The sequence below is a fragment of the Paractinoplanes bogorensis genome (assembly GCF_018829635.1).
Classification (GTDB): Bacteria; Actinomycetota; Actinomycetes; order Mycobacteriales; family Micromonosporaceae; genus Actinoplanes; species Actinoplanes bogorensis.
Map to the genome: position 1 here is coordinate 227,714 of NZ_JAHKKG010000015.1, position 53,059 is coordinate 280,772.

The 53,059-nt window shown below is 70.9% G+C and carries 46 protein-coding genes, 2 tRNA genes and 1 pseudogene (1 of these 49 only partly in view); 26 read left to right on the plus strand and 23 right to left on the minus strand.

Annotated features, from left to right (window positions below; all coding sequences use genetic code 11):
- Window positions 1-1,763, plus strand: the 3' portion of a protein-coding gene (locus KOI35_RS39700; protein WP_215794528.1) for a PAS domain-containing hybrid sensor histidine kinase/response regulator. The gene continues 73 nt to the left of window position 1, outside the view; the window shows 1,763 of its 1,836 coding nt (coding positions 74-1,836); its start codon lies beyond the left edge, outside the window; its stop codon occupies window positions 1,761-1,763.
- Between the two features lie 92 nt (window positions 1,764-1,855).
- Window positions 1,856-2,449 carry a CPBP family glutamic-type intramembrane protease gene (locus KOI35_RS39705; RefSeq protein WP_215794530.1) on the plus strand — a complete coding sequence of 198 codons (594 nt, stop codon included), beginning with the start codon at window positions 1,856-1,858 and terminating at the stop codon, window positions 2,447-2,449.
- Window positions 2,450-2,497: 48 nt separating this feature from the next.
- Here KOI35_RS39705 and KOI35_RS39710 read toward each other — a convergent pair whose 3' ends face one another.
- Together KOI35_RS39710 and KOI35_RS39715 are read right to left on the minus strand one after the other, a co-directional pair.
- The gene (locus tag KOI35_RS39710; RefSeq protein WP_246614512.1) at window positions 2,498-3,949 is read right to left on the minus strand and encodes an RICIN domain-containing protein; all 1,452 of its coding nucleotides are present in this window, start codon (window positions 3,947-3,949) and stop codon (window positions 2,498-2,500) included.
- A gap of 9 nt (window positions 3,950-3,958) precedes the next feature.
- Window positions 3,959-5,404 (minus strand): pectinesterase family protein, encoded by a 1,446-nt coding sequence (locus tag KOI35_RS39715; protein ID WP_246614513.1) that lies wholly within the window; start codon window positions 5,402-5,404, stop codon window positions 3,959-3,961.
- Window positions 5,405-5,902: 498 nt separating this feature from the next.
- Here KOI35_RS39715 and KOI35_RS39720 point away from each other — a divergent pair, with 498 nt between their 5' ends.
- On the plus strand, window positions 5,903-7,909 hold the full coding sequence (locus KOI35_RS39720) for a sigma-70 family RNA polymerase sigma factor (RefSeq protein WP_246614514.1): 2,007 nt from the start codon (window positions 5,903-5,905) through the stop codon (window positions 7,907-7,909).
- Between the two features lie 156 nt (window positions 7,910-8,065).
- Here the strand turns inward: KOI35_RS39720 and KOI35_RS39725 are convergent.
- From KOI35_RS39725 to KOI35_RS39740, 4 genes are all read right to left on the minus strand, one after another.
- Window positions 8,066-8,141, minus strand: a tRNA-His gene (locus tag KOI35_RS39725).
- Between the two features lie 97 nt (window positions 8,142-8,238).
- Window positions 8,239-8,829, minus strand: a complete 591-nt coding sequence (orn, locus tag KOI35_RS39730; protein WP_215794534.1) for an oligoribonuclease — start codon at window positions 8,827-8,829, stop codon at window positions 8,239-8,241.
- A 329-nt stretch (window positions 8,830-9,158) separates the two neighbouring features.
- Window positions 9,159-13,751: a hypothetical protein gene (locus KOI35_RS39735; RefSeq protein ID WP_215794537.1), complete on the minus strand. Its 4,593-nt coding sequence runs from the start codon at window positions 13,749-13,751 to the stop codon at window positions 9,159-9,161.
- 145 nt (window positions 13,752-13,896) lie between these two features.
- Entirely contained in the window at window positions 13,897-15,567 is a 1,671-nt protein-coding gene (locus KOI35_RS39740; RefSeq protein WP_215794539.1) for a copper resistance CopC/CopD family protein, read from the minus strand.
- A 54-nt stretch (window positions 15,568-15,621) separates the two neighbouring features.
- On the opposite strand from KOI35_RS39740, the gene KOI35_RS39745 reads away from it, so the two are divergent.
- From KOI35_RS39745 to KOI35_RS39780, 8 genes are all read left to right on the plus strand, one after another.
- On the plus strand, window positions 15,622-16,158 hold the full coding sequence (locus KOI35_RS39745; RefSeq protein ID WP_215794541.1) for a sigma-70 family RNA polymerase sigma factor: 537 nt from the start codon (window positions 15,622-15,624) through the stop codon (window positions 16,156-16,158).
- A gap of 77 nt (window positions 16,159-16,235) precedes the next feature.
- Window positions 16,236-16,730 carry a MauE/DoxX family redox-associated membrane protein gene (locus KOI35_RS39750; RefSeq protein ID WP_215794667.1) on the plus strand — a complete coding sequence of 165 codons (495 nt, stop codon included), beginning with the start codon at window positions 16,236-16,238 and terminating at the stop codon, window positions 16,728-16,730.
- Window positions 16,727-17,479 (plus strand): thioredoxin domain-containing protein, encoded by a 753-nt coding sequence (locus KOI35_RS39755; protein WP_215794543.1) that lies wholly within the window; start codon window positions 16,727-16,729, stop codon window positions 17,477-17,479. Before KOI35_RS39750 ends, KOI35_RS39755 begins: the two co-directional genes overlap by 4 nt.
- The gene (locus KOI35_RS39760) at window positions 17,476-18,456 is read left to right on the plus strand and encodes a hypothetical protein (RefSeq protein ID WP_308121356.1); all 981 of its coding nucleotides are present in this window, start codon (window positions 17,476-17,478) and stop codon (window positions 18,454-18,456) included. The genes KOI35_RS39755 and KOI35_RS39760 overlap by 4 nt, the downstream gene beginning before the upstream one ends.
- Before the next feature lie 44 nt (window positions 18,457-18,500).
- Window positions 18,501-18,977, plus strand: coding sequence for a thioredoxin-dependent thiol peroxidase (bcp, locus tag KOI35_RS39765; RefSeq protein WP_215794545.1), 477 nt, complete (start codon window positions 18,501-18,503; stop codon window positions 18,975-18,977).
- A 159-nt stretch (window positions 18,978-19,136) separates the two neighbouring features.
- Window positions 19,137-19,223: transfer RNA gene (locus KOI35_RS39770), tRNA-Leu, on the plus strand.
- Between the two features lie 29 nt (window positions 19,224-19,252).
- Window positions 19,253-19,774 carry a GNAT family N-acetyltransferase gene (locus tag KOI35_RS39775; protein ID WP_215794548.1) on the plus strand — a complete coding sequence of 174 codons (522 nt, stop codon included), beginning with the start codon at window positions 19,253-19,255 and terminating at the stop codon, window positions 19,772-19,774.
- 98 nt (window positions 19,775-19,872) lie between these two features.
- A complete protein-coding gene (locus KOI35_RS39780; RefSeq protein WP_215794550.1) occupies window positions 19,873-21,354 on the plus strand; it encodes an MFS transporter in 1,482 nt (493 codons plus the stop codon).
- Window positions 21,355-21,414: 60 nt separating this feature from the next.
- On the opposite strand, the gene KOI35_RS39785 is transcribed toward KOI35_RS39780, so the two are convergent.
- The 4 genes from KOI35_RS39785 to KOI35_RS39800 form a co-directional block, all read right to left on the minus strand.
- Complete coding sequence (locus tag KOI35_RS39785) at window positions 21,415-22,575, minus strand: thioester domain-containing protein (RefSeq protein WP_215794552.1); 1,161 nt, start codon at window positions 22,573-22,575, stop codon at window positions 21,415-21,417.
- 258 nt (window positions 22,576-22,833) lie between these two features.
- Window positions 22,834-23,550 (minus strand): sulfotransferase, encoded by a 717-nt coding sequence (locus KOI35_RS39790; protein WP_215794554.1) that lies wholly within the window; start codon window positions 23,548-23,550, stop codon window positions 22,834-22,836.
- Window positions 23,551-23,692: 142 nt separating this feature from the next.
- Window positions 23,693-24,877 (minus strand): hypothetical protein, encoded by a 1,185-nt coding sequence (locus KOI35_RS39795; RefSeq protein WP_215794557.1) that lies wholly within the window; start codon window positions 24,875-24,877, stop codon window positions 23,693-23,695.
- A 78-nt stretch (window positions 24,878-24,955) separates the two neighbouring features.
- Complete coding sequence (locus tag KOI35_RS39800) at window positions 24,956-26,956, minus strand: copper-translocating P-type ATPase (protein WP_215794559.1); 2,001 nt, start codon at window positions 26,954-26,956, stop codon at window positions 24,956-24,958.
- Window positions 26,957-27,045: 89 nt separating this feature from the next.
- On the opposite strand from KOI35_RS39800, the gene KOI35_RS39805 reads away from it, so the two are divergent.
- Window positions 27,046-27,858 carry an MOSC domain-containing protein gene (locus KOI35_RS39805; RefSeq protein ID WP_308121357.1) on the plus strand — a complete coding sequence of 271 codons (813 nt, stop codon included), beginning with the start codon at window positions 27,046-27,048 and terminating at the stop codon, window positions 27,856-27,858.
- Window positions 27,859-27,940: 82 nt separating this feature from the next.
- Complete coding sequence (locus tag KOI35_RS39810; protein ID WP_215794562.1) at window positions 27,941-28,888, plus strand: expansin EXLX1 family cellulose-binding protein; 948 nt, start codon at window positions 27,941-27,943, stop codon at window positions 28,886-28,888.
- Between the two features lie 63 nt (window positions 28,889-28,951).
- Here KOI35_RS39810 and KOI35_RS39815 read toward each other — a convergent pair whose 3' ends face one another.
- A complete protein-coding gene (locus KOI35_RS39815) occupies window positions 28,952-29,338 on the minus strand; it encodes a hypothetical protein (protein WP_215794564.1) in 387 nt (128 codons plus the stop codon).
- Complete coding sequence (locus KOI35_RS39820; protein WP_308121358.1) at window positions 29,338-29,910, minus strand: TetR/AcrR family transcriptional regulator; 573 nt, start codon at window positions 29,908-29,910, stop codon at window positions 29,338-29,340. The genes KOI35_RS39815 and KOI35_RS39820 overlap by 1 nt, the downstream gene beginning before the upstream one ends.
- A gap of 94 nt (window positions 29,911-30,004) precedes the next feature.
- Between KOI35_RS39820 and KOI35_RS39825 the strand changes: the two genes are divergently transcribed.
- From KOI35_RS39825 to KOI35_RS48020, 7 genes are all read left to right on the plus strand, one after another.
- Window positions 30,005-30,841 carry a MurR/RpiR family transcriptional regulator gene (locus tag KOI35_RS39825; RefSeq protein ID WP_215794569.1) on the plus strand — a complete coding sequence of 279 codons (837 nt, stop codon included), beginning with the start codon at window positions 30,005-30,007 and terminating at the stop codon, window positions 30,839-30,841.
- 22 nt (window positions 30,842-30,863) lie between these two features.
- A complete protein-coding gene (gene hutU / locus KOI35_RS39830; protein WP_215794571.1) occupies window positions 30,864-32,501 on the plus strand; it encodes a urocanate hydratase in 1,638 nt (545 codons plus the stop codon).
- The gene (locus KOI35_RS39835; RefSeq protein WP_215794574.1) at window positions 32,502-33,671 is read left to right on the plus strand and encodes an allantoate amidohydrolase; all 1,170 of its coding nucleotides are present in this window, start codon (window positions 32,502-32,504) and stop codon (window positions 33,669-33,671) included.
- Entirely contained in the window at window positions 33,668-35,146 is a 1,479-nt protein-coding gene (locus KOI35_RS39840; RefSeq protein WP_215794576.1) for a formimidoylglutamate deiminase, read from the plus strand. The genes KOI35_RS39835 and KOI35_RS39840 overlap by 4 nt, the downstream gene beginning before the upstream one ends.
- Window positions 35,143-36,300: an imidazolonepropionase gene (gene hutI, locus KOI35_RS39845; RefSeq protein ID WP_215794579.1), complete on the plus strand. Its 1,158-nt coding sequence runs from the start codon at window positions 35,143-35,145 to the stop codon at window positions 36,298-36,300. The genes KOI35_RS39840 and hutI overlap by 4 nt, the downstream gene beginning before the upstream one ends.
- Window positions 36,297-37,835 (plus strand): histidine ammonia-lyase, encoded by a 1,539-nt coding sequence (hutH, locus tag KOI35_RS39850; RefSeq protein ID WP_215794581.1) that lies wholly within the window; start codon window positions 36,297-36,299, stop codon window positions 37,833-37,835. Before hutI ends, hutH begins: the two co-directional genes overlap by 4 nt.
- Window positions 37,836-38,173: 338 nt before the next feature.
- Window positions 38,174-39,643, plus strand: a complete 1,470-nt coding sequence (locus KOI35_RS48020; RefSeq protein ID WP_308121359.1) for an NAD(P)-binding protein — start codon at window positions 38,174-38,176, stop codon at window positions 39,641-39,643.
- 12 nt (window positions 39,644-39,655) lie between these two features.
- Here the strand turns inward: KOI35_RS48020 and KOI35_RS49175 are convergent, their stop codons facing one another.
- Both KOI35_RS49175 and KOI35_RS39865 read right to left on the minus strand, forming a co-directional pair.
- Window positions 39,656-40,327, minus strand: coding sequence for a pentapeptide repeat-containing protein (locus KOI35_RS49175; RefSeq protein WP_215794583.1), 672 nt, complete (start codon window positions 40,325-40,327; stop codon window positions 39,656-39,658).
- Complete coding sequence (locus KOI35_RS39865; protein WP_215794585.1) at window positions 40,303-40,494, minus strand: hypothetical protein; 192 nt, start codon at window positions 40,492-40,494, stop codon at window positions 40,303-40,305. Before KOI35_RS39865 ends, KOI35_RS49175 begins: the two co-directional genes overlap by 25 nt.
- A 145-nt stretch (window positions 40,495-40,639) precedes the next feature.
- Here KOI35_RS39865 and KOI35_RS39870 point away from each other — a divergent pair, with 145 nt between their 5' ends.
- Window positions 40,640-41,596, plus strand: a complete 957-nt coding sequence (locus KOI35_RS39870) for an SDR family oxidoreductase (RefSeq protein ID WP_215794587.1) — start codon at window positions 40,640-40,642, stop codon at window positions 41,594-41,596.
- An 11-nt stretch (window positions 41,597-41,607) separates the two neighbouring features.
- Window positions 41,608-42,414 carry a TetR/AcrR family transcriptional regulator gene (locus tag KOI35_RS39875; RefSeq protein WP_308121360.1) on the plus strand — a complete coding sequence of 269 codons (807 nt, stop codon included), beginning with the start codon at window positions 41,608-41,610 and terminating at the stop codon, window positions 42,412-42,414.
- Between the two features lie 81 nt (window positions 42,415-42,495).
- On the opposite strand, the gene rdgB is transcribed toward KOI35_RS39875, so the two are convergent.
- The 4 genes from rdgB to KOI35_RS39895 all read right to left on the minus strand — a co-directional run bounded on the left by rdgB (window position 42,496) and on the right by KOI35_RS39895 (window position 45,915).
- Complete coding sequence (gene rdgB, locus KOI35_RS39880; protein ID WP_215794589.1) at window positions 42,496-43,110, minus strand: RdgB/HAM1 family non-canonical purine NTP pyrophosphatase; 615 nt, start codon at window positions 43,108-43,110, stop codon at window positions 42,496-42,498.
- The gene (rph, locus tag KOI35_RS39885) at window positions 43,107-43,835 is read right to left on the minus strand and encodes a ribonuclease PH (RefSeq protein ID WP_215794591.1); all 729 of its coding nucleotides are present in this window, start codon (window positions 43,833-43,835) and stop codon (window positions 43,107-43,109) included. Before rph ends, rdgB begins: the two co-directional genes overlap by 4 nt.
- A 78-nt stretch (window positions 43,836-43,913) precedes the next feature.
- Window positions 43,914-45,098 (minus strand): glycosyltransferase, encoded by a 1,185-nt coding sequence (locus KOI35_RS39890; RefSeq protein ID WP_215794593.1) that lies wholly within the window; start codon window positions 45,096-45,098, stop codon window positions 43,914-43,916.
- Between the two features lie 70 nt (window positions 45,099-45,168).
- A complete protein-coding gene (locus KOI35_RS39895; RefSeq protein ID WP_215794595.1) occupies window positions 45,169-45,915 on the minus strand; it encodes an MBL fold metallo-hydrolase in 747 nt (248 codons plus the stop codon).
- 261 nt (window positions 45,916-46,176) lie between these two features.
- On the opposite strand from KOI35_RS39895, the gene KOI35_RS39900 reads away from it, so the two are divergent.
- Window positions 46,177-46,587 (plus strand): hypothetical protein, encoded by a 411-nt coding sequence (locus KOI35_RS39900; protein WP_215794598.1) that lies wholly within the window; start codon window positions 46,177-46,179, stop codon window positions 46,585-46,587.
- A 7-nt stretch (window positions 46,588-46,594) separates the two neighbouring features.
- Here KOI35_RS39900 and KOI35_RS39905 read toward each other — a convergent pair whose 3' ends face one another.
- The 5 genes and pseudogenes from KOI35_RS39905 to clpS form a co-directional block, all read right to left on the minus strand.
- Complete coding sequence (locus KOI35_RS39905) at window positions 46,595-47,560, minus strand: PLP-dependent cysteine synthase family protein (RefSeq protein WP_215794600.1); 966 nt, start codon at window positions 47,558-47,560, stop codon at window positions 46,595-46,597.
- Between the two features lie 4 nt (window positions 47,561-47,564).
- Window positions 47,565-47,879, minus strand: coding sequence for a MoaD family protein (locus KOI35_RS39910; RefSeq protein WP_215794602.1), 315 nt, complete (start codon window positions 47,877-47,879; stop codon window positions 47,565-47,567).
- Between the two features lie 64 nt (window positions 47,880-47,943).
- Window positions 47,944-48,434, minus strand: a pseudogene (locus KOI35_RS39915) (M67 family metallopeptidase).
- 47 nt (window positions 48,435-48,481) lie between these two features.
- A complete protein-coding gene (locus tag KOI35_RS39920) occupies window positions 48,482-48,982 on the minus strand; it encodes a DUF2017 domain-containing protein (protein WP_215794606.1) in 501 nt (166 codons plus the stop codon).
- A 19-nt stretch (window positions 48,983-49,001) separates the two neighbouring features.
- Window positions 49,002-49,292, minus strand: a complete 291-nt coding sequence (clpS, locus tag KOI35_RS39925; RefSeq protein WP_203378873.1) for an ATP-dependent Clp protease adapter ClpS — start codon at window positions 49,290-49,292, stop codon at window positions 49,002-49,004.
- A 106-nt stretch (window positions 49,293-49,398) separates the two neighbouring features.
- Here clpS and KOI35_RS39930 point away from each other — a divergent pair, with 106 nt between their 5' ends.
- The 3 genes from KOI35_RS39930 to KOI35_RS39940 all read left to right on the plus strand — a co-directional run bounded on the left by KOI35_RS39930 (window position 49,399) and on the right by KOI35_RS39940 (window position 52,635).
- Window positions 49,399-50,685, plus strand: a complete 1,287-nt coding sequence (locus tag KOI35_RS39930) for a nicotinate phosphoribosyltransferase (protein WP_215794609.1) — start codon at window positions 49,399-49,401, stop codon at window positions 50,683-50,685.
- Window positions 50,686-50,693: 8 nt separating this feature from the next.
- Complete coding sequence (locus tag KOI35_RS39935) at window positions 50,694-51,272, plus strand: isochorismatase family protein (protein ID WP_215794612.1); 579 nt, start codon at window positions 50,694-50,696, stop codon at window positions 51,270-51,272.
- A 73-nt stretch (window positions 51,273-51,345) separates the two neighbouring features.
- Complete coding sequence (locus KOI35_RS39940; RefSeq protein WP_215794614.1) at window positions 51,346-52,635, plus strand: MFS transporter; 1,290 nt, start codon at window positions 51,346-51,348, stop codon at window positions 52,633-52,635.
- The last annotated feature ends 424 nt before the right edge of the window (window positions 52,636-53,059 follow it).

Sequence of the window (53,059 nt, forward strand, 5' to 3'; positions counted from 1 at the left end):
GTCTGCGGGCCCGGGTGACCCGCGAGGACACCGCCGAAGGCATCGCCCGCGCCCTGACCACCGAACGCGTCGACGTGGTGATCTGCGATTACAACCTTCCCGCCGTACGGGCGGAAGATGTGCTCACCCAGGTCCGGGCGCACGACGCCGACATCCCCTTCCTGCTCGTCTCGGGTCAGGTCGGCGAGGAGGTCGCGGCCGACCTGATGCGCGCCGGGGCCCGCGACTTCGTGCTCAAGGACCGGCTGGCCCGGCTCGCCCCGGCCGTGCAGCGCGAACTCGACGAGGCGGCCGAACGCCGCCGGCACCGCGGCTCCGAACTGGCACTGCGGCTGCTGGCCGAGCACGCCCACGACGTCATCTTCCGCTACCGGCTGCACCCCGAGCCGGGCATGGAATACGTCAGCTCGGCCGTCGAGGCGATCACCGGCCACACGCCCGAGGAGTTCTACGCCGACCCGGCCCTGATCTTCCGGCTGGTCGAACCGGACGACCGCCCCCTGCTCGAACGCTCGTGGCAGTCCCAACAGCCCGGCATGCTGACGATCCGCTGGCGGCGGCGCGCGGGCGGACCGGCCTGGGTCGAGCAGCGGGCCAACGCGGTCAACGGTCCGGACGGGCGGCCGGTCGCCATCGAGGGGATCCTGCGGGACATCACCGAACGCGTACGGATGGAGGAACAGCTGCGGCAGGCCGAGCGCCTCGATTCCCTGGGCCGTCTGGCCGGCGGGATCGCGCACGACTTCAACAACATCCTGGCCGTCATCTCCGGATACGCCACGATGCTGACCGACGAGCTCGGCGCCGACCACGAGCTGCACACCGACGCCCAGGCCATCGCCCAGGCGGCGGCCCGGGGCAGCGGGCTGACCCGGCAGCTGCTCATCTTCAGCGGCCTCGAACCGTCGCGCCCCGAGACACTCGACCTGAACGCGTTCGCGACCGACATGCAGCGCCAGCTGACCCGCACCGTCGGCGACGACATCGAGCTGACCACGACGCTGTCGCTGGACCTGCCGCCGATCCGGATGGACCGCAGCAAACTCGAGCAGCTCGTGATGAACGCGGCCGCCAACGCGGTGGCGGCGATGCCCGACGGCGGCCGCCTGACCCTGACGACCGAGGTGTCCCGCGAGACCGGCCAGGTGTGCCTGTCCATCACGGACACCGGCTGCGGGATGGACCCGGCGGTGGCGGCGCGCGCGTTCGAGCCGTTCTTCACGACCAAGGGCCGGGGCCGCGGTACGGGGCTGGGCCTGGCCACCGCGTACGGGGTGATGACCGACGCCGGTGGCCACATCACGCTGGAGTCCGCGGTCGGCGCGGGCACGACGCTGCGGATCGAAATGCCCCCGGCCGAGGGGCCCGCGGCGGCCACCCTGGTGCGACGGCCCACGGCCGGCGGCAAGGTGCTGGTCGTCGAGGACGAGGACGGCGTCCGCGACATCGTCTGCCGGATCCTGCGGCGCGCGGGCTACGAGGTGCGCGCGGCGGCCGACCCGGCCGAGGCGCTGCGCCTGGTCCGCGAGGAGAACCTGGCGATGGACGTGCTGGTCACCGACATCATCATGCCCGGCATGTCGGGCACCCAGCTGGCCGCCGAACTGCGCCGGGGCCGTCCCGACCTGCCGGTGCTGTTCATGTCGGGCTACACGAGCGGTTCGGCCCCGGGCGGCCAGGAACTGCCGGCCGACGCGCCGTTGCTGCACAAGCCCTTCCAGACCGACCACCTACTGAACGCCCTGCACCGCGTCATGCCCTGACCGGCCCGGCCGGCCGGGCGTCACGCCATTCCTGAGTCTGCTGCTCACCCGACGGCCGGTTGATGGTCACCTGGGCCACTTAGCGTCGGCGGGTGCGGATCGCCGAGTACGTGCTTCTCTTCTTCGGGCTGGTCGGGCTCTACATCGCGGTGCACGTGCCCGGCGGGCCGATTCCGGTGCTGCTCGTGGCGGCGGTCGCCATCGTCATCTATCTGCGGCGGCATGCCGTGCCGTTGCTCGGCCCGGTCAGCGGGCTGCGCGGTGTCTTCGGGCTGTGGGCCCTGGTCTCGATTCTGACCGTGGTGGCGGTCGCTCTCTTCGACCGGGCGAACCTGTTCATCCTGCCCCGCGAGAACCCGGGTCTCTGGCTGCTGATCTGTGTGTTCTATCCGCTGGCGTCGGTCTATCCGCAGGAACTGCTCTATCGCGGCTTTCTTCAGCACCGGTACGCCTCGGTCTTCGGCACCGGTCGGGGCATCGCGGCGGCCGGGGCGGTCGCTTTCGGGTTCGCGCATCTGCTCTTCGGCAACGTGATCGCCGTCGTCGCCACCGTTGTCGGTGGCTGGCTGTTCGCTCGGCGTTACCAGAAGACCGGATCGCTGCTCGTCGTCTCGATCGAGCACGCGCTCTACGGCATCACCATCTTCACCGTCGGATTGGGGCAGTACTTCTATCACGGGGCCTGACGTTTATTGACCGGCCGGGGCTCCCCTACCCCGGCCGGCGACTCGGTTCTACTGGCCGATGTTGGCCTGCGGACCCGCGTACGTCTTGAGCAGGCTCGGGACGTCGGCGGCCGGATCCAGCGTGTAGGGGTAGAAGCTGCTCGGCGTGAAAGCGGAACCGTTCGTCTGCTGCTTGCCCGAACTGTTCACGACGATGCTGCCGCTCTGCTTGAGCTGGGCGGCCGACGTGTCGTTGTAGTACGGGTTCTTCACGTTGTCGAAGTAGCTGTTCTCGAGCACCAGCTTGGTGCTGCCGCGCGACAGATTCCCGTACGACGTGATGTTCTGCAGATAGTTGTTGTAGAGGTGGGCGTAGGCGACGTTGTCGACGCTCGGATTGCGCTGGTTGGTGTCGTGCAGCCAGTTGTGGTGGATCGTCATCCGCGCGGTCACGTTGTCGGTCCAGCCGATGCCGAACGACTTGTTGTTGTTCGACAGCACGTTCCACGACACGGTCAGATAGGTGGTGTCCTTGCGGCTGTCGATCGAACCGTCGTTCATCCGCGTGATCGTGTTGTGGTCGATCCAGATGTGGTCGGCCGTGTCCATCTGGATGCCGTCGAAGTCGTAGACCTTGTCGTCCGGGTCGTCGTCCGGCATCGCGGTGTCGCGGATGGTCAGGTTGCGGATGATGACGTTGCGGACGCCCTCACCCAGGAAGAAGCCGCCGCCGACGATGTGGCCGCTGGTGCCGACGCCGACGATGGTCTTGTTCGACTTGACCTTGAGCTCGGTGCCCTTGGGCGTGATGGTGACGGCGCCGGACACCCGGATGATGTACGGCTCGGTCGCGGTCACGTATTTGTTGAGGTCGGCCTGGTTGCTGACCGTTACGGTCGTGCCGCCCGCGCCGCCGGTCGTGCCGCCGCCCGTGGCCGCGAAGCCGTCGGGGGTGGACGGCCACGTCCGTTGATTTGTGGCGGCCGCGTTGAAGGCCCACTGTTTGTTGCTGTTGGCCGTACACGTCTCCTGGATGATCGCGGCGCCGGACGCGGTGGACGCGTCCTTGTCGCTGATGCACAGGCCGTTGCCGACGTTGATGATCTGGTAGGTGCCGCTGCCGCTCGGGCTCACGCGCCACTGCTGGTTGGTCTGGGTGCTCGCGCAACCCCACTGCTGCAACTGGACGCCGCTCGCGGTTGATGCGCCGGGGACGTCGATGCACTTGCTGCTGCTGACGTTCTGGAGCAGGTAGTTGGACCCGGCCGCGACCAGCTTGAACTGCTGCCAGTTGGCGCCGTCGGTGCAGCCCCACTGCTGGAGCAGGGCGCCGTTGGCGCTGCTGGCTCCGGGGACGTCGATGCACTTGCCGCTCTTGGTGACGGCCAGGTAGTAGGTGCCGCCGGCCGTAGGCGTGGTCGCGGCGGCTGACGGGAGCATGGAGACTCCGATCAGCGCGGTTGGCACCGCGATCACGGCCACGACGGCGTACGGGAAACGGGTCTTGATCTTGGTTTTCATCAGTCTCCCTCAGCCGACCGGGTTCCAGCCGTCGGTGCCGGCCAGGTATTTCTGCGGGGTGTAGTTGGCGGCCTGCGAATCGCTCAGTTGCGGCCGGTTGCTGTTGGTGCCCGCGCCCGCGCCGGTGTTCTTGTATTCGCTGAAGCGCGCGTTCTGCCAGACGTTGCCGGACATGTCGATCCACGGCTGCGCGGTCTTGAGCGTGGCGCTCAGGTTCGACTCGCGATAGAGCACCTGCGCGTTCGGCCGCCACGGACGGCCGAGTTGCGTGACGTTGTTCGCCGCGCCGGTGATCGTGCATTGATAGAACAGCAGGCCGTACGTCTTGGCGGCGTCGGTGCTGGCGGCGGCGATCGGTCCACCACTGCTGCGCTTCTCATAGATCGTGGTGCCGTGGAACACGGTGGTCGCGCCGCCGAAGATGAAGTCGACCGTGCCCTCGACGTACGAGTTCCTGACGTACGAGCGGTTGTTGTTGACCAGGAACGTGTCCTGGTTGCCGAGGAAGCGCACGTTGGTGAACACCGAGCGGTCCGCGTTCAGGTTGACCGCCACGGCCTGGCTGCCCTCGCCGTAGTCGTTGGAGAACGTCAGGTTCGTGGCCGCGAAGTCGTGCCCGTCGAGGAACGCGGTGGCGCTGCCCGACGTGCCGTAGCCGCCGGCGCTGCTGTGGTTGTTGACGATCACGGTCTGGCTCGCGCTCGCACCGAGCCCCTGAAGCGTCACGTACGGCTTGTTGGACGGCACGGTGACGATCTCGCGGTAGGTGCCGGCCTTGATCGTGATGACGCGCCGGGTGGTGTTGTTCGCCGGGACGGCATCGATCGCGGCCTGGACGGTCGTGTACTGGCCGGTGCCGTCCTTGGCGACGGTCGCGTTCGCCGGTGCAGCCGTCGTCGGCGCCGGGCCTCCCGCTGCCGGATTGAACGCCCACTGCTTGTTGCTGTTCGCGGTGCACGTTTCCTGGATGATCGCGGCGCCGGACGCGGTGGACGCATCCTTGTCGCTGATGCACAGGCCGCTGCCGACGTTGATGATCTGGAACGTGTTCGTGCCACTCGCGGCCAGGCGCCACTGCTGATTGGTCTGGGCGCTCGCGCAACCCCACTGCTGCAGCTGGACGCCGCTGGTGGTGGATCCGCCCGGGACGTCGATGCACTTGCTGCTGCTGATGTTCTGGAGCAGGTAGTTGGAGCCGGCGGCGACCAGCTTGAACTGCTGCCAGTTGGCGCCGTCGGTGCAGCCCCACTGCTGGAGCAGCGCACCGTTCGCGGTGGAGGCGCCGGGGACGTCGATGCACTTGCCGCTCTTGGTGACGGCCAGATAGTAGGTGCCGCCGGTCGCGGGCAGGGTCGCCGCGTCGGACGGCCGCACGCCGACGGCGATCGCGGCGGTGGCGGCCGCGATCGCCAGGGTGGTGACGAGGAGGCGCCTTCTCAGGGGTGTTCGGGACAACCCCTTGTCCTCTCGCTAGTCTGTCCCGGGATTTGGGAGCGCTCCCGGAAAGTGACGCTGTGCTGTCGCCACCGCGGGGAATCGGCGGCACCCTGGTAGATGCGCGGTTGGCGCCGCGACAACAGGAATCGCCAAGATTTCTTCGGCGGGCGGCCTCTTTACAGGTAGGAGGCCTGGTGACAGCATCGGCGCACTCGTTCCGGCCGGGAATTCAATAGACATGCGTGGATTCCATGGGTCGGCCCGCGCCTCGCGTGGGAACGAATGAGGGAGCATGCGGTGACACGGAGTCAGATCGGCCGGGCGTCGGCGACTCCCGCCGGCCCGCCCGGCGCGGACAGTCCTCGGCCCGCCCGCCCGACGCGACCAGCCGCGCCCGCCGGCCCGCCCGGCGCGGACAGTCCACGGCCCGCCCGCCCGACGCGACCAGCCGCCGGCGCGGCAGATGTTTCCCGCGCCGCAGACCCCCGCACCGTGGACGTCGCACAATTTGTGCGATTGGCGCAGCGCGGGGACGTCGCGGCGCGCGATTCGCTCATCAGCGCGCATCTGCCGCTCATCTACAACGTGATCGGGCGGGCGCTCGACGGGCATCCCGATGTGGACGATCTCGTGCAGGAGACGATGCTGCGGGCGATCCGCGGGCTGGGTGGACTGCGCGAGGCTGATCGATTCCGGTCATGGTTGGTCGCTATCGCGTACCGGCAGATCCAATTGCATCTGCGTGCCCGCCGGACGACACCGGTGCGGACGATGCCCGCGGCGCTCGACGTGCCCGATCCGGGCGGCGACTTCGCCGAGCGGGCGACGGCCGAACTGGTGGTCACCGACCAGCGGCGGGAACTGGTCGAGGCGACCCGATGGCTGGACGACCAGGACCGGCGGCTGCTCGGGTTGTGGTGGCAGGAGGCGGCGGGCGACCTCACGCGTACGGAACTGGCGGCCGCGCTCGACGTCCGGCCCAAGCACGCGGCGGTGCGCGTCCAGCGGATGAAGGCGCAACTCGACGCGGCCCGCGGGATCGTGCGGGCGTTGCGGACACGACCGCGCTGCCCCGACCTGGTCGAGCAGGTCAAGCGGTGGGACGGTGTCGCCGACCCGCTGTGGCGGAAACGGTTGATCCGACACGTACGGGAATGTCCGCAGTGCTCACTCGGCCGGCACGGCCTGGTCGCGCCCGAGGAACTGCTGCTGGGCATCGCGGCGTTGCCGGTGCCGGCCGCCCTGGTGACCGGCGTTCTCTCGTCGTCGGTCAAGGTCACGTCGTCGCTGCTGCCGCACAAGTTGCTCGCGGCGGCGGCCGTGGCGTCGGTCGCAGTCGGGGGCGGCATCGTCTACGCCGTCCATCAGACCCCGGCCCCGGCCCCGAACGTCGCCGTCGCTCCCCCGGCGGTCGTCCGGCCGTCGGCTCCCGGCGCAGTCGTGGGGAGCCGGGCCGCGGCCGCACCGTCGAGCGCCGCCGCTCGCCCGGTGGTCGGGACGGGTGTGCAACGGGCGGACGTGTTCGTGGCACCCACCGGGTCGGACCGGAGTGGGGACGGGTCGGTCGGGAAGCCGTACGGAAGCTTGGAAAAGGCTGTCACCGTGATCCGGCCCGGCCAGACCATCGCGATGCGCGGCGGGACCTATCCGCTCGGCTCCGAAGTCGAGATAACCGTCAGTGGCACCGCCTCGCGCCGCATCACGCTGAGCAACTATCGCGACGAACGTCCGGTGATCGACGCCGCCGGGCTGCCCCCGACCGACTGGGCCGTCGACCAGACCGCGTCGTACTGGACCGTGCAGGGCCTGGAGATCCGGAACGCGCCGGCCCACGCGTACGTGTGCTCGGGCTGCCGGTCGAACGTCTTCCAACGGCTGGTCCTGCGCGGCAACAAGCGGGCCGGGATGATGCTGCGCGATCCCGGCACCATCGGCAACCGGGTGCTGGGCAACGACTTCACCGGCTCGGACGGGATCGGGCTGGGCCTGCAGTTCGGCTCGGGCGCGGGCAACCAGGTGCGGGGCAACCGGTTCGCCGGTAACGGGGAGTCCGGGCTGGACCTGAAGTTCGACAGCCCGGTCACGGTCGAAGGTAACTGGTCGTACGACAACGGCGGCAACGGCTTCGTGCTGACCGGCGAGCCGGCGTCGCACCGGCTGCGGAACAACGCCGCCTGGGACAACGGCAACCACGGCTTCACCGACGACGCCGGCCCGACCCGCGGGTTGAGCCTGGTCGGCAACACGGCGTTCCGGAACCGGGGCTCCGGTTTCGCGCTGCCCGGCGGCCCGGCCACGCTGCGCGCCAACGTCGCCGTGGACAACACGGGCGAGCCGGCCGGGCTGGCGCCGGGCTCGGCCGCAACCGGCAACAGCTGGCAGCAGCCGGGTTGGTCCGCTGATCGTTTCCGGTCGGTGGCGCCGTCGTCGGCCGAGGCCGCGCGCACCGCCGCCGGGCAACTGCCGCCCACCGGCTTCCTGGTCACGGCGGACGACATGGGCGCCACCATGACCGCCGACTGATCGCCCGCGCCCGGCCGGATCACTTGCTCCCATCAGCACGGCGTCCGGCTCGCGGTGTCCGGCTCGCGGCGTCCGGCGTCCGGCGTCCGGCGTCCGGCTTCATGGTGGAAACAGCGAAGGCCCGGTCTGCGCGACCGAGCCTTCGTTACTTGCTGATGGGGTGATCGACGGGACTTGAACCCGCGACCCCCTGGACCACAACCAGGTGCTCTACCAACTGAGCTACGACCACCATCGCGCACGGGGACAGCCCCGTGGTGCTCGACAAGCATAGCGGCACGACGCGGCCACTCGTCGAGCGGGTTCCCGGCACGGCCGGGTGACGCCGCCTACAGCTCGGCGGCGATGGCCTTGGCCTGCTCGACGTCGGGGCCGGGGAGCGGGACGAAGATCGCGCGACGGTAGTACTCGAGCTCGCGGATGCTCTCCTGGATGTCGGCCAGCGCGCGGTGGGCCAGACCCTTGGCGGGCTGACCGAAATACACACGCGGGTACCAGCGGCGGCACAGTTCCTTGATCGAGGAGACGTCGATCATGCGGTAGTGCAGGAAGTTGTCGAGCGCCGGCATGTCCCGGGCCAGGAAGCCGCGGTCGGTGGCGATCGAATTGCCGCACAGCGGGGCCGTGCGCGGGTTGGCGACATATTGCTGCACGTACGCGAGCACGGCCGCCTCGGCCTCGGCCATGGTGATCGCCGACCGGCGCACCTCTTCGGTGAGACCCGACTTGGCGTGCATGTCACGCACCACCGGCGGCATCGCGTCGAGCGCCGCGTCGTCGGCGTGGATGACCAGGTCAATGCCGTCACCCAGCACGTTCAGATCGCCATCGGTGACCAGCGCGGCGACCTCGATGAGCTTGTCCTTGCCCAGGTCGAGGCCCGTCATCTCACAGTCGATCCACACCAAATGATCAGCCACCCGGACAGCGTACGCCGCGACGGCATGGACTGCTGTCACCTCCTCGCGAGCCACCCTTCCGGGCAGGACACACGCAGGCTGGCCGTTTGTCCGCTTTCGGGCGATGACCTCCCACTCGGGGTGACGAGGGGCTAAACTGGTCTTAACGGACGAAGCCCCCCTTCGGTTACTCCGTTCCCCCGGTAAAGGGCCCTCCACGTCGGCAGCGTGGAGGGCCCTTTCGGCGTCCCACACCACTCCGGTACGGCTCCCGCGCTTCGAGGGGACGCAGACGTGAAGAAGGCCGCCCGATCGGGCGGCCTTCTTCGTTATCCGGTGTGGTCGAGGACTCAGTGCTCGGTGGACTCCTCCGACTGGCCGCTCGTGGTGCTGCGGCGACGGCGGCGAGGTGCGTCGCCGCTCAGCAGTTCGGCCGCCTCCTGCTGGTAGGCCGCCAGCCACCCGGCCGGCGTCCCGCTCGCGGCCGGGATCGCCCCCGTGCTGGTGCGCAGCGGGACATCCTCCGACCGGCTCGGCCGGGGAGTGGTGGTTGCCGGCTTGGCGGCGCGGGTGGTGCGGGCCGCGGGCGTCGACTTGGCCGGGGCCGCCTTGGGCTTGGCCGGCGCCGACTTGGCCGGGGCGGGTGTCTTGGCCGCGGCCGCCGACTTCGCCGGGGTGGTCCGGGTCGCGGCCGGCTTCACCGCGCTCTTCGCGGCCGTCGACCGAGTGGCCCGGGCCGGCTTGTCGGATTCGGTCTCGGCCGCGTCGGGCTTGGGCTTGGTGCTTCGCGTACGAGTGGCACGGGTCTTCGGCTTGGGCTTCTCGTCCACGGCCGACGACTCGTCATCCAGCACGTCGGCGGCCGGTTCCGACCCGACGGCGGCGGCTGCGGCGGCCCGCGCGGCCACCGTCTCGGCGGCCTTGCGCCAGGCGGCGGGAGCACCCCGGCCAGCACCGGCTCCCGGCAGCCGGCCCGAGAACGACGAGGACGACCCGCCGCCGTCGACCCGGCCCTGCGCCTGGGCCATCAGGTCACGGTCACGGGTGCCGCCCCGCTTCGGGGAGTCGGTAGGGGCTTCCGCCTGCTCATCGCCGGCAGCAGCGTGGCCGTCCGTCTCAACGGAACCGTGCTCCCCCGCCACCGAAGTCGAACCGTCGTGCCCGTTGAGCGCCGCGGACACTTCGTGGCCGTCGGCCATCGCGGAAACATCCTGGCCATCGGCATCGTGGCCGTTCGCCACCGGGACGTCTTGGCGGTTGGCGCCCGCCGGAGCGTTCCGGCCGTCCGCGATCGTCGAGACGGTCTGACCGTTCGCCATTGTCGAGGCGTCGTGGCCGTTCGCCATTGTCGAGGCGTCGTGGCCGTTCGTCATCGCCGAAGCGTCGTGGCCGTTCGTCATCGCCGAAGCGTCTCGGTCGTTCGCCACGGACGGGGCGGCGTGACCGTTGGTCGCCGCGGGAACGTCGTGACCGCCGGCCACAGCGGCAACGAACTGGTCGTTCGTCGCCGCGGGAACGTGGCCGCCGGCCACAGCGGCAACGGGCTGACCGTTGGTCGCCGCGGAGACGGTCTGACCGTCGGCCACCGCCGAAGCATCGTGCCCGTTGGCCATCGTGGCGGCGACCCGGGCGTCGGTCGCTGCAGGACCGGCTTGAGCCGTGCTGTCGGCCGCTGCGGTGGCTCCGATAGGTGCGGACGAGTCGACGATCGGGGAGGCCGACTGCGCGTTGACGCCGTTGGCGATACGCGACGGCTGACCGGCGGTCCCGTTCGGTGCCTGCTGACCGGCTCCACCGGGCGCCTGGTGGGTGGCGGCTGCGGTCTGCGGACGGCCGTTGGCCCGGGCCTCGGCCGGGACCGGCGACGCGGCCGGGTCGGGCCGGGTCGGCTTCGGGCGCTGCGTGGGTGAAGAGCCGGCGCCCCGGGCCATCGCGTGCATGGCAGCCGGCGCCTCCGACGCGGCCCGCGACTTGGCGGCCTCACCGGCCGGGGTCAAGCCGGAGACCCGGGACGGCGAGCCGGCCGAGGCGTTGGCGGGAACCGGGCCGGTCTCCTCCTGGGCCGGGAGATCCGTTCCGGGCGGGGTCGGCCGACCGCCGTTGTCCGGGCGGGACGGGGACGGAACGATCGGGCGCGGCGGCGCGGGCGGACCGGGAACCACCGGACGCGGCGGGGCCGGAGCCGTGGTCGCCGACGCGGACTTACTGGCCGACGGGATCCCCGACGCGCCGTCGCCGTCGCCGTCGCCGTCGCCAGAAGCAGAGCCGCCGTGAGCAGAGCCGCCGTGCACGTCGGCGTGAGCTGGGCCGCCGTAAGAAGCGCCGCCGTGCACGTCGGCGTGAGCTGAGCCGCCGTGAGCAGGGCCGTCAGAAGCAGGGCCGTTAGAAGCAGAGTCGCTGGGAGCAGAGTCGCTGGGAGCAGAGTCGCTGGGAGCAGAGCTCGTCGGCGCGGCATCGGACGCCACAGCTTCGCCCTCGACATCAGCGGCGGGCGACCCACCAGATGCGACGCGGCCGGAGGGCGAGGCGACCGGCGACCCATCGGACACAGCGCGGCCGGAGGACGATGCAACCGGCGACCCATCAGACACAACGCGGCCGGAGGACGAGACGACCGGCGACCCACCGGACACAACGCGGCCGGAGGACGAGACGACCGGCGACCCGTCGACCGAACCCGGAACCTCGTCGGCCGGCTCACCGGACGCCGGGCCTGGGGCCGACACGCCCGACGCCGTGGCAGGCACCGCGTCGGCCGACGCCGCACCCGAACCCGCCGCGCCCTTGGCCGACTTCGCCCCCGTCGGTGCCGTGGCCGAACCCGGCCCGGCCAGCGACTCGGCGGAACCCGGCCCGGCCGGCGACTCGGCGGAACCCGGCCCGGCCGGCGACTCGGCGGAACCCGGTCCGGCCGGCGCCGACGCGGCGGGCGCATGGCCGGACGTCTCGTCGGCGGCGACGAAGCCGTCCGGCGTCCTGGCCGGGGCGACCGGCGTCTTGGCCGGGATCCCGAGGGAATCGGCGCCCGAGGCGGGAGCCGACACCGGCCGGCCGTTGGCAGCGCCGGCGCCGGCTCCCGATGCCGGGCGGACCCCACTGGCGGATGGGGTGGCCGGCGCAGCGATGGTCTTGGGCGGCACCGGCGGGAACGGACCAGGCCGGGCGGCGGGCTTGCTGTCGGCCAGACTGGCCGGACGACCCGAAGCCACCGACCCCGAAACACCAGACCCCGAAACACCAGACCCCGAGGCAACAGCCCCCGAACCTCCGGCCCCCGAAGCACCAGCCCCGGAAGCCGCAGGCGGCCGTGAAACAGAGGGAGCAGCGCCGGAGCGCGGTCCAGGCGACGCCGGCCGGCCACCGCGCGCAGCCGGCGACGGCCGCCCGGCCCGGCCGCTCGGAGACGGACGAGCCCCGGACTGCGGGGCCGGGCGGGCCCCGGACTGCGGAGCCGGGCGGTCACCACCCGGCGACGGGCGGCCGCCCATGCGTGGCTGGCCGGCGGCGGTCCAGTCCGTGGCCCGGGGCCCGGTGACCACCGAGACCTTCTGGTTGGCCATCCGCGGGTCGCGGTCCTCGTCGAGCATCTCGCCCCGTGCGGCCCGCGCATCCGCCGCACCCGCCGCATAGGCCGCGGCCACCGCATCCACCGACACGTCTTCGGCCACGGAGGCGGAGGCAGCAGCGGAGGCGGAGGCGGCAGCGGAGGCAGCGGCGGAAGCGATAGAAGCGGCAGAAGCATCCGAGCCGGCCGGAGCAGGAACGGCAGCCGGAGCCATCTCCTCGGCCGCCCGACGGCGAGCGGCCTCGGCCATCCGCGCCGCGGCCTGCTGCTCGGTCTCCCGGGCCCGCACCGGCGCCGTCTCGGCCACCCAGGCCTCGACCGCCGACGACTGGAACATCGGCATGTCGTCAGCCGGCTGCATCCGCTTCTTGTCAGCCCGGCGCCCCGCATCCGGCGCCGGCGAAGACGCCACAGAAGGCGCAGGCGAAGAACCCGCGGCCGGACCGGACGGCAACGCCGTGGCCCCGATGAACTCGAGCGGCTCGCCCGGCGCCGGGGTGGCGGCCGGCCGGGCCGGAATAGCGGTAGCGGCCGCATACTCGGCCGGGTCCGGTGGAAGCCCGCGCCCCGCCTCCAACGCCGGCCGAGCCTCAGCGATCCGCCGATGCGCCCCGACCGGCCGAGCGGCCGCGGCCGCGGGAACGGGAGCGGACAGCACCGGCATCGGCGCCCCGATCGCCCGCATCAGCTCCGGCACCTGGCTCGGCTCGACCACGTAGACGATCTCGCGACGGCGTCCGGGCCAGGCCAGCACGACCATGCCGACCATCACCAGCAGGGTGCCCATCGTCAGCAGGCCCCACGCGCTGGAGTTCAGCCACCCGGGGCGCAACCCGGCTTGGGCGCGCACCTGCAGGCCGGAGGTGGCGGCCGGGTTCATCACGACGAGGCTGTAGGGCCCACCGCGTACGTCGGAAGGGGTCCAGGAGACCTGCCCGGCCCCCGATCGGGTCCAGAACGCGGCCCGCCCCGGCGCGACACCCGGCGCGCCGCTGCCCGGCACGACCGTGGTCGCGACCGGCAGCGCGCCGGTGCCGATGTCCACCGTGCGGACCGTGCTGTGCGGCACCCCGGCCAGATAGGCGCGGACGGCGTTGGTCGGCGCGAGCCCCACGAAGGCGGGCCCGTCCTGGGTGCTCGCGTCGATCTGCAGCTGGGAGTCGCCGATGCGGGTGAACGGCGCGTCCGCGCGCAGCAGCTGGTCGACGTCTTCGACCACGAACGCGTAGCCGGGCGTGGACAGCTGCTGGAGCTGGCCGCTGAACGCGCCACCCTGGTCACGATGCTGCATGGCGGCCCACAGCCCGGCGCCGGCCAACAGCGACGGCAGGCCGATGGTCAGCGCCAGCATTCCGAGAATGGTCCGGAACACCCGCATCAGCTTCTCCCCCTCAAGCTTTTAACTGCGGGTGACCATACAGATTGAAATACCGCCAAAGTGGTCAAACAACCGCCAAATCGCTGATAGTTATGACAAAGGCCCGGCTTCCCGTACGGGAGCAGCCGGGCCCAGCCAATTGCGTCTAGCGGATCGTCGCCGTCGTCGAGAGGGTCGACTGGTCGATGTCGCTGGTCCGGGCGGTGACCTTGAACGTCCACTCGCCCGCCGACGGGAGTGCGATGTCGCCCACGGCGTGGAAATCGGTGATCCGCAGCAACGGGATCTCGATCGGTTCGATTCCCTTCGACGGCAGCGCCGCCGTCGCACTCCACTCGACCACGGTCAGCGGCTTGTTGTCGGGCGTGTAGGCGTACAGGTGAATCGAATTGTTGCCGACCGTGGCCGGGAACACGTCGATCTGCAGCGCCATCTTGTCGTTGGTCAGCGTCTTGGTGATCGTGGTCGAGGCGGCCGCCGTGCTCGCCGCCTCGGCCGTGCGCGGCGGCGAGATCTGCACCAGCGCCGAGGTCACGCCGATGACGACGGCGGTGATGGCCAGCTCGACCCACACCACGCGCCGCAGGCTGCCGGGCGATTCCTCGGCCGCTTTCGACATGACCAGCTTGCGCGAGTACCAGGCCACGCCGAGCACGATGGCCACCAGGCCGACCTTGACCAGGATGAGCCGCCCGTACGTCGAATTGATCAGCCCGTCGAGCGAGGACACCTCGATCAGCGCCTGGATCACGCCGGCCACGATCAGCGCCGCGACCGAGGTGGCGGCCCAGCGTGACCAGATCGGCAGGATGGCCCCGAGCTCGCGCCCGTCGGCCTTGCGCAGCAGGAAGCCGACCAGCATGACCAGCCCGCCCAGCCACACCGACATGGCGGCCAGGTGGATCGCGTCGACCACCACCGACACGCCGGCCACCGGGGACGCGGTCGGATGCCCGGTCAACGGCCAGGTGGCCAGCGCGGCCACCCCGAGCACGCCGAGCAGGGCCAGGTCGGTCTTGGAGTCGGCGCCGTTGCCGCGCAGCATCGGCCGCAGCAGCAGGGCGGCCGCGCAGATCACACCCAGGCGGACCAGCATGATCGCGCCGAACGTGCTGCCGAGGACGTCGCGGAGATCCCCCACCCGTACGTCGAAGATCCCCGACCCGGTCGAGTAGGGCGCCTGCAACCACAGCGCGAGCAGCGTGCTGAACGCCACCAGGCCGACGCCGGTCCAGACCAGGCGGCCGGGACCGACCCGGCTCAGCCGGTGCGGCCAGAGCAGCGCGAGCACCAGCGTGGGCCCGACCAGCAGCACCAGACCGGCGTAGCCGAGATATTTGCCGACCGGGATGACCGCCCGTACGACCGGATCGACCTTGGTGTCGTCGACGGTGGCGGTCGGGGTGGCCGACGCGGCGCCGACCGAGTAGGTGAGGCTGCCGCCGACCGGGTGGCTGTCGGCCGAGAGCACGCGGTAGCTGACCAGGTAGGTGCCCCGGCCGCCGCCCGAGCGCAACGGGATCGACACCGTGCCGCCGTCGGCGGTGGGCTCGCCCTGGTCGGCGCGGGAGCCGTCGGGCGCGAGCACCTGGATCTTGCCGGAGAGCAGGGCCACCGACTCGCTGAAGTTGAGCGTGATCTTGTTCGGCGCATCGGGGACGATCGTGCCGTTACCCGGGTCACTGGCGACCAGCGCGGCGTGGGCACTGGCCGGAGCGGCAGGGCCCATCATCACCGCGAAAAAGCCGACCACCACCCCCGCGAAGGCCGCGAAAACGCGACAAACCCGGCGCCGATCAACACTCATGGGAGTCATGCTGCCCGATCGTGTCGACGACTGCCCACTCCGGGGGGCGTACGATGCTGGGCCATGGACGGCCTGGACGAAACCACCGCGCTCGCCCTCGCCGCCCGGGCGGGAGATGCGGCCGCCACGGCGGCGTTCGTCCGAGCCACCCAGGCCGAGGTCTGGCGGTTCACCGCCGCCCTGGTCGACCCGGGTGCGGCCGACGACCTGACACAAGACACCTATCTTCGCGCGTTCAAGGCCCTGCCCGCGTTCGAGGCCCGCTCGACGGCCCGCACCTGGCTGCTCGGCATCGCCCGCCGCACCTGCGCCGACCATCTGCGCTCGGTGGTCCGCCGGCGCCGGCTCGACGCCAAGCTCGCGGCCGAGGCGTGGACGGCCTCGCCCTCGCCCGACCCGGCCCACCGGCTCACCACGGCCGACCTGCTGGGCCGGCTGAGTGACGAGCGACGCACCGCCTTCGTCCTGACCCAGGTCCTTGGACTCTCCTACGCCGAGGCCGCCGAGGTGGAGGATGTTCCGGTCGGCACGATCCGCTCCCGGGTCGCCCGGGCCCGCGACGAGCTGGTCACGGCCGTATCCCAGGCTCGCGCCGTCTAATCAGGTAATTCCCAGCCATTCCCCAGCACAATGAGGGGAACCGGCGGGACATTTGCTTCGACTAAACGGGCGTGACCATGGACTTGACGCAGCAGCCGTCCCGGCTCTCGACGGCCTGGCCGTGGATCTCCACACTCGCGCGTCTGGGCCTGGCGGCGGTCTTCCTGATCGCCGGTGGGCTCAAGGTGACCGACCTGGCCGCCTCGGCGCGCGCGGTGAACGCGTACGAGCTGATGTCCTACGACACCGCCAAGGTGGTCGGGGCCGTTCAGCCGTTCCTGGAGATCGCACTCGGCCTGCTCCTGCTGATCGGTATCGCAACCCGGCTCATCGCGGCGATTGCCGCGGTGCTGCTGCTGATCTTCATCGGCGGCATCATCTGGGCCTGGTCGCAGGGGCTGCAGATCGACTGCGGCTGTTTCAGCAAGGGCGGGGCGCTGACCGGTGGCCGCACCGCCGAGTACGGCCTGGACATCCTGCGTGATGTGGGGTTCCTCGCACTGGCGGGCATTCTGCTGTGGAAGCCGCGGTCCAAGTTCTCGGTCGACGGGCTTCTGATGGGGGATCGATGAGTAAGGGCAACAGGGGACGCGACCGCGCGGCCGCCAAGCGGATCGTCGAGCAGCAGAAGGCGGCCGAGCGACGCCGCCGGGTGACGATCTGGACCACCGTCGGCGTCGTCGCCGTGCTGCTGATCGCCGGCCTCGTCGGCTGGGGCGTGCTGGCCAACCAGAACAAGAAGACCGAGGCGTCGCAAGTCAACACGCCCAGTGTGGCGGTCGACGAGGGCACGGCGTTCGCGGTCGGCACCGGTCCGGTGACGGTCGACATCTACGAAGACTTCATGTGCCCGATCTGCCACGAGTTCGAGAAGCAGACCGGGTCCACGATCACGCAGATGGTGACCGACAAGAAGATCACCGTGCGCTACCACCCGGTGTCCATCCTGGACCGGGCCTCGAACGGCACGCAGTATTCGACCCGCGCGGCCGGGGCGGCGGCCGCCGCGGCGGTCGGCGGCAAGTTCCTCGAGTATCACCAGGTGCTCTTCGACAACCAGCCCGAAGAGAACAGCGACGGGCTCGACAACGCCAAGCTGATCGAGCTGGGCACGTCGGTCGGGCTCGGTGACACGTTCGCCCAGGCGGTCAACAACAAGACGTACGACTCGTGGGCGACCAAGGTCACCGAGACGTTCTCGTCCCGCGGCTACGACGGCACCCCGACCATCGTCGTGAACGGCAAGAAGGTCGAGGGGCCGAACAACACGCTGCCCACCACCGAGGTGTTCACCCAGGCCGTCACGTCGGCCGCCGGGTGAGACGGCTCACGCTGATCGTGGCGGTGGCCGGGGCCGCACTGGTCCCGGCCACCCCCGCGTTCGCGCACGGTGGGGACATTCCGGGCGCAACGTCGTACCGCTCCGCCGTCACCTCGACCACTCTGGACGACGTGCGCGTCCGGTCCGTCGAGGCCGGGGCGCGGCTCGAACTGACCAACGACACCGGGCACTCGGTCGAGATCCTCGGGTACGCCGGCGAGCCCTACCTGGATGTACGGGCCGACGGCACCTGGCAGAACGTCAACTCGCCGGCGGCGTACGTGAACGAGACGCTCGCCGGTGACGTCGTGCCCCCGGCCGGCGCCGACGTCACCGCGCCGCCGTCCTGGCGCAAGATCTCCGGCTCGACCACGGTGCGGTGGCACGACCAGCGCACCCAGTGGCGCGGCGACGGCCGGCCCCCGCAGGCGATCGCCGACCCGTCGCACAGCCACCGTCTGAGCGAGTGGTCGGTGCCGCTGCGGGTGCAGACCACGCCGTACGAGATCCGCGGCACCCTCGATTGGGAACCGCCCCCGGTGGCGTGGATGTGGTGGGCGGGCGCGGTCCTGGCCGGTCTCGCGGCGGCGACCCTGGCCCATCGGTGGCCCGCGTCCGTACGGGCAATCGCTCTTCTCGCCGGTCTGGCCCCTCTCGCGTACGCGGGAATGCGTGTCCTCGACGGTGAGACACCGCCCCCGGTGCTGATCCTGGCCGGGCTGCTGGGTCTGGCCGCGGTGTGGCGGCATCCGCCGTTCTTCCTGGCGCTGTCGGGGGCCGTGGTGGCGTTGTTCGGCGGTTTCAACGAGACGCGCATCTTCTTCGCCGCGGTGACCGCGACCGTCGGCCCGGGCTGGTTGGCCCGGCTGGCCGTGACGCTCGCGCTCGGCCTGGGCGCGGGCATGGCCCTCACCGGGGTGCTGCGCATGCGGGCCGCCGTGCCGGCCGTCGCACCGGATCCGGTTTCCGTTTCGTAACACCTTTCGGCGCTGTTTCACGGCGGCGGTCTAGTGTCAACACCATGACTGAGACCGTCCGACTCGCCGCCGGAGACCCGGCGCCCGACTTCAGCCTGCCGACCGACAACGGCGACCGGCTCACCCTCAAGGACCTGCGCGGACGCAAGGTCGTGCTCTACGCCTACCCGGCCGCCATGACCCCCGGCTGCACCACCCAGGCGTGTGACTTCCGTGACTCGCTGGCCTCGCTGCAGGCCGCGGGCTACGAGGTGATCGGCATCTCCCCCGACACCCCGGCCAAGCTGGCCAAGTTCCGCGAGCACGACGCCATCACGTTCCCCCTGGTCAGCGACGAGGACAAGAGCGTCCTGAACGCGTACGGGGCGTACGGGGAGAAGCAGAACTACGGCAAGACCTACATGGGGGTGATCCGCTCGACCTTCGTCATCGACGAGAACGGCGTGATCGAGCGGGCCCTCTACAACGTCAAGGCCACCGGCCACGTCGCGAAGCTGCGGCGCGACCTCGGGATCGACTGAAATCCTCAGGTCATTCCCCGGGCGGGCGATGTCTCTGGCAAGACCCCCTGCGGGATCCCGGACCCACGGCGGCTGTCACGCGGCTCGATCCGCGAGGCGGCCGCCGTGCTGCGTGCAGCCCCTCGTCCGGGAAGCGTTTAGACTGGGGACGCAATTCTGGCGGGAGTGGCGTAATAGGCAGCCGCGCGGGTTTTAGGTGCCCGTGCCCGAGAGGGCGTGGGGGTTCAAGTCCCCCCTTCCGCACCACACAGAGGCGGCTGGGCGAGGATTCCCGCATGGGAATCGAGTTCGTGCTGGATCCGCCGCTCACCGACGACCTCCGGGCGAGCATCGTCGCGCTCTGGGTCGAGGTCACCAACGCCGGCGGGGCGGTCGGTTTCGTCGCACCAGTCACGCCGGCTCAGGTCACGCCGGTCGCCGGGGCCGCGCTGGCCGGGGTCAGCGAGGGCGTCGATCACCTGCTGGCCGGCTTCGACGACGGTGAGCTGGTCGCGCTGCTGTTCGTGGTGAGCAACCGGTTCGAGCTCAAGGAGCACTGGCGGGTGCTCAAACGGGTCATGGTCACGCCCAAGTACCAGGGCCGTGGCTACGGCGCCGCGCTGATGCGGGAGGCGGCGACGGTCGGCCGGGCTCTGGGACTGGACGCGCTGCAGGTCACCGTGCGGGGCGGCGCCGGCACCGAGAAGTTCTACGAACGCCTCGGCTACCGCGAGACCGGCCGCACACCCGGGGCCCTCCGCGTGGCCCCGGGCGACGATCGCGACGAGTTCTATATGTGGTTACCGCTCACCGACTGAGCTACTGCCGATGTGACGTAAGCGACCGTTTACTTATGCCCTCGACGGTCGAATAATAAGTCAGCAAGCGTTTACTTCTAGCGTCGGGGAAGTTCGTCATGACGGAAACGATCGAAGCGCCCGGGTCCCGGCCCAAGGGCGGCGGAATGCTCGTCCTCTATCTGGCGCTGGGCGGTCTCGCGTTCGCGGTGCTGCAGTCGCTGGTGTCGCCGGCCCTGTCGACCATCGGGCGCGAGCTGAACGTGTCGACCAGCGACGTCAGCTGGGTCGTGACGGCCTACCTGCTGTCGGCCTCGGTGCTGACCCCGATCCTGGGCCGGCTCGGCGACATGGCCGGCAAGCGCAAGGTGCTGATCGGCGTCCTGGCCATCCTCGCCGTCGGCACCATCGTCTCGGCGCTGGCGCCCAACCTGACCGTCCTGATCGTCGGCCGGGTGCTCCAGGGCGCGGCGGGCGCGATCCTGCCGCTGTCGATCGGCATGGTCCGCGACGAACTGCCGCGCGAGCGGGTCGCCACCACGGTCGGCCTGATCTCGGCCATCTTCGGTGTCGGCGCCGGCATCGGCATCGTCGCCGCGGGCCCGATCGTCGAGCACCTGTCCTGGCACTGGTTGTTCTGGCTGCCGCTCGTGCTCGTCGTCATCGCCCTGATCGGCGCGGTCTTCGGCATGAAGGAATCGCCCGTACGCACTCCCGGCAAGCTCGACGTGCTCGGCGCCACCATCCTGTCGGTGTCGCTGGTCGCGCTGTTGCTGGCGATCAGCAAGGGCCAGTCGTGGGGCTGGGGTGAGTTCAACACCATCGGCCTGCTCGCGGTCGGCGTGGTCGGCCTGGTCGCCTTCGTGCTGGTCGAACTGCGGGTCAAGGAGCCGCTGATCGACATGAAGCTGATGCGGATCCGCGGCGTGTGGGCCACCGACCTGGTCGCGCTGATCCTCGGCTTCGCCATGTTCGGCACGTTCCTGCTGGTCCCGACGCTGCTGCAGCTGCCCGAGGCGACCGGCTACGGCTTTGGCAAGTCGGTCTCGCAGGCCGGGCTGTTCCTGCTGCCCACCGTCGTCATGATGGTCGTGTTCGGCCCGCTGGCCGGCATCCTCAACCGCAAGTTCGGCCCGAAGCTCCCGATGTTCCTGGGCGCGATCTTCGTGGTCGCCGCGTTCACCCTGCCCGCCGTCGCGCACGGGCAGATCTGGCAGGTCCTCGCGTCCGGCATCCTGACCGGCGCGGGCATCGGCTTCGCCTTCGCGGCGATGTCCAACGCGATCATCGAAGCCGTGCCCGCGGCCCAGACCGGTGAGGCCACGAGCGTCAACACCATTGCCCGTACGATCGGCAGCTCCATCGGCACCGCCGTGGTCGCCGCCGTGATCACGTCGAACACCACGCCGCAGGGCCTGCCCACGGACGCCGCCTTCACCGACGGCTTCTGGGTCTGCGCCGCGGTCGCCGTGCTGGCCGTGGTGGCCGCGCTCGCCCTGCCCCGCGCCCACAAGCGCCACGAGGAGGCCGAGGCCACCGGCGTCGACGACCTGCCGCCCGAGCCCGACGAGATCCACCTGCTGCACCGCTCGAACGCCTGACGCTCCACGGCAACAAAACGGCCCGCATCACGTGATGCGGGCCGTTTCCGTGTTGTCAGGTCAGGACGTGAAGTGCATGCGACGGCGTCGCACCAGCAGGACCAGGACCGCCCCCGCGACGAGCAGCAGCAAACCGCCGCCCAGCACAGCGCCGGTCGGGGCGCCGGTGATCGGGAGGCTGCCACCGCCGTTGTCGTCGCCGTCCGCGTCGCCCGGCACGGTGGCTGTCGGCGACGCGCTCGGCGTGGCACTGGGCGAGCCGCCACCCGGCGGCGGGCTGGGCTGCGGCGTCGTGGTCGTCACCGTGTACTGCTTCGTGAACGTGGCGGTGACCGGCTCGCCGTAGCCCACGGCCGGCGTGATCGGCTGCGTGCCGTCCGCCGTGAAGACCACGCCCGGGGTGATCGCGTGCGGGGCGCTCACCGTGACCTTGGTCGGCACGCCGGCCTTGGTCGACAGAATGAACGGGAACCCGCCCCCGTTGACCACCTCGGTGATCAGCCAGGTGCCGCCCGAGTAGCGGCTGTCGGTCACCGCGTAGCCGTCCTCGATCTTCAGGTCGAGTTCGCCGCCCGGAGCGTGCACCGACAGCACGGGCGCGTCGTTGAACGAGCCCTCCTCGAACGTCACCTCGCGCCGCGGCTCGGTCCGGCTCCCTTCGCGGATCAGGAAGTCGTACACCTTCTTGATCACGGCGTACTCGTTCTCGTTGCCCAGGCCCGCCCCCGCCCGCCACGGGTTGAGCGTGACCCGGTTGGTCGAGTGCCAGAGCGCCGCCTGCGTACCCATCCGGAGCAGCTGATCGACGGTCGCCGTCGACGCACCCGCGGGCACCTTGACCCCGGCGTCGGCGATCAGCGTGGCGCGGTCGCTCGACGGGAAGCCACGGTCGAGCGTCCACTGGACGGCGGTCAGGTTGCCGACCCCGCTGTCGCGCCAGGCCTGGCTGGTGTAGTCGTCGTCCGCCGGCAGCGCGCCCGCGAACCCGAGCGAGAACGCCGGCACGACCTGACCACCGTCGACCGTCATCTCGAGGCCGCGGACCACCGTCGCCTTGCCGCCCAGCATCAGCGTGCGCGACGAGCCGTCGGGCCGGGCGACCGCGGTGAGCTCCTCTTCGTCAGCCGCCAGCGCCGGAGCCGCCGACCCCAGCAACAGGCCGGCCCCAGCCACGAACACCGGAACGACCCGGCCCCACCGTCGATTGATGAGCCTCAACATGAATCTTCTCCCCGTGCCGACGCATGTGCCGCGGCATTATCAACCACCCGCAGGCGCCCTGTCAGCCCCACACTCTCCCAGGCGACTCCCGGACCGGCGTCCGCGCATCGATCGTTCATTCAGAAGATCAATTCAGGCGGCGAACCATCAAGATCAAGTTCATCCGGTCCCAGCGGGGTGGTGGGTGACAGACCGTCGCTCCCGCGGGGACCGCGCCGTGCCTCGCTGGCCGCTGGCGCGTCCAGAACGCGAGGCGCGTCACGGCGACCTGCGTGAGTGGTCACGCCCAGAACAAAACCCCGGGCCGAGCCGGGTCATGGCGGTGGCGTTCTCGGGGTGGGACCAGAACAGGTCGTGCAGGTCGTCCGGGAGTTCGTCGCGGTGTGTGCCGGTGTGGCCGCGCCGGAAGAAGCCGGGGTCGGTGGCGTGCAACTCGGCGAACGTCGGGATCGTCGCCCCGGGCACGAGCCGCCACGGCAGGTCGAGTGTGGCGACGATCCGGGCGGCGGCTCCGGCCGGGTCGCGGATCAGGTCTTCGTAGCGGAGCCGGAACCGGTGGGGCACGGGCGGGTCGAGCCAGCTCAGCACGTTCACGCCCCAGCCGCGGGTGCCACGAGTGCCGGCGATCAGCGAAGTCAGCTCCGTACGGAAATCGCGGTCTGGGTCTTCGCTCAGCTGCCGGGCCCACGAGACCAGGGCGTCGCGGCCGTCGCGGACCAGGCAGATCGCCCGGTCGTCGTCGTGGACGTCCGCGTCGCGCGGGCGATGCGTCTTGATCAGGTGCACTTGATCGCTGCCGCGCATCGCGTCGAGTGATGCGGGCCGGTCGATGGCGCCGATCAACTCCGGACCGAGCCGATCGGCCACGCCGTCGTAGTCGTAGATCACCGAGGCCGGCACGTCGTAGAGCCGGCTCAGGACGATCCGCAGGAACGTGTTGCCCGAACGCGGAAAGGACGCCAGCCAGACAAGCATGAGCCGGCCGTCACAGGTCCCACGAGACTGCAGCCATGACACGGATTGTCGCCCATGCCGACAGTCCGCGATCCGGCAGCGGCGCCACGGGCCCGTGCTGCCGGCCGGGAATCTCGGGTGAGCCGCCCGCGCCGGGGTGCCGTCAGGCGGTGAAGCGGGTGCGTCGGCGACGAGCCGTGCGGAAGGCGAACGCGCCTCCGGCGATCAAGACCGCTCCGGCGACGGCGACCAGCATCGTGTCGGTGTCGGTGATCGGGAGTCCGCCGCCGGAGCCGCCGTCCGGGGCGGGAGCGGCGACGCCACCCGGCGCCGTGGTGACGCCCGCAGTCGGCTCGGTCGCGACCGGTGAGGTCGGCGCTGAGGTCGGCGGCGAGGTGGCCGGCTGGTCGCCGATCAGGAGCGTTCCGGTCAGCTGGGTTCCCGCGGCGGCAGGCTCGGCCGGAGCAGTGCCGTCCGGCAGCGGATGCGGGACGTTGATGCCCTTGGAGAACACGTGCATCCCGGACAGCTGCCGCAGCGCCGCGGTGACCTCGCGGGCACCCGGACCGGCCCACCAGGTGGCCCGGAAGCCGAACCGGTCACCGCTCTTGGCGCCCGGGGCGATGAGGACCGTGTCGTTCACGGTGTACGTCTGACCCGGCTGCAGGACCATGCCGTACGTGTCGCAGGACTCCTCGCTGCCGTAGGCGAACTTGTCGCCCTCCGTGAAGCCGTACCGGCAGTTCGTATTCGGTCCGTACGTGGGCAGCCACTCCGCGCCCCGATCGACGACCAGGCGCCAGCTCACGTCGGTGACCGGCTCGGAGCCGAGGTTGGTGATCTGGACGACCGCCGTCACCTGCTCGGTCCCGTCCTTGGCCGTGTAGGTAGCCGTGGCCGGCCGCGCGACCACGTGCACGTCGGTGACCGTCAGCTTGGCGGTGGTGACGAGCGGCGTGATCCCGTCGGCGGTCAGCGTGACCTTGATGGTTCCGGAGGTGCCGACCGCGGCGCCGGCCTTGGTGTGGGCGAACAGCTGCGGCAGCCGCCACCCCTGGGCCGTGTCGAGGTGGCAGGTGGTCGCGCAATCTCCGTCGGGGATCGACACCGACGCGAAGCCGGCGACCTCGGTGGTGTCCACTTCGAGGTGTGCCCCGGTGAGGGCCGCGGGCAGGGTGGCGCCGGCGTCCGGGGCCAGCACCACCGGCAGATAGGAACCGGTGACGTTGGAGACGCCCACATCCGGGACGACCAGCGTGAACGGTGCGGCCGCGGCGGCGTGGGCGGGTGCCGGAACGGCCAGGGCGAGCGCAGTGGCCGCGATCAGCAGCCGGCGAAGTGACAACACGAACATCCCCCGTGATCAATAGAAACATCGGGACGTTATCTATCGGGGAGTCGTGGCGGCTATGGTCCGTTCGGCCAGTCACTGGCCGGCCGGGTCCAGGCGGACCCGCCGCAGCAACTGGGCGTTCGCGGCGACCACGATCGTCGATGCGCTCATCAGGATCGCGCCGACGGCCGGGCTCAGCGTGAAACCGGCCCAGGCCAGCGCGCCGGCCGCGAGCGGGATGGCGATGATGTTGTAGCCGGCCGCCCAGGCCAGATTCTGGATCATTTTCCGGTACGAGGCCCGGGACCACCGGATCACGCTGCTGACCGCCCGCGGGTCGGAGGAGGCCAGCACCACCCCGGCCGACTCGATCGCGACGTCCGTGCCGGCGCCGATGGCCAGGCCCACGTCGGCCCGGGCCAGGGCGGGGGCGTCGTTCACGCCGTCGCCGACCATGGCCACCCGCAGCCCGCGCGACTGCAGGTCGGCGACCGCCTTGTCCTTGTCGGCCGGCAGCACCTCGGCGAACACCTCGTCCAGGCCCAGGTCGGCGGCGACGGCCTCGGCCACCGGACGGGCGTCCCCGGTGATCATCACGATCCGTTCGACACCGTGCCGGCGTAGCTGCTCGATCGCCTGCCGGGCTTCGGGACGCACCTCGTCCTCGAGCGCGAACGACCCGAGAATCGCCCGGTCGCCGACGCGAATCAGGTGAAGGACGGCCGCCCCGCGGGCCGATTCGGCGGTCAGCGCGTCCGACGGCTCCACCCCGAGCTCGCGCAGAAGAGCCGGACCGCCGACCGCGTACGTCGTCCCGTCGATCTCGGCCTGCACCCCGCGCCCGGTGAGCGAGCGGAAACCGGTCGCCGTGGCCCGCGACGGGGCGGCGGCCACGATCGCCTTGGCCAACGGGTGCTCGCTGTCGCTCTCGACCCCGGCCGCGATCCGGAGCACGTCGGCCTCGGTGTGACCGTCGGCGGCGGCGACCGCCGTGACGGTGTGCGCTCCCTTGGTCAGGGTGCCGGTCTTGTCGAAGAGGACCGCGTTCACCGTACGCATCCGCTCCAGCGCCAGCCGATCCTTGACCAGGATGCCGGCCCGCGCCGACAGCGCCGTCGACAACGCGACGACCAGCGGGATGGCCAGGCCGAGAGCGTGCGGGCAGGCGATCACGAGCACGGTCACGGTCCGTACGACGGACTGGTCCAGGTCGCCCAGCGCCCACCAGGTGACGAAGGTGATCAACCCGGCCGCCGCGGCCACATAGAACAGCCACGCGGCGAACCGGTCGGCCAGTACCTGGGCGCGTCCCCGGGACGCCTGCGCCTGCGCGACGAGCCGCCCGATCCCGGCCAGGGCGGTGTCCTCACCCACGGCGTCGACCCGCACGCGAACAGCCGAATCAGTGGCGACTGTGCCGGCTACGACGCGGCTGCCGGGCGTACGGGAAACCGGTCTTGATTCTCCGGTGATCATCGATTCGTCCATCTCGGCCGAACCCTCGACGATGCGCCCGTCGGCGGGCACCCGGCCGCCCGAACGCACCAGCACCAGGTCGCCGACCTGCAGAGACGCGATGGGTACGTCGGTGGTGGAGCCGTCCGGACCGATCCGCGACGCCTCGTCGGGCAGGAGCGTGGCCAGCGCGGCGAGGGCGCCCTGGGCCTGGCCGATCGCCTTCATCTCCTGCCAGTGGCCGAGCAGCATGATCGTGACCAGGGCGGCCAGTTCCCACCAGAAGTCCAGCTCGAACAGGCCGAGGCTGGTGGCGAGGGAGGCCGCGTAGGCGACGGTGATGGCCATCGCGATGAGCAGCATCATGCCGGGGGTTCGGCTGCGGATCTCGGCGAGCGCGCCGGTCAGGAAGGGCCGGCCGCCGTAGAGGAAGACGGCCGTGCCGAGCAGCGGGCCGACCCCGGTGATGCCGGGGAAGTCCAGCTGGTAGCCGAACCAGTCCATGACCATCTCGCTGGTCAGCACGATCGGGACGGTGAGGGCGAGGCTCAGCCAGAACTTGCGCCGGAAGGCCTCGGGGTCGTGCCCGGCGTGCCCGCTGTGAGCGTGGTGCTCGGTGTGGGTGCTCGTCTCCGTCATGGGCCCAACCTATACCCCCTGGGGGTATCCGGCCAGCGCCGACTGAAGTGGCGCGGCGCACACCAGGCGGCATCGTGACCAGCGGATCCGTGTCAGGCTGGGTTATGCGGATCACGGCCCTGTACACGTACCCGGTAAAGGGTTGTCATCGCATCGAGCACCAAAGCACCCCGGTCGAACCCTGGGGCCTGGCCGGCGACCGCCGCTGGCTGATGGTCGACGACGAGGGCATCGGCATCACGCAGCGCGACACCCCGAGGCTCACCCAACTGACCGTGATCCCCCGGGAAGGCGGCCTCGAGCTCCGCGTCCCCGGCCTGCTTCCGCTGAGTGTCGACGAGCCGATCGACGGCCCCGAAGAGATCGTGCGGGTGTTCCGCAGCAAGGGGCCGGCCCCCGCGCGGGTCGCCGAGAGCGAGTGGACCAGCCGGTTCCTGGGACGGGACGCCCGGCTCGTCTGGCAGGCCGACACGACCGGCCGCAAGATCGAGACGCACGCCCGGCCGGACGACCGGGTCAGCTTCGCCGACGGCTACCCGGTGCTGCTGGCCAACGAGAGCTCGCTCTCGGCGCTCAACGACTGGCTGGTCGAGGCGGGCGACGAGGCGGTGCCGATGACCCGGTTCCGGCCCAACATCGTGGTCGGCGGCGCCCCGCCCTGGGCCGAGGACGACTGGCTCGGGCAGCGGTTGCTGATCGGTGACGTGCCGTTCCGGGCGGCCAAGTCGTGCGCCCGGTGCGTGGTGACCACGATCGATCAGGAGACCGGTGAGAAGGGGAAGCAGCCGCTGCGGATGCTGGGCGCACGGCGGCGCTTCGACGACGGGCTGCTCTTCGCGATCAACCTGATTCCCGATATGTCGGGCGTCGTGCACGTCGGTGACCCGGTCGGGGTCGGATGATCGGGTGAAGCCCGCCACCGGAACCTTAGGACTGTCTTAGGTGGGTTGCCGGAGCGCTCCCACGACGGCAGGGTTCCTCTGCGTGACCGGATCTCGCGTGTTCTCGCCCCGCTGGCTCGCTCTCGGAGGCGCCGCCGTGCTCGCCGCCGTCCTCGGAGTGACGCTCGTGCTCCAGAACAGCGGGGCCGCCTGCGCCACCCCGCCGTCGACCACGGCCAAGAAGGGCAAGGCGACGTACTTCTCGCTCGACGGCACGCTCGGCAACTGCTCGTTCCCGAGCCCGCCGGCCGACGACCTGTTCGTGGCGCTGGGTCAGCACAACCAGTACTCGAACGGCGCCGCCTGCGGCACCTACATCGACGTGACCGGACCCAAGGGCAAGACCCGGGTCAAGGTCATCGACTCCTGCCCGGAGTGCCCGGCCGGTCACCTCGACCTGAGCCTCACCGCGTTCAAGAAGATCGGCGCGCAGTCGGCCGGGATCATCCCGATCACCTACAAGTCGGTTCCCGGGGCGGCGGTTCCAGGCCCGATTTCCGTACGGGTGAAGGAAGGCTCCTCGCAGTACTGGCTGAGCGTGCTGATCGACAACCACTCGAACCAGCTGGCCTCGGTGAAGATCGCGGGCTCGGGCGGCAGCTTCAAGAACGCGTCGCGCGAGGACTACAACTACTGGACGATCCCCAGCGGCGCCGGTAAGGGCCCGTTCAAGGTCAAGATCGCCGACATCTACGGCAACTCGGTCACCGTCGCGAACATCAAGCTGGCCGTCGGCAAGACCCAGAAGACGACCGCCAAGCTGGCCGGCAGCGTGGTCCGGCAGCCCGAGTCGGCACCCGCCCCGGCCACCAAGAAGACCACCGCCGCCACGAAGAAGCCCACCCCCAAGCCGACCAAGACCACCGCCGCCCCCACGCCGTCGGCCACCACCGCCGCAGCGGCCCCGGTAGTCGAATCGACGACGGTAGCGACCACCCAGCCCGCCCAGCTGGACGCGAACCTGGCGGCGGACGCCCCGCGCTGTTCCTGAACAAGTTCCCCACCACGGCCCGGCCGGACACGATCCCCCCTTCGCGTCCGGCCGGGCGCACGTTCAGTCGGTGCTGAGCGCCTCACGGTGCCCGCGCTCCGCCGGCATCGGCCGCAGGATCAGTGCGGCCACCGCGGCCAGGATGACGCCGCAGACGGCCTGTTCGACGACCATCCAGGCCGGCAAGGGCAGGAAGAGCAGCACGGCGACGATCGCGACCAGGATGACCGCGACCACGATGCGTAGCCGGAGCAACGCCCGCGCGCTTCCGCTCGCGGCGCGGAAGGCGAAGATCAGGGTGAGGTACGAGGTCACGGCCACGATCACGCCCCGCACCTCGGCAGCGGGCGTGACCAGGCCCGGGGCGACCGCGGCGAAGATGAAGATCGCCGCGACCGTGAGCGTGCTGAGGGCGGCGTAGGTGCCGACGAGCCACTTGACGGTACGCATCAGGATTCCTCCTTGGCGGTTGCCTTCTCGAAGAACCGGATCGTCTCGGCGACGTAGTGCTCGACGTCGAGATCCGGATGTGCGGTGAAGTGGAACGAGGCCGCGTCGATCAAGGCCCGCGTCATCAGCGCGACGACCTGCGGATCGAACTGTCCGAACTCGCCCCGCTGCTGTCCGGTTGCGAGCAGGTCACGCAGCGGCTCGACGCCGTCGGCGACCTCGATGCGACCACCGGCGTTCTGGAGGATCCGGTGCACGGCCCGGACGTGGGCGGCATTTTCGGCGATGAACCGCAGGTTGGACCCGAGGTATGCCCGCAGACGGTCCCGGGAGGACTTCTCCGCGCGGATCCGCTCGGCCATGTACGCGGTGCCGTTGTCGTAGAGCAGCCGGACGACCGCCTCGTGGACGCCTTCCTTGCTCTTGAAGTGATAGAGGACGGTCCCCTTGCTGGTGCCGGCCTCCTGGGCCACCCGCTCGACGGACGCGTTGGCGAACCCGTCGGTGTCCAGCACGACGATCGCGGCGGCGATGATGTCCTGCTGCCGCGCCTTCTGCGTTCTCGTGAGCACTTCATTTTCTGACCGCACGGTCAAATATTAGACCGTGCGGTCAAAGATGCGGTCACCCTAGCGCGCTGAAAGTTTTTATGCATACAGTGCTGAGGTGAATGAAGGAGCGGTCAAGGTCCTCGACCTGTTTGCCGGGGTGCGGCTCACGCCGACCCAGCGGCGGATCGCGCACTGCCTGGTCGAGCACGCGGGCAAGGCTGCCTATCTGTCCGCGGCCGAGGTGGCCGGGATCGCCGGGGTCAGCCAGCCGTCGGTCACCCGGTTCGCGATCGCGCTCGGCTACGAGGGCTATCCGGCCCTGCGACGGGTGTTGCGGGAGCTCACCGGTGGTGCCGACGGTGACCGCGGCCAGGATCACAACGCCCTGCAGGGGGCGGTGGCGGCCGAGGCGGCCCACCTCGAGCGGCTGCGGGAGCAACTCGAGCGGCTGGACGACGTACGGGAAGCTGCTTCTCTTCTGATCGGAAGCCGGCCCCTCCCGGTGCTCGGGCTGCGGTCGGCCGCACCCCTGGCCGGCTATTTCGGATACTTCGCCAGCAAGGTGCACCCGGATGTGCGGGTACTCGACGCGGGGGGCACGAGTCTGCTCGACCGGCTCGATCAGGCCCGCGCGGCCGGTGCCGGTGCGATGCTGGCGCTGGTGCTGCCGCGCTATCCGCGGGAGTCGCTCGAGGCGATCCGTGAGGCCAAGGCGATGGGGCTGGCCGTCGTCACCATCACCGATTCGGCGGTCAGCCCGGTCGCCGAGCACAGCGACGTCGTGCTGCCCGCGGCGGTCGGCACCCGGCTCGTGTTCGACCTGCACACCGGGCCGATGGCGATGGCCATGGTGCTGCTGCAGGCGATGTGCGACGCCGACCCCGAGCCGGTGCAGCAGCGACTCGAGGCGTTCGAGGCCACGGCCTCCCGCCGCAACATTTTTCAAGCCTAGAAGACTGTAGGGAAGGGCAACGATGTCGGAGATCCGGGCGCCTCGCGGCGCGGCGTACACCGCGAAGGGCTGGCCGCAGGAGGCCGCCAAGCGGATGCTCATGAACAACCTCGACCCGGATGTGGCCGAGCGCCCCGAAGACCTCGTCGTCTACGGCGGCACCGGCCGGGCCGCCCGGGACTGGCCGTCCTACCACGCGATCGTCCGCGAACTGGACGAGCTCAAGGGCGACGAGACGCTGCTGGTGCAGTCGGGCCGGCCGGTCGGCGTGTTCCGCACGCACGAGTGGGCGCCGCGGGTGCTGATCGCCAACTCGAACCTGGTCGGCGACTGGGCTTCGTGGCCGGAATTCCGGCGGCTCGAGAACCTCGGGCTGACCATGTACGGCCAGATGACCGCCGGGTCGTGGATCTACATCGGCACCCAGGGCATCCTGCAGGGCACGTACGAGACGTTCGCCGCGGTCGCCGCCAAGCGGTTCAACGGCACGCTGGCCGGCACCATCACCCTGACCGGCGGATGCGGCGGCATGGGCGGCGCCCAGCCCCTCGCCGTGACCATGAACGACGGCGTCTGCCTGATCGTCGACATCGACGAGTCGCGTCTGCGGCGCCGGGTCGAGACCCGCTACCTCGACGAGATCGCCGATGATCTGGACGACGCCCTGGCTCGCGCGGCCGCCGCCAAGAAGGACAAGCGCGCCGTCTCCATCGGCATCGTCGGCAACGCCGCCCTGGTCTTCCCCGAGATCCTGACCCGTGGCTTCGAGATCGACATCGTCACCGACCAGACCAGCGCGCACGACCCGCTGTCGTACATCCCGGTCGGTATCGATCTCGAGGATGCACCGGAATACGCCCGGACGAAGCCCGAGGAATTCACCGACCGCTCCCGCGCCAGCATGGCCAAGCAGGTCGCGGCCATGGTCGGGTTCATGGACGCGGGCGCCGAGGTGTTCGACTACGGCAACTCGATCCGCGGCGAGGCCAAGCTGGCCGGCTTCGAGCGCGCCTTCGAGTTCCCCGGCTTCGTGCCGGCGTACATCCGGCCGCTTTTCGCCGAAGGCAAGGGCCCGTTCCGCTGGGCCGCGCTGAGCGGCGACCCGGCCGACATCGCGGCGACCGACAAGGCCGTGCTCGACCTGTTCCCCGAGAACGAGTCGCTGGCCCGGTGGATGAAGATGGCCGAGGAGCGGGTCGCCTTCCAGGGTCTGCCCGCGCGCATCTGCTGGCTCGGCTACGGCGAGCGCGACAAGGCGGGCGTGCGCTTCAACGACATGGTCGCGCGAGGCGAGGTGTCGGCACCGATCGTGATCGGCCGGGACCACCTCGACTCGGGGTCGGTCGCCTCCCCGTACCGGGAAACCGAATCCATGCTCGACGGCTCCGACGCGATCGCCGACTGGCCGCTGCTGAACGCCCTGCTCAACACGGCCAGCGGCGCGAGCTGGGTGTCGATCCACCACGGTGGCGGCGTCGGCATCGGGCGCTCGATCCACGCCGGTCAGGTCTGTGTGGCCGACGGCACCGAGCTGGCCGGGCAGAAGATCGAGCGGGTGCTGACCAACGACCCGGGCACCGGCGTGATCCGGCACGTGGACGCCGGTTACGAGTCGGCGGCCGCCGCGGGCGTGCACATCCCCATGCGACGGGACGCCTAAGTGACTTTCCGGGAACTCTGGGACGGGATCGCGCCGATCGGCCGGGCTCCCAAGGGCGGCTACCTGCGGTATGCGCTCGAGGAGCCCGAGCTGGTGCTGCGCGACTGGTTCCGCAACCAGGCCGCACGCCGCGACATGCCGGTCACCGACGACGGCAACGGCAACCTGTTCGCCTGGTGGGGCGACCAGTGGGGGCACGACGCCATCCTGACCGGCTCGCACTTCGACTCGGTGCCGCACGGTGGCGGGTTCGACGGACCGCTCGGCATCGTCAGCGGCTTCCTGGCCGTCGACGAGCTGCGCCGCCAGGGGCACGTGCCGAGCAAGCCGATCGCCGTGGTCGCCTTCGTCGAGGAGGAGGGCGGCCGGTTCGGCGTCCCGTGCCTGGGCTCCCGCCTGCTGTCCGGTGCGATCGAGCCGGCGCAGGCGGCGGCGCTGACCGACCGTGAGGGCATCACGTTCGGCGAGGCCCTGGGCGACACCCCGGCCGGTCGGCTGCCCGGCCTGACCAGCCGGATCGGCGCGCTGATCGAGCTGCACATCGAGCAGGGCCGCGCGCTCGAGGTGCCGGTCGGGGTGGCCAGCGCGATCTGGCCGCACGGGCGGTGGCGGTTCGACTTCACCGGGCACGGCGACCACGCGGGCACGACCCGGATGGCCGACCGGCGCGACCCGATGCTGACCTTCGCCTACACGGTGCTGGCGGCCAACAAGGAGGCCCGGCTCAACGGCGCCCACGCCACGATGGCTCGCGTCGAGGTCGAGCCCAACGCGACGAATGCCATTCCTTCCCTCGTACGGGGGTGGCTGGACGCCCGGGCCGCCGAGACCGGGACGCTGGACACCATGGTCGAGGCGATCCTGAAGCGGGCCCACGAGCGGGCCGGCCGCGACGGCACCGAGATCGCGGTGACGTCGGAGTCGTTCAGCGCCGAGGTGACGTTCGAGACCTCGCTCGCGGCACGGCTGTCCACGCTGCTGGGCGACGCGCCGATCCTGCCGACCGGGGCCGGGCACGACGCCGGTGTGCTGTCGGCGCACGTGCCGACCGCGATGCTCTTCGTCCGCAACCCGACCGGCGTGTCGCACTCCCCCGCCGAGCACGCCGACGAGGCGGACTGCGTGGCGGGCATCGGCGCCTTGGCGACGGTTCTCGGCGACCTCACATGACAACCTTCTTTTCCCCGTACGTATGGACAGGCGGGGCGCTGGCACGAAATGTCACCATTGAGGTGGCTGACGGCGTGATCACGGCCGTGCGCCCTGACCCGGACGGCTCGGCGTTGGGCGACTCGGGCGATGCCGGAACGCCGGTCTTGCTGCCCGGCCTGGTCCTGCCCGGCTTCGCCAACGCCCACTCGCACGCGTTCCACCGGGCGCTCCGCGGACGCACCCACGCGGGCGGCGGCAGCTTCTGGACGTGGCGCGACCTGATGTACTCGGTGGCCGAACGCCTCGACCCGGACAGCTACTACGCCCTGGCCAAGGCCGTCTACGCCGAGATGGCCCGGGCCGGCATCACCGCCGTGGGCGAGTTCCACTATCTGCACCACGGTCCGGACGGCACGCCCTACGCCGACCCCAACGCCATGGGGAACGCGCTGATCGCCGCCGCGGCCGACGCCGGGATCCGGATCACGCTGCTGGACACGCTCTATCTGACCGCCACGGTGGACGGCAAGCCGCTCGAGGGCGTGCAGCGCCGGTTCGGCGACGGCGACCTCGACGGCTGGTCGGCCCGGGTCGCCGGCCTGCGTTCTTCGCCCCACGCCCGGATCGGCGCCGCGCTGCACTCGGTGCGAGCTGTTCCGGCGGGCGCGATGGCCTCGTTCGCCTATCGCACGGCCGGGCAACCGGTGCACGTCCACCTCAGTGAGCAGCGGGCCGAGAACGAGCAGACCCTTTCCGCGTACGGCTGCACCCCCACCGAACTGCTCCAGCGCCACGGCGTGTGGCGCGAGTCGACGGTCGCGGTGCACGCCACCCACCTCACCGATCGTGACGTCGAGATCCTCGGGAATCACCACGTGTGCTTCTGCCCGACGACCGAGCGGGACCTCGCCGACGGCATCGGACCGGCGCGTCGGCTTTCCGACGCGGGCGCCCGGCTCAGCCTGGGCAGCGACAGTCACGCGGTGATCGACCAGCTCGAGGAGTTGCGCGCGCTGGAGATGAACGACCGGCTGGCCACCGAGCAGCGGGGGCGCTTCACGCCGGCCCAGCTGATCGCGGCGGCGGCCAACCACGAGTCGATCGGCTGGACCGACGCCGGGGAGATCGCCGTGGGCATGCGGGCCGACTTCGTGTGCGTGGGTCTCGACAGCGTCCGTACCGCCGGCGTCTCCCCCGACCAGGCCGTGCTCGCGGCGACCGCGGCCGACATCACCCATGTGGTCGCCGACGGCCGGGTCATCGTGGCCGACAGCCGGCACACGTCGATCGACGTGCCGCGCGAACTGAGCGAGACAATCGCGGCGCTGACCGGTAATCGCCGTGCGAGTGACCAGCTCGCGGGCACGGAAACGCGCAACAAGCTCGCGAGCGCGGAACCACGCAACAAACTCGCGAGCGCGGAACCACGCAACAAACTCGCGAGCGCGGAACCACGCAACAAACTCGCGAGCGCCGAAGTGAGCGACAAATGAGCATTGTGGTCGACAACATCGGTGAGCTCGTCACCAACAATCCCGCTGACGGTGACGGGCTTCTCGGTCTCCGGCACGATGCCGCTCTGGTGATCGAAGACGGGCGGGTCGCGTGGATCGGCCCGTCGGCCGGTGCCCCCGCCGCGGATCAGCGGATCGACGCCTCCGGGAGCGCGGTGCTGCCCGGCTTCGTCGACAGCCATGCGCATCTGATGTTCGCCGGTGACCGGGCGGCCGAGTTCGGGGCCCGGATGGCCGGCGAGCCCTACACCGGCGGCGGCATCCGGACCACGGTGGCGGCGACCCGGGCGGCGAGCGACGACGAACTCCGGGCCAACGCGAAACGCCTGGTCGACGAGGCGCTCCGCCAGGGCACGACGACCATCGAGATCAAGAGTGGCTACGGGCTGAACGTCGACGACGAGGCGCGGTCGCTGCGGCTGGCCCGGGAGCTGACGACCGAGACGACGTTCCTGGGCGCGCACGTGGTGCCGGCCGGGAGCGACCCCGACGCGTACGTGAAGCTCGTCTGCACCGAAATGCTCGAGGCCTGTTCCCCGTACGCGAAATGGATCGACGTCTTCTGTGATCGCGGGGCGTTCGACGGCGATCAGACGCGCGCGATCCTCGAGGCCGGCGCCCGCACGGGCCTGCTGACCCGGGTGCACGCCAATCAACTGGTCGCCGGTCCGGGCGTACAGCTGGCGGTCGAACTGGACGCGGCCAGCGCCGACCACTGCACGCATCTGAGCGATGCGGACATCACCGCGCTGTCCGGGTCGAACACGGTGGCCACGCTGCTGCCGGGCGCCGAGTTCTCGACCCGGTCGCCCTATCCCGATGCGCGCCGGCTGATCGATTCCGGCGTGACGGTCGCCCTGGCCACGGACTGCAACCCCGGTTCGTCGTACACGTCCTCGATGCCGTTCTGCATCGCGCTCGCCGTCCGCGACATGCGGATGACCCCGGCCGAGGCCGTGCACGCGGCCACCGCCGGCAGCGCGCGGGCCCTGCGCCGCGACGACATCGGCCGGCTGACCGTCGGCGCGCGGGCCGACCTGATCGTGCTCGACGCGCCGTCCCACCTGCACCTGGCCTACCGTCCCGGTGTCCCCCTGATCAGCACAGTCGTGCACAACGGAGCCCCCCAATGAAGGTCGTAACCGTTCAACCCACCGGCGTCACCCCCGCCGATGTGCTCGCGGTCGCCCGCGACAACGCCCGCGTCGAGATCGCCCCCGAGACCGTGGCCGCCATGGCCACGAGCCGGGCCATCGTCGACAACATCGAGGCCTCCGGCAAGCCCGTGTACGGGGTGTCGACCGGCTTCGGCGCCCTGGCCAACACGTCCATCGCCCCCGAGCGCCGGGCCGAGCTGCAGCACGCGCTCATCCGCTCGCACGCGGCCGGGATCGGCGCGCCCATGCCGCGCGAGGTCGTCCGCGCGATGATGCTCCTTCGGCTGCGGTCGCTCGCCCTCGGTCACTCCGGTGTGCGCCCGGTGCTCGCGCAGGGCCTGGCCGACCTGCTCAACCACGACATCACCCCGTGGGTGCCGGAACACGGCTCGCTGGGCGCGTCGGGTGACCTGGCTCCGCTCGCGCACTGCGCGGTCGTGCTGCTCGGCGAGGGCTGGGTGCTCGGCAAGGACGGCGCCCGCCTGGCCGCCGCCGAGGCCCTGCACACGGCCGGGCTGGAGCCGCTCGAGCTGGCCGCCAAGGAGGGGCTGGCCCTGATCAACGGCACCGACGGCATGCTCGGCATGCTGCTGCTGGCCATCGACGACGCCGCGCACCTGTTCACCATGGCCGACGTGACGGCGGCGCTGGCGATCGAGGCGATGCTCGGTTCGGAGCGCCCGTTCCGGCCCGAGCTGCACGCGATCCGGCCGCATCCGGGCCAGTCGGCGTCCGCCGCAAACATCCTCACCCTGCTCCAGGACTCCACGATCATGGACTCGCACCGGGACGACCTGGCCCACGCGGTGCAGGACGCGTACTCGATGCGCTGTGCTCCCCAGGTGGCCGGCGCGGCCCGGGACACGCTGGATTTCGTCCGTACGACCGCCGCGCGCGAACTGGTGTCCGTGGTGGACAACCCGGTGGTGCTGCCGGACGGGCGGGTCGAGTCGACCGGCAACTTCCACGGTGCGCCGCTCGGGTTCGCGGCCGACTTCCTGGCCATCGCCGCCGCCGAGGTGGGCGCGATCGCCGAACGCCGCGTCGACCGCCTGCTCGACGTGACCCGCAACCGTGACCTGCCGCCGTTCCTGTCCCCCGACGCCGGCGTGAACTCGGGTCTGATGATCGCCCAGTACACGGCGGCCGGCATCGTGGCCGAGAACCGCCGCCTCGCCTCCCCCGCGTCGGTCGACTCGCTGCCCACCAGCGGCATGCAGGAGGACCACGTCTCGATGGGCTGGGCCGCCACCAAGAAGCTGCGCACGGTGCTCGACAACCTGACGTCGCTTCTGGCCGTCGAGCTGATTTCCGCCGTACGCGGTCTGCAGCTTCGCGCTCCCCTGCAGCCCTCGCCGGCCGGGCGTGCGGCCATCGAAGCACTGGAACCCTCGGCCGGCCGCCCCGGCCCCGACCTGTTCCTGGCCCCGGCCCTGGAGGCGGCCCGTGCCGTGGTCGCGGGCCGCGACCTGCGCACCCGGATCGAAAGCGCGACGGGCGCTCTGCGGTAGGCCGTCGCGGACCCACAGCAGTGCGCGCCGCGGTCGCTCTTCGCGGGTCCCCCGGCAGGACGCGCCGCGGTCGCTCTTCGCGGGTCCCCGGCGGGACGCGCCGCGGTCCCTCCGCGAGTCCCCCGGCGGGACGCGCCGCGGCCGCCCTTCGCGAGTCCCCCGGCGGGACGCGCCGCGGCCGCCCTTCGCGAGTCCCCCAGCGGGACGCGCCGCGGCCGCCCTTCGCGAGTCCCCCGGCGGAGCGCGCCGCGGCCGCCCTTCGCGAGTCCCCCAGCGGGACGCGCCGCGTTGCTCTTCGCGGGTCCCACGGCGGGGCGCGGCCTGGGTAGGTTGCCATTGTGGACTCGCATGCAGTGGTGATCGGCGCGGGCATGGCGGGACTGGCCGCCGCCCGCGTCCTCAGCGACCGGTATTCGCGCGTGACCGTTCTTGATCGGGACGAGTTACCGGCCGGCTCCCGGCCCCGACGGGGCGTGCCGCAGAGTTCGGCGCCGCACATTCTGCTCGTCGCGGGGCGGGAAGAACTGAGCACGCTGTTTCCCGGCCTGTCGGAGGAACTCGTCGAAGCGGGCGGATCCCGCTTCGACACCGGCCTGGGGTTGTGCACCTATCGACTGGGCCGGCGCTGGCCCCAGGAGCCGACCGGCATGGACCTCGTGTCGGTCAGCCGGCCCCAGCTCGAGGCCGCGCTCCGTCGCCGGGTCACCGCGCTGCCCGGCGTGATCGTGCGCGACCAGGTCGCCGTGTCCGGCCTGACCAGCGCCACCGCCGGCCCGGAAAGCAGTGCGGGCGACCCGGCTAGCCGCGCGAGTGACCCGACGGGCGACCCGGCCGGCCGCGCGGGCGACCCGGCGGGCGTCTCGGTCGGCCGCGCGGGCGACCCGGCCGGCCGCGCGGGCGACCCGGCGGGCGCCTCGGTCGGCGTGACCGGGGTGATTCTCGACAACGGCGAGGTCCTGCACGCCGATCTGGTGGTCGACGGCACCGGCCGGGGCGCCCGATCGGACCGGTGGCTGAGTGAGCTGGGCCTTTCCTCCCCGGCGCAGCTCGAGGTCAAGGTCGGCGTCGCCTACTCGACCCGGATCTATCGGCGCCGCCCGGACGACCTGCCGGGCTGGGACGCGGCGTTCGTGCTGCCCACCGCGCCCGAGCAGCGGATGTCGGGCCTGGTGCTGCCGATCGAGGACGACCGCTGGCTGATCGCGATCGGTGGCTGGCATCTGAGCGACCCGCCCACCGACCCGGAAAGCCTCGAACGGCACGCGCGCGAGCTGCCCGACCCGATCGTGGCCGAGGTGATGAGCCGGGCCGAACCGCTCGGCGACCCGGCCGTGTTCCGGTTCCCGTCGAGCCGGCGGCGCCTGTTCGAGCAGCTGGAGTCGCCCCCGGCCGGTTACGTGGCGCTCGGCGACGCCGTCTGCAGCTTCAACCCGATCTATGGCCAGGGGATGACCTGCGCGGCCATGTCCGCGGTCGCGCTGGGCGCCGCGCTCGACCAGCACGGCGGCCGGGCGAGCACGGCGATGGCCCGCGCCTACTACGCGCGGGTGGCCGAGATCGTGCAGGTGCCGTGGCAGTTCGCGGTCGGCGGCGACTTCGTCTATCCCCAGACGACCGGCCCCCGCCCGCGGGGAATCGCGCTGCGAAACTGGTACTCGCGCCGGATCGCCTACGCCTCGCAGATCGACGCCGAGGTCAATCGCACCTTTGTCCGCGTCCAGCATCTGGTCGATCCACCCTCGGTGCTGACCCGGCCCGGTTTCGCCTTACGCGTGCTGCGAAAGGCGCGTGAACGCCTGCGCTCCTGACCCGGCCGGGGCTCAGCGGTCTTTCACACTCACGCCCAGGGTCTGGGCCAGGGCGGCGGCCGACTCCATCAGCTGGGTGCTGTCGATGACCGCGCCGCGCAGCGACTCCCAGCCCTCGGCCACGTCGAGCGTGCGCGCGCCCCGGAAGTCGAGCTTCTTGACGGTCGCCTTGGTGAAGCGCGCCCGCCGGATCGACGAGCCCGGGAACGTGACGCCGGCCAGCGTGGCCTGACCGAAGTCGACCTCGGCCAGGTCGCAGTCGCGGAACTCGACGTCCTGCAGTCGCGAGCCGCGCAGGTTCAGGCTGTCGATCTTGCAGTTCCGCACGACGACGCGGCGCCACTGCGAGCCGTACGCCTGCACGCCCGCGAGAACCCCGTCCAGGATCGACACGTTCATCAGATCGGCCTCGGCCCAGCCCCCGCCGATCCAGCGGCTTCGTGAGATCCAGACGTCGTCGAGGCGTACGCGATCGAAGGAACCCCCGGTGAACGTGACCGAGGTGATCGCGCTCTCGGAGAACCGCGAGCCCCCCGCCTCGACCTCGTCGAACTCGGCGTTGTCGATGTGCACCTCGGTGTAGTCGCCGTCGCGTTCGAGCTCCTCGTCGAGCGGGCGCAGGAATTTCGCGTACGGGAGCGAACTGAGCTCCTGCACTTCTAAGCCTCGGGAGAAGTCGCCCACGGGCAGTCACTGTACGTGGGCGGCTCGACGACGACGTAGGTCGCCGCGTCAGCCGAGGTGGTGGCCGCGGGAACGCTGTCGGCGGAGCTGATCGGCTCGATCGCGAAGAGCGCGGACAACCCGACGAGCACGGTGGCCGCGGCTAGTGCGGCGATCCTCAGCGGCATGGCTTCCCCCAGGTGGCTCGTGGGCCGAGCCTCCAATACTCCCACCTTCAACAAAATCCCGCTCGTTGACAAGTGGGGCACCCCTCCGGTTATCGTGGAGATGGAAACGGGGCGGTACCCCACTTCATTCTCAGGGAGCACAACGATGAGCGAGCGCGTGGTTCTGGTGACGGGCGCCAGCAGCGGTTTCGGACGGTTGACGGTCGAGGCCCTGGCCCGCCGGGGGCACACCGTCTTCGCGGGCCTGCGGGACATCGCCGGACGAAACGCCCGGGCCGCGGCCGAATTGACCGGCTTCGTCGCCGGCCAGCCCGGCTTCGACGCCGACCGGCCCGGTGTCGTCGTCGGCCAGCCCGGCGAAGTCGTCGGCCGGCGCGATGACGGATTGCCGAGCGACGGCGGGCGGCTGCGGGTCGTCGAGATCGACGTCACCGACCAGAGCTCGGCCGACCGGGCCGTGACCGAGATCATGGCTGCCGCGGGCCGGATCGACGTGGTGGTGAACAACGCCGGGATGATCTTCCCTGGCCCGCTCGAGGCGTTCACGGCCGAGGAGGCGCAGCGTCAGTTCGACGTGAACGTGCTCGGCGCCCTGCGCGTCAACCGGGCCGCCCTCCCCCACCTGCGCGCCCGGGGCAACGGCCTGCTGATCCAGATCGGATCGGTCGCGGGCCTGGTCACCACCCCGTTCACCGGCCTCTACGCGGCGAGCAAGGCCGCGCTCGAGAGCCTGACCGAGGCCTGGCGGCACGAGCTCGCCCCGCACGGGATCGAGTCGGTGATCATCGACGCGGCCTCCTACCCGACCAACATCGGGGTCAACGCCGCGATGCCGGCCGACCTGGAACGGCTCGGTGTCTACGCGGAGGCGTTCGGCGGCTTCACCAACGCGATCGTCGAGCGGTCGGCATCGGTCGGCGGAGACCCGCGTGAGGTGGCCGACGCGGTCGTCAAGCTGATCGAGGGCGGGGACCGTCCGGTGCGTACGGTCGTGGCGCCACCCGGCCAGTACGAGCCCCTGCAGGCCCTCAACCGCACGTCGGCCGAGACCGCCGAGCGGGTGGGCACGGCAATGGGTGTGGCGACGTACATGACCCACTAGGCTTCCGGGGCGTGGGAGCCACCCGGCCGATGCGCGCCGACGCGCGGCGTAACTACGAACAGATTCTCGCCGCCGCCGAGGCCGAGGTGGCCCGCGCCGGCGCCGATGCCTCGCTCGAAGAGATCGCCCGCCGGGCCGGCGTGGGCTCGGCCACGCTCCACCGGCATTTCCCGTCCCGGCAGTCGCTGCTCGAGGCCGTCTTCCACGATCGCGTGGTGGCCCTGTGCGACCGGGCCCACCAGCTCGCCGCGGCCGGGGACGACCCGGGCCGGGCGCTGGCCGACTGGCTGCGCGAGCTCGCCGCCTACGGCGCCACCACCCGCGGGCTGGCCAAGTCGCTGCTAGGCGGCACACCGAGCGGACCCAGCGGCACGCCAAACGGGCCCAGCGGCACGCCGAGCACGACAGCGAGCGGGCCCAGCAGCACGCCGAGCACGACAGCGGGCGGACCCGGCGGCACGCCCGGCACGACCGCGAACGGGCCCAGCAGCACGCCGAACACGACAGCGGGCGGACCCGGCGGCACGCCCGGCACGACCGCGAACGGGCCCAGCGGCACGCCGAACACGACCGCGAACGGGCCCGGCGGCTCCCCGAGCACGACAGCGAGCACCTGTGAGGCTCTCCTGGTCGAGGCCGGCGACGAGTTGCTGCGCCCGGCCCAGGCGGCCGGCGCGGTGCGCCCCGAGGTGACCATCGTCGACCTGCTCACGCTGGTCAACGCCGTCTCGCTGGCCACCGAGACCAGCCCCGACGCCGGCGCCGAGGCGGCCCGCCTGGCCACCCTGGCGCTCGACGGAGTGCGCCCTCGCCTCTAGCGCGCTCGCACCCCGCACCCTGAGCGCGCTCGCACTCCACGCCCCGCACCCTGAGCGCGCTCGCACTCGTGAAACGCGCCTCTAGTTCGTGACCTCGCGAGCGATCACCTTGGACAGCTCGCGGAACGCCTTGCCCCGGTGGCTGATCGCGTCTTTCTCGGTCGGCGCGAGCTCGGCGTTGGTGCGTTCCTGACCGTCGCCCAGGAAGATCGGGTCGTAGCCGAACCCGCCCTCGCCCCGGCGCGCCCGCAGGATGCGGCCCGCCTGCCGGCCCTCGACCAGATGCTCACGGCCGTTGGGCAGCACCAGCGCGGCCGCGCAGACGAAGGCGCCGCCCCGCTGCTCGTCGGCCACGTCGGAGATCTGGGCCAGCACCAGGTCGAGGTTGGCGTCGTCGTTGCCGTGGCCGCCCGACCACCGGGCGCTGAACACGCCCGGCATGCCGTTGAGCGCGTCGACCGCGAGCCCCGAGTCGTCGGCCACCGTGGGCAGGCCGGTGCGCTTGGCCCCCTCGCGCGCCTTGATCAGCGCGTTTTCCCCGAAGGTGAGCCCGGTCTCGGGCACGTCGGGGTAGCCCTCGAATTCGGCCAGTCCGACCAGCTCGATGCGGTTGGCCCCGAGCGACACGTCGAGGATCCGCTGGAGCTCGACCAGCTTCTTCTTGTTCGCCGTGGCGAGCAGCAGCCGGGCGCTCACGACGCCAGCGCCTTCTGCTGGGCGGCGGCCAGGTCGGTGCAGCCGGCGAGCGCGAGGTCGAGCAGGGCGTCCATCTGGTCGCGGCGGAACACGCCATTTTCACCGGTGCCCTGCACCTCGACGAAGTCGCCGTCGCCGGTGCACACCACGTTCATGTCGACCTCGGCGTCGACGTCCTCGAGATACATCAGGTCGAGCCGGGGCTCGCCGTCGATGATCCCGACGCTGACGGCCTGGATCGAGCGGTGCATGACGGCGTCGACCTTGCCGGCCAGCGACTTGCGCCCGGCCAGCCAGGTGACCGCGTCGTGCAGGGCGACGTAGGCCCCGGTGATCGCGGCCGTGCGGGTGCCGCCGTCGGCCTGCAGCACGTCACAGTCGAGGACAACCGAGTTTTCGCCCAGCGCCTTGAGGTCGATGCAGGCCCGCAGGCTGCGGCCGATCAGGCGGGAGATCTCCTGGGTGCGGCCGCCGACCTTGCCCTTGACGCTCTCGCGGTCGCCGCGGGTGTTCGTCGCGCGGGGCAGCATCGCGTATTCGGCGGTGACCCAGCCGAGGCCGGACCCCTTGCGCCAGCGCGGGACACCCTCGGTGACGCTCGCCGTGCAGAGCACTCGCGTGTTGCCGAACTCGACGAGCACCGACCCCTCGGGGTGGATGCTCCAGTGCCGAGAGAGGGTCACCGGTCGCAGTTGGTCGGCCGAGCGGCCGTCGGGGCGTGCCATGGGAGAACCTTATTAGGCCCGGCCACGGACCGCTGCGCCCGCCCCACTGCCTGTGGACAACCGCGAACTGTGGATAACTCAGCCGAGCGTCGGACCGGCGGGCCGGGGCACGGCCGGGCGCAGCACGGCGGTGGGTCGCTGACGACCGGCCAGGGCCACCTCGGGCAGCGCGCCGTGCGCCCGCAGGAAGCCGTCGACTGCCTGCGGCCAGCCGAAATGCTCGGCCCGGGCGCGGGCGGCGGCCCGGCGCTCGGGCTCCGGACGCTCCATCAGTTCGCGGACGCCGGCGGCGAAGCCCTCGCCGGTGCCCGGCACCGCGACCCCGGCGTCGCCCACGACCTCGGGCAGGGCGCTGGTCTCGTTGACCACGACCGGGGTGCCGCAGGCGAGCGCCTCGAGCGCGGTCATGCCGAACGTCTCGACCGGGCCCGGGGCCAGCACGACGTCGGCCGTGGCGAGCAGGGCGGCCATCACCCGGCGGTCGGCGATGTGGCCGGTGAAGCGGACCGGCAGGCGGGCCGCACGATAGGCCAGCGCGGCCCGCCGTACGCCGTCTCCGGCCACCGCGAGCACCGCGGGCACCTTGTCGTTGCGCAGCACGCCGATCGTGTCCACGGCCAGCTCAGGCCTTTTCTGGCCGGAGAGCCGGCTGGCGAAGGCGATCAGCAGCTCGCCGGGCCGGGCGTAGCGCTCGCGGATGCTCTCGTCGAACCGGGCCGGGTGGAACTCGTCGAGGTCGACGCCGAGCGGCACCTCGGTCAGGTTGGGCACGCCCAGGCGGCGGAACTCGGCCGCGGCGAACGAGGTGGTGCAGATGATCTGGTCGAAGAACTCGGCCGTGCGCAGGTTGAACTTGTCGGCCACGGCGTCCCGCTTGGGTACGCCCCAGACACCGAGCAGCCCGGCCAGGCTCTCGTGCGACACCATCATCGAGCCGACCCCACGGCTGCGGGCCCAGCCGCCGGTCCAGCGCAGGCTGGTGCGGTCGGAAACCTCGAGACGGTCGGGCTCCAGCTCGTCGAGCAGCTGGGTGAGTTCCCGGCGTCCGGTCATCACGCGATATCCGCCCGTACGCGGGAGGGGCGCGCTGGGCAGGGTGATCACGCGGCCCTGCGAGGTCATCTTGTCGGAGCGCTGACGTCCGGGAACGATCAGGACAGCTTCGTGCCCGGCCTGCTGATAGCCCTCACCGAGATTACGGAGAGCTGTCCGCAGGCCACCCGAATGGGTTGTCACGAAGTTGGCCAGACGAACGATGCGCATCCAACAACTCCAAGATCACGATCCGCTGGTGCTCCCGCGCTCTGACCGTGCCCCCGCCCCGGTCCAGGGCCTAGAGATCGTAGCGGGCACCTGGGCGCACGACCTCAACCGGTCCCGCAAACGCGGCCACGGCGGCATCCACAATAGATGCCTCGCTGACCCACGCGGGGACCAGATGGGTCAGCAACAGTTTGCCCACATCCGCCTTGGTCGCCGCCTCACCCGCCTCACCACCCGTGAGGTGCAGGCCAGGGGGGTTGTCGGCGCCGTCGAGGTAACTGGCCTCACACAGAAACAAATCCGCGCCGGCGGCGAGTCGCAGCAGCGGTTCGCAGGGCGCGGTGTCCGAGGAGTACGCCAGCACCCGTCCACCCTGCTCGATCCGTACGCCATAGGTCTCGATCGGATGGTTGACCCGGTCGACCGTGATCGTGAAGGGACCGATCGGGAACGTGCCCGGCTGCAGGCCGTAGAACGTGTAGACGTCATCGACCGGCTCGTTGTCCTGGCTGTACGCGGCGGAGATGCGCTCGGCCGCGCCCAGGGGCGCGTAGACCGGCACCGGCGGCTGCGGACCGGACGGGTCGTAGCGACGGACGACGATGTAGGTGCACGCGTCGAGCATGTGATCGCAGTGCAGATGCGTGAGGATGATCGCGTCGATCTTGTTCAGGTCGGAGTAACGCTGCAGCGCGGACAGCGAACCCGAGCCGAAATCGATCAGCAGCCGGAAGCCCTCAGCCTCGACGAGATAGGCGGAACAAGCCGACTCGGGGCCGGGAAAACTGCCGGCACAGCCGAGAACGGTCAGTCGCATGCGGGTCCCTTTGGCTCACGCTGGGTCGAACACGCCCCGCCCGACCGGTCCGTGCTGACATCCTCAGACCAGTCAATCACGGAGCGAAGCGTACGCCGGGACCTGCGCGCCATGTAAACGTCTGATCGATTTGTCGCTAAATCGACAACGTACATCACACCGCCCGTGACCTCGGCCATTAGCGCAATTCCCGTTACGTCCGGTGAGTCGTTTGCGTTGCACAAAGTGAGGACTTCTGAGGACCAAACAGGCGGGGGCAACGTGACCACGGTCGAGAAGGACCGCACCACGCGTACCGAGGCGGCGGCGATCATGCCGTTCGGTGGCTGGGAGAGTACACCGACCGGGGCGGGATCACCGGACGACGAAACACTTTTCCGATTTCCGGCCCCGGACGATCCGGCGCCCAGCACCGCGCGGGTCCTCGCGATGGCGCTCTGGGCGGCCGGACTCGGCCTCACCGCGATCGGCGTCGGTATTACCGCATTCGTCACCGTCTTCGGCGGCGCGGCATTCTGGTTCGTGCCGACTCTCGCCCTATTCGGGTTGATGAGCGTGGGATTGGCGGTGGGCGCATTCCTGTCGATCCACCGCCCGTTCCTGCCGTGGCTGCTTCTGGTGTGCTCCACCGGCCCACTCGCCATCGACGTGCTGATCGCCGCGCTCTATTAGCCGGCGCTCAGGCCCACAACTGCCCTTCGAGGGCTTCCTCGGCGTCGTTCAGGGTGCCGCCGTAGGCACCGGTCGACAGGTACTTCCAGCCGCCGTCGGCGATCACGAAGGCCACGTCGGCCCGCCGGCCGGCCTTGACCGCCTCGTGCGCCACGGCCAGCGCGGCGTGCAGGATCGCGCCGCTGGAGAACCCGGCGAAGATGCCCTCGACCTCGACCAGCTGGCGGGTGCGGAGCACGGCGTCACGGGTGCCGACCGAGAACCGGCGGTCGAGCACCGTGGCGTCGTACAGCTCGGGCACGTAGCCCTCGTCGATGTTGCGCAGCCCGTAGACCAGCTCGCCGTAACGCGGCTCGGCGGCGATGATCTGGATGCCGTCGACCTTCTCCTTGAGGAAGCGGCCGGTGCCCATCAGCGTGCCGGTGGTGCCCAGGCCGGCCACGAAGTGCGTGATGGTCGGCAGGTCGTGCAGCAGCTCGGGACCGGTGGTCTCGTAGTGCGCGCGGGCGTTGGCCGGGTTGCCGTACTGGAACAGCATCTTCCAGTCCGGATGCTCGGCCGCGATCTGCTTGGCGGTGGCCACGGCCTGGTTGGAGCCGCCCGCGGCCGGCGAGAAGATGATCTCGGCGCCGTACATGCGCAGCAGCTGGACGCGCTCGGCCGACACGTTCTCCGGCATCACGCAGACGATGCGATAGCCACGCAGTTTGGCCACCATGGCCAGGGCGATGCCGGTGTTGCCGCTGGTCGGCTCGAGGATGGTGTCGCCCGGGTGCAGGTGGCCCGACTCCTCGGCCTCGCGCACCATGAAGAGCGCCGGCCGGTCCTTGATGCTGCCGGTCGGATTGCGGTCCTCGAGTTTGGCCCAGAGGCGCACCGCCGGTGCCCCTTCGGGCACCGTCGGCGACAGGCGGGGCAGGCCGACGAGCGGCGTGCCCCCACACGCGTCCAGCAGGCTCTCGTAGCGAGCCACGACGTCAGCGTCCGAGAATCGCTGCCGCGGCCGCGAAGCCCAGCGCGCCACCGGCCACGGCCGGGAGGATGGTGACCGAGTCACCGTCGCTGAGCTTGGCCTCGAGCGCGCCGAGGAAGCGGACGTCCTCGTCGTTGACGTAGATGTTGACGAACTTGTGCAGTCCGCCCTCGGGGGTGATGAGACGCCCCTTGAAGCCGTTGTGCTTGGCGTCCAGGTCGTCGATCAGCGCGCTCAGCGTTTCGCCGGCACCCTCGACGATCTTGGCGCCGCCGGTGTAGCTGCGCAGGATGGTGGGAACGCGGACTTCGATAGCCATGACGGTGAATGCTCCTGAAGGAAGGTCGAACTGAGGGCAGGGTCTTCTGATGGGTCGAATGTCCTCAGCGACACTCGTAGAAGACCGACACCGGGCTCTGCCCGAACATGTACGACTGCACAGCGCACGCCATCACGCGTCCACCGTCGCATCCGCGATGTTGATCTCTTCCTCGGTCACCACGCCGTCCACTATGCGGAACGACCGGATCTCTTCCGAGTCGGGCTCGCGGGTGGAGACAAGAACGTAATGTGCGCCCGGCTCGCCCGCGAAGGAGATGTCGGTGCGCGACGGGTACGCCTCGGTCGCCGTGTGCGAGTGGTAGATGACCACCGGTTCCTCGTCGTTGTCGTCCATCTCGCGCCACACCCGCAGCTGCTCCATGGAGTCGAACTCGTAGAACGTCATCGACCGGGCCGCATTGTCCATCGGGATGAGCCGGGTCGGCAGGTCGCTGCCGATCGGGCCCGCGACCACACCGCAGGCCTCGTCGGGGTGGTCCCGGCGGGCGTGGGCGACGATCGCGTCGACGATCGCGCTGTCGATGGTCAGCACGTCGTTCACATTACCGTGAGATTTCCCCGGTACGGACGTGGCTGTGCTCACTCGATCTCAGGCAGCGCGTTCAGCAACGACTCCTGCAGATAGCCGAGATAGGCGTACACGCTGAGCTGGAACACCCGGCTGGAACCGGGGTCGCGCAGGACCGCCTCGTCGAGCTCCTCGCCCAGGTCGGTGTCGGCCTGGATGTCGAGCCGGGTGCCCATGGCCAGCCGGGCGTCGTTGATCGCGCGCAGCCAGGCCTCGGCCGCCTCGCCGTCGAGGCGTACCTCGCCCTCGCCCTCGTCGGGCAGCGCGGCCAGGATCGCCCCGGCCTGATCGATCTTCCCGGTCTTGAGATCGCCCTCGGTGTAGAGACGGAACTCGTCGGAGTCGTCCGGGCGATCCGGATAGATGTCGGGGAAGAGGCGGCCGACGACCGGATCGGTGTGATCCATGCCGTCGGTCAGCAGACCGACCACCTCGCCGGCGACCTTGCGCAGCACGCGCACCTCGTCAACCGCGAACGTGGCCACGCACTGGCTGCCGTTGCGTCGGAACATCTACCCTCTCCCGCGGTCTTCAGTCCCGGTCCACCGTGGCCCAGAGACCGTATCCGTGCAGCTGGTTGGCGTCCATCTCCATGCGCTCGCGCGCACCGGAGCTGACCACCGCCCGGCCCTTGTTGTGCACGTCGAGCATCAGGGCCTCGGCCTTCTCCTTGGAGAAGCCGAAAATCTTTTGAAAAACCCAGGTCACGTACGACATGAGGTTCACCGGATCATCCCAGACGATGGTCACCCACGGCCGATCATCAGCGGGTGCCTCCTCGATCTCGGGGCTCTCGACGGGAGCGACCTGTGGCAGCGCCATGCCCACCATGGTGCCACCGGTTTTGCCGCATCGGTGAACCGGAACGCCGAACCGCAGGTCAGGACGCGGTTCGTAAGGGGCCGTCGCGCGCAATAGGGTGGGGATCGTGAACTCCTTGTCGCCGTCGTTGCTGACCGATCAGTACGAGTTGACCATGGTCAGCGCCGCGCTCCGCGACGGCACCGCCGGTCGCCGCTGTGTCTTCGAGGTCTTCGCCCGGCGATTGCCCGGCGAACGACGCTACGGCGTGGTCGCCGGCGTGGGCCGGCTGATCGAGCTGATCCGGGACTTCCGGTTCGGCGAGCCCGAGCTCGACTTCCTGCGCCGCACGGGCGTGGTCGACGACCAGACCGCCGAATGGCTGGCCGGCTACCGCTTCACCGGCGACGTCGACGGCTACGCCGAGGGCGAACTCTATTTCCCGGGCTCCCCGATCATGACCGTCAGCGGCACCTTCGCCGAGTGCGTGCTGCTCGAGACGCTGATCCTGTCGGTCCTCAACCACGACTCGGCGATCGCCTCGGCCGCGGCCCGCATGGTCACCGCGGCCCGCGGGCGGCCGATCATCGAGATGGGCTCGCGCCGCACCCACGAGGACTCGGCCGTCGCCGCCGCCCGGGCCGCCTATCTGGCCGGGTTCGCCTCGACCTCCAACCTCGCCGCGGGCGCGCTCTACGGCATCCCGACCACCGGCACCTCGGCCCACGCGTTCACGCTGCTGCACGACGACGAGCCGACGGCGTTCGCGTCCCAGGTGGCCGCGCTCGGCAAGAACACGACGTTGCTGGTCGACACGTACGACATCGCCCAGGGCATCCGGAACGCGATCGCGGTGGCCGGGCCCGACCTGCGGGCCGTCCGGATCGACTCGGGCGACCTGTCGGTGCTGGCCCAGCACTCGCGCGAGCTGCTCGACTCGCTGGGCGCGACCGAGACCCAGATCGTCGTCTCGGGCGACATGGACGAGTACGCGATCTCCTCGCTCGCCGCCGAGCCGGTGGACATGTACGGCGCCGGCACCGCAGTGGTCACCGGATCGGGGGCGCCGACCGCGGGCCTGGTCTACAAGCTGGTCGAGGTCGAGGGGCGCCCGGTGGTCAAGCGCTCGGAAAACAAGGCGACGGTGGGCGGACGTAAGACGGCCGTACGCCGGCACAAGCCGACCGGCACCGCGACCGAAGAGATCGTCGTCTCCCAGGGACTGCCCGATCACGCCGCCAACGACCGGCTCCTGCAGCGGTCGTTCATCGTCGCGGGCGAGCCGGTCGAGCTGCCGACCCTGCAGGAGTCGCGGGAACACCTGCGGCAGTGTCTGATCTCGATACCGTGGGAGGGCCTGAAGCTCTCGGCCGGCGACCCGGCCATCCCCGTCACCATCGTTCCGACCGCCTAGGGGTTCCCGTGACACGCGCGCTGATCATCGTCGACGTCCAGAACGACTTCTGCGAGGGCGGGTCCCTGGCCGTGGCCGGGGGTGCGGCGGTCGCGGCGGGCATCTCGCTGGTGCTCGACAAGGCGGGCGACCGCTGGGACCACGTGGTCGCGACCAAGGACTGGCACATCGACCCCGGAAACCACTTCAGCGACCACCCCGACTACACCGACACGTGGCCCGCGCACTGCGTGGTCGGCTCGTCCGGCGCCGAGTTCCACCCCGAGCTGGCCACCGGCAAAATCGAGGCGGTGTTCCACAAGGGCGAGCACAAGGCGGCGTACTCGGGCTTCGAGGGTCACACCGACAGTGGCGAGACCCTGACCGCGTGGCTGCGCGAGCGGGATGTGACGGAAGTCGAACTGGTGGGGATCGCCACCGACCATTGCGTACGGGCGACCGCGCTCGACGCCAAGGCCGAGGGGTTCGCGACGACGGTGTTGCTGGAGCTCACCGCTGGTGTCGCGGCCGCGACGACTGCTACCGCGCTCGAGCAGTTCCGCGACGCCGCGATCGAGACAACGGGCACCCCGGTCGTTGCGTCCTAATTTCGCCCCGATGAAGTAGTTGGTTTTTTGTCGTACCTCCGAGGCAGGATGAGCCCCGGAGGTCAGGAACCACATGCTTCTCAAGCCTTACCGTGACACGCTCGCCCTGCCCGGCATCAAGTCGTTGCTGGCGGTGGCGACGCTCGCCCGCATCCCGATCGCGGCCGGGGCCGTCGTGCTCACCCTGCACGTGGTCACCGACCTCGGCCGGGGTTACGGCGCGGCCGGCCTGATCGGCGCGGCGTTCACCATCGGCGGGTCGGTCGGGGCGCCCGTCATGGGCCGCCTGATCGACCGGCGCGGGTTGCGCCTGGTGCTCGTGCTCACCACCGTGGCCGAGGTCGTCTTCTGGTCGGCCGCGCAGGCCGTGCCCTACTGGACGCTGCTGGTCATGGCCCTGTTCGGCGGGTTCCTGGCCCTGCCCGCCTTCTCGGTGGCCCGCCAGTCGATCAGCGCGCTGACCCCCGAGGCCCATCGCAAGCCGGCGTTCGCGCTCGACTCGATCACCACCGAGCTGTCGTTCATGACCGGGCCCGCGCTCGGCGTGCTGGTCGCCACCACCGCCGGGGGCCGCTGGGCGATGCTCATGCTGGCCGTCGGCATCCTGCTCTCCGGGCTCGGCCTGTGGCTGCTCAACCCGCCGGTCCGGGCCGCACACGAGGCTCCGATCACGGCCGGCGAGCGGGTGCCGCGGCGCAGCTGGCTGGGTCCCCGCTTCGTCGCCGTGCTGCTGGTGACCATGGCCGCCACCCTGGTGCTCTCGGGCACCGACGTCGCGCTGGTGGCCGTGCTGCGCGACAACGGCGAGCTGGCCTGGTCGGGCCTGGTGATGTCGCTGTGGGCGTTCTACTCGCTGCTGGGCGGCTTCGCCTACGGCACGATGAGCCGCTCGTTCTCGCCCGTGGTCATCCTGGTCCCGCTGGCCGTCGCCACCATGGTGGTCAGCCTGGGCGGCGCCCACTGGTGGCTGATCGCGCTGCTGCTGATCCCGGCCGGTGCCCTGTGCGCCCCGCTGATCACCTCGACGGCCGACGCGATCAGCCGCATGATCCCGGCCGCGGCCCGGGGCGAGGCCATGGGTCTGCACAACTCGGCGCTCACCGTGGGCGTGGCGCTGGGCGGCCCGCTGGCCGGCATCGCCGCCGACACCCTGTCCCCGCCCTGGGGTTTCGTCACCGTCGGCGGAGCGGGCGTCCTGATCGCCCTGCTGGTGCTGCCCACTGAGCTCCGCCGCCGGCGCACCACCGCAGCCGCCGACCAGGCCGCCAACGAAGCCCCGTCCGACGTCTTCGTCGCCCCCGGTCCGCGCACGGTGGCCACCCACCCGACCGACGCGACCACCACCAGCACCACCGTGCACTAGGGTCCGCCCGGCGGATCACGCGGGTCTGCGGCGCGGTCAAAGGTGGTGGCTGACGTCGGCCGCAGGACGGTCGCATATCGGCCCTGCTCGCCAGGCCGCCGGGTCGGGCGGAGGGAGGCGTCGCTGGTCGTGCGGCCTCACCGTGGTCTTGGCGCTGTGTGCTTCGACCTCGTGATGCCCCTATGGATGTCAAGCGGGTGTGGCGAGGGCCTGGGTGATGTGTGTGGGCGTTCCGCGGCTGCCGTCAGCCGCCGCCTGGGCCTCGGCGCAGGCCCCTCGTGATCCGTCGGACGGCCCCCTAGGTTCTGTCTCGCGGATCAAGTCCGTCGGGGACGGCGCGTAGCCAGTCGAGCATCTCGACCAGGTCGAGGGTGGCTTGATAGTGAGCGCCGAGTTTGTCGTAGCGGGTGGCCACACCGCGCCA

Bases quoted from the DNA above. Each gene is read 5' to 3' on its own strand.
- KOI35_RS39920 (WP_215794606.1), bottom strand. From the start codon at position 48,982: ATGTTCCGACGCAACGGCAGCCAGTGCGTGGCCACGTTCGCGGTTGAC.
- KOI35_RS39740 (WP_215794539.1), bottom strand. From the start codon at position 15,567: ATGACTCCCATGAGTGTTGATCGGCGCCGGGTTTGTCGCGTTTTCGCG.
- KOI35_RS39790 (WP_215794554.1), bottom strand. From the start codon at position 23,550: ATGCTTGTCTGGCTGGCGTCCTTTCCGCGTTCGGGCAACACGTTCCTG.
- KOI35_RS39910 (WP_215794602.1), bottom strand. From the start codon at position 47,879: ATGGCTATCGAAGTCCGCGTTCCCACCATCCTGCGCAGCTACACCGGC.
- KOI35_RS39895 (WP_215794595.1), bottom strand. From the start codon at position 45,915: ATGCGACTGACCGTTCTCGGCTGTGCCGGCAGTTTTCCCGGCCCCGAG.
- KOI35_RS39750 (WP_215794667.1), top strand. From the start codon at position 16,236: ATGGACTTGACGCAGCAGCCGTCCCGGCTCTCGACGGCCTGGCCGTGG.
- KOI35_RS39755 (WP_215794543.1), top strand. From the start codon at position 16,727: ATGAGTAAGGGCAACAGGGGACGCGACCGCGCGGCCGCCAAGCGGATC.
- bcp (WP_215794545.1), top strand. From the start codon at position 18,501: ATGACTGAGACCGTCCGACTCGCCGCCGGAGACCCGGCGCCCGACTTC.
- hutU (WP_215794571.1), top strand. From the start codon at position 30,864: ATGTCGGAGATCCGGGCGCCTCGCGGCGCGGCGTACACCGCGAAGGGC.
- KOI35_RS39775 (WP_215794548.1), top strand. From the start codon at position 19,253: ATGGGAATCGAGTTCGTGCTGGATCCGCCGCTCACCGACGACCTCCGG.
- KOI35_RS39800 (WP_215794559.1), bottom strand. From the start codon at position 26,956: ATGACGGAGACGAGCACCCACACCGAGCACCACGCTCACAGCGGGCAC.
- KOI35_RS39735 (WP_215794537.1), bottom strand. From the start codon at position 13,751: ATGCGGGTGTTCCGGACCATTCTCGGAATGCTGGCGCTGACCATCGGC.
- rph (WP_215794591.1), bottom strand. From the start codon at position 43,835: ATGGCACGCCCCGACGGCCGCTCGGCCGACCAACTGCGACCGGTGACC.
- KOI35_RS39865 (WP_215794585.1), bottom strand. From the start codon at position 40,494: ATGCCGCTGAGGATCGCCGCACTAGCCGCGGCCACCGTGCTCGTCGGG.
- KOI35_RS39870 (WP_215794587.1), top strand. From the start codon at position 40,640: ATGAGCGAGCGCGTGGTTCTGGTGACGGGCGCCAGCAGCGGTTTCGGA.
- KOI35_RS39940 (WP_215794614.1), top strand. From the start codon at position 51,346: ATGCTTCTCAAGCCTTACCGTGACACGCTCGCCCTGCCCGGCATCAAG.
- KOI35_RS39890 (WP_215794593.1), bottom strand. From the start codon at position 45,098: ATGCGCATCGTTCGTCTGGCCAACTTCGTGACAACCCATTCGGGTGGC.
- KOI35_RS39785 (WP_215794552.1), bottom strand. From the start codon at position 22,575: ATGTTGAGGCTCATCAATCGACGGTGGGGCCGGGTCGTTCCGGTGTTC.
- KOI35_RS39840 (WP_215794576.1), top strand. From the start codon at position 33,668: ATGACAACCTTCTTTTCCCCGTACGTATGGACAGGCGGGGCGCTGGCA.
- KOI35_RS39815 (WP_215794564.1), bottom strand. From the start codon at position 29,338: ATGCGTACCGTCAAGTGGCTCGTCGGCACCTACGCCGCCCTCAGCACG.
- hutI (WP_215794579.1), top strand. From the start codon at position 35,143: ATGAGCATTGTGGTCGACAACATCGGTGAGCTCGTCACCAACAATCCC.
- KOI35_RS39745 (WP_215794541.1), top strand. From the start codon at position 15,622: ATGGACGGCCTGGACGAAACCACCGCGCTCGCCCTCGCCGCCCGGGCG.
- hutH (WP_215794581.1), top strand. From the start codon at position 36,297: ATGAAGGTCGTAACCGTTCAACCCACCGGCGTCACCCCCGCCGATGTG.
- KOI35_RS39780 (WP_215794550.1), top strand. From the start codon at position 19,873: ATGACGGAAACGATCGAAGCGCCCGGGTCCCGGCCCAAGGGCGGCGGA.
- clpS (WP_203378873.1), bottom strand. From the start codon at position 49,292: ATGGCGCTGCCACAGGTCGCTCCCGTCGAGAGCCCCGAGATCGAGGAG.
- KOI35_RS39710 (WP_246614512.1), bottom strand. From the start codon at position 3,949: ATGAAAACCAAGATCAAGACCCGTTTCCCGTACGCCGTCGTGGCCGTG.